Origin of the sequence: Streptomyces albicerus, assembly GCF_008905045.1 — a bacterium.
Classification (GTDB): Bacteria; Actinomycetota; Actinomycetes; order Streptomycetales; family Streptomycetaceae; genus Streptomyces; species Streptomyces albicerus.
This window is the reverse complement of record NZ_VWMY01000056.1, coordinates 1-55344: the sequence shown is the minus strand read 5'-3', so window position 1 is coordinate 55344 and position 55344 is coordinate 1. Positions and strand designations below refer to the sequence as shown.

General features: G+C 69.6%; 55 protein-coding genes and 5 tRNA genes (1 of these 60 only partly in view). 12 read left to right on the top strand and 48 right to left on the bottom strand.

From position 1 onward, the window contains the following. Nucleotides 1-570, top strand: partial view of a DUF349 domain-containing protein gene (locus GAS53_RS39530; protein WP_151482596.1) — the 3' end only. The gene continues 660 nt to the left of window position 1, outside the view; the window shows 570 of its 1230 coding nt (coding positions 661-1230); its start codon lies off the left edge, out of view; its stop codon occupies nucleotides 568-570. Nucleotides 571-694: 124 nt separating this feature from the next. Here the strand turns inward: GAS53_RS39530 and GAS53_RS39525 are convergent, their stop codons facing one another. From GAS53_RS39525 to pgsA, 16 genes are all read right to left on the bottom strand, one after another. Beyond that, nucleotides 695-3208 (bottom strand): RelA/SpoT family protein, encoded by a 2514-nt coding sequence (locus GAS53_RS39525; protein ID WP_151482595.1) that lies wholly within the window; start codon nucleotides 3206-3208, stop codon nucleotides 695-697. Nucleotides 3209-3412: 204 nt separating this feature from the next. Next, on the bottom strand, nucleotides 3413-3961 hold the full coding sequence (locus tag GAS53_RS39520) for an adenine phosphoribosyltransferase (RefSeq protein WP_151482594.1): 549 nt from the start codon (nucleotides 3959-3961) through the stop codon (nucleotides 3413-3415). After that, complete coding sequence (secF, locus tag GAS53_RS39515) at nucleotides 3958-5085, bottom strand: protein translocase subunit SecF (RefSeq protein ID WP_151482593.1); 1128 nt, start codon at nucleotides 5083-5085, stop codon at nucleotides 3958-3960. Before secF ends, GAS53_RS39520 begins: the two co-directional genes overlap by 4 nt. A gap of 1 nt (nucleotide 5086) precedes the next feature. Next, entirely contained in the window at nucleotides 5087-6841 is a 1755-nt protein-coding gene (gene secD / locus GAS53_RS39510; RefSeq protein ID WP_151482592.1) for a protein translocase subunit SecD, read from the bottom strand. 141 nt (nucleotides 6842-6982) lie between these two features. Continuing rightward, a complete protein-coding gene (yajC, locus tag GAS53_RS39505) occupies nucleotides 6983-7471 on the bottom strand; it encodes a preprotein translocase subunit YajC (RefSeq protein ID WP_151482591.1) in 489 nt (162 codons plus the stop codon). Between the two features lie 164 nt (nucleotides 7472-7635). After that, nucleotides 7636-8709: a Holliday junction branch migration DNA helicase RuvB gene (ruvB, locus tag GAS53_RS39500; RefSeq protein ID WP_151482590.1), complete on the bottom strand. Its 1074-nt coding sequence runs from the start codon at nucleotides 8707-8709 to the stop codon at nucleotides 7636-7638. A 207-nt stretch (nucleotides 8710-8916) separates the two neighbouring features. Continuing rightward, nucleotides 8917-9528: a Holliday junction branch migration protein RuvA gene (gene ruvA / locus GAS53_RS39490; RefSeq protein WP_151482588.1), complete on the bottom strand. Its 612-nt coding sequence runs from the start codon at nucleotides 9526-9528 to the stop codon at nucleotides 8917-8919. Continuing rightward, the gene (gene ruvC, locus GAS53_RS39485) at nucleotides 9525-10106 is read right to left on the bottom strand and encodes a crossover junction endodeoxyribonuclease RuvC (protein WP_151482587.1); all 582 of its coding nucleotides are present in this window, start codon (nucleotides 10104-10106) and stop codon (nucleotides 9525-9527) included. The genes ruvA and ruvC overlap by 4 nt, the downstream gene beginning before the upstream one ends. A gap of 138 nt (nucleotides 10107-10244) precedes the next feature. Then, nucleotides 10245-10997, bottom strand: a complete 753-nt coding sequence (locus GAS53_RS39480; protein WP_151482586.1) for a YebC/PmpR family DNA-binding transcriptional regulator — start codon at nucleotides 10995-10997, stop codon at nucleotides 10245-10247. A 48-nt stretch (nucleotides 10998-11045) separates the two neighbouring features. Then, the gene (pdxT, locus tag GAS53_RS39475) at nucleotides 11046-11663 is read right to left on the bottom strand and encodes a pyridoxal 5'-phosphate synthase glutaminase subunit PdxT (protein ID WP_151482585.1); all 618 of its coding nucleotides are present in this window, start codon (nucleotides 11661-11663) and stop codon (nucleotides 11046-11048) included. 6 nt (nucleotides 11664-11669) lie between these two features. Beyond that, entirely contained in the window at nucleotides 11670-12518 is an 849-nt protein-coding gene (pdxS, locus tag GAS53_RS39470; RefSeq protein ID WP_329323793.1) for a pyridoxal 5'-phosphate synthase lyase subunit PdxS, read from the bottom strand. 257 nt (nucleotides 12519-12775) lie between these two features. After that, nucleotides 12776-13321 carry a LemA family protein gene (locus GAS53_RS39465; protein WP_151482583.1) on the bottom strand — a complete coding sequence of 182 codons (546 nt, stop codon included), beginning with the start codon at nucleotides 13319-13321 and terminating at the stop codon, nucleotides 12776-12778. Between the two features lie 309 nt (nucleotides 13322-13630). Then, on the bottom strand, nucleotides 13631-13969 hold the full coding sequence (locus GAS53_RS39460) for a hypothetical protein (protein ID WP_151482582.1): 339 nt from the start codon (nucleotides 13967-13969) through the stop codon (nucleotides 13631-13633). A gap of 31 nt (nucleotides 13970-14000) precedes the next feature. Further along, complete coding sequence (locus tag GAS53_RS39455) at nucleotides 14001-15170, bottom strand: glycosyltransferase family 4 protein (RefSeq protein ID WP_151482581.1); 1170 nt, start codon at nucleotides 15168-15170, stop codon at nucleotides 14001-14003. Next, entirely contained in the window at nucleotides 15167-16111 is a 945-nt protein-coding gene (locus GAS53_RS39450) for a phosphatidylinositol mannoside acyltransferase (protein ID WP_151482617.1), read from the bottom strand. Before GAS53_RS39450 ends, GAS53_RS39455 begins: the two co-directional genes overlap by 4 nt. 8 nt (nucleotides 16112-16119) lie before the next feature. Next, the gene (gene pgsA / locus GAS53_RS39445) at nucleotides 16120-16866 is read right to left on the bottom strand and encodes a phosphatidylinositol phosphate synthase (protein WP_151482616.1); all 747 of its coding nucleotides are present in this window, start codon (nucleotides 16864-16866) and stop codon (nucleotides 16120-16122) included. A 217-nt stretch (nucleotides 16867-17083) separates the two neighbouring features. Between pgsA and GAS53_RS39440 the strand changes: the two genes are divergently transcribed. Continuing rightward, the gene (locus tag GAS53_RS39440) at nucleotides 17084-19282 is read left to right on the top strand and encodes an elongation factor G-like protein EF-G2 (RefSeq protein WP_151482580.1); all 2199 of its coding nucleotides are present in this window, start codon (nucleotides 17084-17086) and stop codon (nucleotides 19280-19282) included. A gap of 170 nt (nucleotides 19283-19452) precedes the next feature. Next, nucleotides 19453-21114, top strand: a complete 1662-nt coding sequence (locus GAS53_RS39435) for a cytochrome d ubiquinol oxidase subunit II (protein WP_151482579.1) — start codon at nucleotides 19453-19455, stop codon at nucleotides 21112-21114. 90 nt (nucleotides 21115-21204) lie between these two features. Here the strand turns inward: GAS53_RS39435 and GAS53_RS39430 are convergent, their stop codons facing one another. The 4 genes from GAS53_RS39430 to GAS53_RS39415 all read right to left on the bottom strand — a co-directional run bounded on the left by GAS53_RS39430 (nucleotide 21205) and on the right by GAS53_RS39415 (nucleotide 25811). After that, nucleotides 21205-21765: an HIT family protein gene (locus GAS53_RS39430; RefSeq protein WP_151482578.1), complete on the bottom strand. Its 561-nt coding sequence runs from the start codon at nucleotides 21763-21765 to the stop codon at nucleotides 21205-21207. 97 nt (nucleotides 21766-21862) lie between these two features. Then, nucleotides 21863-23839, bottom strand: coding sequence for a threonine--tRNA ligase (gene thrS / locus GAS53_RS39425; RefSeq protein WP_151482577.1), 1977 nt, complete (start codon nucleotides 23837-23839; stop codon nucleotides 21863-21865). 185 nt (nucleotides 23840-24024) lie between these two features. Beyond that, nucleotides 24025-25248: a hypothetical protein gene (locus GAS53_RS39420; protein WP_151482576.1), complete on the bottom strand. Its 1224-nt coding sequence runs from the start codon at nucleotides 25246-25248 to the stop codon at nucleotides 24025-24027. Beyond that, nucleotides 25245-25811 (bottom strand): DUF4365 domain-containing protein, encoded by a 567-nt coding sequence (locus GAS53_RS39415; RefSeq protein WP_151482575.1) that lies wholly within the window; start codon nucleotides 25809-25811, stop codon nucleotides 25245-25247. Before GAS53_RS39415 ends, GAS53_RS39420 begins: the two co-directional genes overlap by 4 nt. Before the next feature lie 166 nt (nucleotides 25812-25977). Here GAS53_RS39415 and GAS53_RS39410 point away from each other — a divergent pair, with 166 nt between their 5' ends. After that, the gene (locus GAS53_RS39410) at nucleotides 25978-26703 is read left to right on the top strand and encodes a 3'-5' exonuclease (RefSeq protein ID WP_151482574.1); all 726 of its coding nucleotides are present in this window, start codon (nucleotides 25978-25980) and stop codon (nucleotides 26701-26703) included. A 141-nt stretch (nucleotides 26704-26844) separates the two neighbouring features. Here GAS53_RS39410 and GAS53_RS39405 read toward each other — a convergent pair. Together GAS53_RS39405 and GAS53_RS39400 are read right to left on the bottom strand one after the other, a co-directional pair. Beyond that, nucleotides 26845-26916 (bottom strand) — tRNA-Val (locus tag GAS53_RS39405). A 49-nt stretch (nucleotides 26917-26965) separates the two neighbouring features. After that, on the bottom strand, nucleotides 26966-27427 hold the full coding sequence (locus GAS53_RS39400) for an SRPBCC family protein (protein ID WP_151482573.1): 462 nt from the start codon (nucleotides 27425-27427) through the stop codon (nucleotides 26966-26968). 129 nt (nucleotides 27428-27556) lie between these two features. On the opposite strand from GAS53_RS39400, the gene GAS53_RS39395 reads away from it, so the two are divergent. Further along, on the top strand, nucleotides 27557-30022 hold the full coding sequence (locus GAS53_RS39395; protein ID WP_151482572.1) for an SCO7613 C-terminal domain-containing membrane protein: 2466 nt from the start codon (nucleotides 27557-27559) through the stop codon (nucleotides 30020-30022). 105 nt (nucleotides 30023-30127) lie between these two features. Here the strand turns inward: GAS53_RS39395 and GAS53_RS39390 are convergent, their stop codons facing one another. The 7 genes from GAS53_RS39390 to GAS53_RS39360 all read right to left on the bottom strand — a co-directional run bounded on the left by GAS53_RS39390 (nucleotide 30128) and on the right by GAS53_RS39360 (nucleotide 38239). Continuing rightward, on the bottom strand, nucleotides 30128-32872 hold the full coding sequence (locus GAS53_RS39390) for an exo-rhamnogalacturonan lyase family protein (RefSeq protein ID WP_151482571.1): 2745 nt from the start codon (nucleotides 32870-32872) through the stop codon (nucleotides 30128-30130). A 103-nt stretch (nucleotides 32873-32975) separates the two neighbouring features. After that, complete coding sequence (locus tag GAS53_RS39385) at nucleotides 32976-33596, bottom strand: hypothetical protein (protein WP_151482570.1); 621 nt, start codon at nucleotides 33594-33596, stop codon at nucleotides 32976-32978. Between the two features lie 7 nt (nucleotides 33597-33603). Further along, a complete protein-coding gene (locus GAS53_RS39380; protein WP_151482569.1) occupies nucleotides 33604-34482 on the bottom strand; it encodes a carbohydrate ABC transporter permease in 879 nt (292 codons plus the stop codon). Continuing rightward, complete coding sequence (locus tag GAS53_RS39375) at nucleotides 34479-35450, bottom strand: carbohydrate ABC transporter permease (RefSeq protein WP_151482568.1); 972 nt, start codon at nucleotides 35448-35450, stop codon at nucleotides 34479-34481. Before GAS53_RS39375 ends, GAS53_RS39380 begins: the two co-directional genes overlap by 4 nt. Further along, nucleotides 35450-36739, bottom strand: coding sequence for an ABC transporter substrate-binding protein (locus GAS53_RS39370; protein WP_151482567.1), 1290 nt, complete (start codon nucleotides 36737-36739; stop codon nucleotides 35450-35452). Before GAS53_RS39370 ends, GAS53_RS39375 begins: the two co-directional genes overlap by 1 nt. 911 nt (nucleotides 36740-37650) lie before the next feature. Next, nucleotides 37651-37725: transfer RNA gene (locus GAS53_RS39365), tRNA-Val, on the bottom strand. 79 nt (nucleotides 37726-37804) lie between these two features. Then, a complete protein-coding gene (locus GAS53_RS39360) occupies nucleotides 37805-38239 on the bottom strand; it encodes a TIGR02611 family protein (protein WP_151482615.1) in 435 nt (144 codons plus the stop codon). Nucleotides 38240-38430: 191 nt separating this feature from the next. Here GAS53_RS39360 and GAS53_RS39355 point away from each other — a divergent pair, with 191 nt between their 5' ends. Both GAS53_RS39355 and GAS53_RS39350 read left to right on the top strand, forming a co-directional pair. Beyond that, nucleotides 38431-38844: an SsgA family sporulation/cell division regulator gene (locus GAS53_RS39355; RefSeq protein WP_003959770.1), complete on the top strand. Its 414-nt coding sequence runs from the start codon at nucleotides 38431-38433 to the stop codon at nucleotides 38842-38844. 652 nt (nucleotides 38845-39496) lie between these two features. Further along, complete coding sequence (locus tag GAS53_RS39350; protein WP_151482566.1) at nucleotides 39497-40054, top strand: CGNR zinc finger domain-containing protein; 558 nt, start codon at nucleotides 39497-39499, stop codon at nucleotides 40052-40054. Between the two features lie 41 nt (nucleotides 40055-40095). On the opposite strand, the gene GAS53_RS55540 is transcribed toward GAS53_RS39350, so the two are convergent. After that, nucleotides 40096-40248, bottom strand: coding sequence for a hypothetical protein (locus GAS53_RS55540; RefSeq protein ID WP_010988207.1), 153 nt, complete (start codon nucleotides 40246-40248; stop codon nucleotides 40096-40098). A 223-nt stretch (nucleotides 40249-40471) separates the two neighbouring features. After that, nucleotides 40472-40924, bottom strand: a complete 453-nt coding sequence (locus tag GAS53_RS39345; protein WP_151482565.1) for a hypothetical protein — start codon at nucleotides 40922-40924, stop codon at nucleotides 40472-40474. Nucleotides 40925-41147: 223 nt separating this feature from the next. Between GAS53_RS39345 and GAS53_RS39340 the strand changes: the two genes are divergently transcribed. After that, nucleotides 41148-41672, top strand: coding sequence for a DsbA family protein (locus GAS53_RS39340; RefSeq protein ID WP_151482564.1), 525 nt, complete (start codon nucleotides 41148-41150; stop codon nucleotides 41670-41672). A 94-nt stretch (nucleotides 41673-41766) separates the two neighbouring features. On the opposite strand, the gene GAS53_RS39335 is transcribed toward GAS53_RS39340, so the two are convergent. Genes GAS53_RS39335 through GAS53_RS39325 form a run of 3 tightly spaced genes read right to left on the bottom strand, consistent with a single transcriptional unit; the run spans nucleotide 41767 to nucleotide 44533 of the window. Next, nucleotides 41767-42591: a GNAT family N-acetyltransferase gene (locus GAS53_RS39335; RefSeq protein ID WP_192583477.1), complete on the bottom strand. Its 825-nt coding sequence runs from the start codon at nucleotides 42589-42591 to the stop codon at nucleotides 41767-41769. 59 nt (nucleotides 42592-42650) lie between these two features. Then, nucleotides 42651-43472, bottom strand: coding sequence for an aminotransferase class IV (locus tag GAS53_RS39330; RefSeq protein WP_151482562.1), 822 nt, complete (start codon nucleotides 43470-43472; stop codon nucleotides 42651-42653). Then, on the bottom strand, nucleotides 43469-44533 hold the full coding sequence (locus tag GAS53_RS39325) for a chorismate-binding protein (protein WP_151482561.1): 1065 nt from the start codon (nucleotides 44531-44533) through the stop codon (nucleotides 43469-43471). The genes GAS53_RS39330 and GAS53_RS39325 overlap by 4 nt, the downstream gene beginning before the upstream one ends. A gap of 156 nt (nucleotides 44534-44689) precedes the next feature. On the opposite strand from GAS53_RS39325, the gene GAS53_RS39320 reads away from it, so the two are divergent. The 3 genes from GAS53_RS39320 (at nucleotide 44690) to GAS53_RS39310 (ending at nucleotide 44948) form a co-directional block, all read left to right on the top strand. Next, nucleotides 44690-44762, top strand: a tRNA-Gly gene (locus tag GAS53_RS39320). Nucleotides 44763-44801: 39 nt separating this feature from the next. Then, nucleotides 44802-44875 (top strand) — tRNA-Cys (locus tag GAS53_RS39315). Between the two features lies 1 nt (nucleotide 44876). Next, nucleotides 44877-44948 (top strand) — tRNA-Val (locus tag GAS53_RS39310). Nucleotides 44949-45017: 69 nt separating this feature from the next. Here the strand turns inward: GAS53_RS39310 and GAS53_RS39305 are convergent. The 12 genes from GAS53_RS39305 to GAS53_RS39255 form a co-directional block, all read right to left on the bottom strand. Beyond that, entirely contained in the window at nucleotides 45018-46184 is a 1167-nt protein-coding gene (locus GAS53_RS39305; RefSeq protein ID WP_151482560.1) for a site-specific integrase, read from the bottom strand. Further along, nucleotides 46181-46399, bottom strand: a complete 219-nt coding sequence (locus GAS53_RS39300; RefSeq protein ID WP_151482559.1) for a helix-turn-helix domain-containing protein — start codon at nucleotides 46397-46399, stop codon at nucleotides 46181-46183. The genes GAS53_RS39305 and GAS53_RS39300 overlap by 4 nt, the downstream gene beginning before the upstream one ends. Nucleotides 46400-46401: 2 nt before the next feature. Next, nucleotides 46402-47796, bottom strand: a complete 1395-nt coding sequence (repSA, locus tag GAS53_RS39295) for a replication initiator protein RepSA (RefSeq protein ID WP_151482558.1) — start codon at nucleotides 47794-47796, stop codon at nucleotides 46402-46404. Beyond that, nucleotides 47778-47975 (bottom strand): hypothetical protein, encoded by a 198-nt coding sequence (locus GAS53_RS39290; RefSeq protein WP_151482557.1) that lies wholly within the window; start codon nucleotides 47973-47975, stop codon nucleotides 47778-47780. The genes repSA and GAS53_RS39290 overlap by 19 nt, the downstream gene beginning before the upstream one ends. Before the next feature lie 87 nt (nucleotides 47976-48062). Continuing rightward, nucleotides 48063-48383 (bottom strand): SpdD-like protein, encoded by a 321-nt coding sequence (locus GAS53_RS39285; RefSeq protein WP_151482556.1) that lies wholly within the window; start codon nucleotides 48381-48383, stop codon nucleotides 48063-48065. A gap of 25 nt (nucleotides 48384-48408) precedes the next feature. Next, nucleotides 48409-48564: a hypothetical protein gene (locus GAS53_RS55535; protein WP_192583476.1), complete on the bottom strand. Its 156-nt coding sequence runs from the start codon at nucleotides 48562-48564 to the stop codon at nucleotides 48409-48411. A 14-nt stretch (nucleotides 48565-48578) separates the two neighbouring features. After that, nucleotides 48579-48770 (bottom strand): mobile element transfer protein, encoded by a 192-nt coding sequence (locus tag GAS53_RS39280; RefSeq protein ID WP_151482555.1) that lies wholly within the window; start codon nucleotides 48768-48770, stop codon nucleotides 48579-48581. A 19-nt stretch (nucleotides 48771-48789) separates the two neighbouring features. Further along, nucleotides 48790-49449: a DUF2637 domain-containing protein gene (locus GAS53_RS39275; protein ID WP_151482554.1), complete on the bottom strand. Its 660-nt coding sequence runs from the start codon at nucleotides 49447-49449 to the stop codon at nucleotides 48790-48792. Nucleotides 49450-49524: 75 nt separating this feature from the next. Next, a complete protein-coding gene (locus GAS53_RS39270; protein WP_151482553.1) occupies nucleotides 49525-49707 on the bottom strand; it encodes a hypothetical protein in 183 nt (60 codons plus the stop codon). An 8-nt stretch (nucleotides 49708-49715) separates the two neighbouring features. Beyond that, on the bottom strand, nucleotides 49716-49916 hold the full coding sequence (locus GAS53_RS39265; protein ID WP_151482552.1) for a hypothetical protein: 201 nt from the start codon (nucleotides 49914-49916) through the stop codon (nucleotides 49716-49718). Nucleotides 49917-49998: 82 nt separating this feature from the next. After that, the gene (locus tag GAS53_RS39260) at nucleotides 49999-51348 is read right to left on the bottom strand and encodes an FtsK/SpoIIIE domain-containing protein (protein ID WP_151482551.1); all 1350 of its coding nucleotides are present in this window, start codon (nucleotides 51346-51348) and stop codon (nucleotides 49999-50001) included. Nucleotides 51349-51350: 2 nt separating this feature from the next. Beyond that, on the bottom strand, nucleotides 51351-51707 hold the full coding sequence (locus GAS53_RS39255) for an SCO3933 family regulatory protein (protein WP_151482550.1): 357 nt from the start codon (nucleotides 51705-51707) through the stop codon (nucleotides 51351-51353). 430 nt (nucleotides 51708-52137) lie between these two features. Between GAS53_RS39255 and GAS53_RS39250 the strand changes: the two genes are divergently transcribed. Next, nucleotides 52138-53178: a tetratricopeptide repeat protein gene (locus tag GAS53_RS39250; RefSeq protein WP_192583480.1), complete on the top strand. Its 1041-nt coding sequence runs from the start codon at nucleotides 52138-52140 to the stop codon at nucleotides 53176-53178. Here GAS53_RS39250 and GAS53_RS39245 read toward each other — a convergent pair. Beyond that, nucleotides 53162-53956, bottom strand: a complete 795-nt coding sequence (locus tag GAS53_RS39245) for an NUDIX domain-containing protein (protein WP_151482549.1) — start codon at nucleotides 53954-53956, stop codon at nucleotides 53162-53164. The genes GAS53_RS39250 and GAS53_RS39245 overlap by 17 nt on opposite strands. A gap of 99 nt (nucleotides 53957-54055) precedes the next feature. After that, nucleotides 54056-54676 carry a nuclease-related domain-containing protein gene (locus GAS53_RS39240; RefSeq protein ID WP_225859383.1) on the bottom strand — a complete coding sequence of 207 codons (621 nt, stop codon included), beginning with the start codon at nucleotides 54674-54676 and terminating at the stop codon, nucleotides 54056-54058. Between the last annotated feature and the right edge of the window lie 668 nt (nucleotides 54677-55344).

Here is a 55344-nt window from a genome sequence, read left to right as displayed (position 1 = left end):
ACGGCGGCGCGCTACCGCGAGCTGATGGCGGACTGGAAGGCCGCGGGCCGCGCCCAGCGCGAGCACGAGGACGACCTGTGGAACCGCTTCCGCGGCGCCCAGGACGTGTTCTTCGCGGCGCGCAGCTCGGTCTTCGCCGAGCGGGACGCGGAGCAGTCGGAGAACCTGAAGCTCAAGGAGGAGCTGGCCGAGGAGGCCGAAAAGCTCGTCCCGGTGCATGACCTGAAGGCGGCCCGGGCCGCCTTCCGCTCGATCAACGAGCGCTGGGAGGCCATCGGCCACGTACCCCGTGACGCCCGCCCGAAGGTCGAGGGCCGGATGCACGCGGTGGAGCGGGCCCTGCAGGAGCAGGAGGAGGCCGAGTGGCGCCGGACGAACCCGGAGGCACGCGCGCGTGCCGAGGGTCTGACCGGTCAGCTCCAGGCCGCCGTGGACAAGCTCCAGGGCCAGATCGAGCAGGCGCGCGCCCAGGGCAACACCGCCAAGGCCGACAAGCTCCAGAAGGAGCTCGATGGCCGTCAGGCGCTGCTGGACCAGGCGCTGAAGGGTCTGCAGGAGTTCGGCGGCTGATCGGCTGAGTTTTCCCGCCACTACGTAGAGGGGCTCCCGTACGGTCCGTACGGGAGCCCCTCTACGTAGTGGTCGATGTAGTGGTCGATCGTCCGCGGCGCGCCGCGGACGGGCAGCCGCGGCCTCAGGCCTCGGAAGGCCTGCGCGCCGACGTCACCCGGTACACGTCGTACACGCCCTCCACTCCCCTGACCGCCTTCAGGACGTGGCCCAGGTGTTTCGGGTCGCCCATCTCGAAGGTGAAGCGGGAGGTGGCCACCCGGTCGCGGGACGTCTGGACGGCCGCCGACAGGATGTTGACGTGCTGGTCCGAGAGGACCCTCGTGACGTCCGACAGGAGCCGCGAGCGGTCCAGGGCCTCCACCTGGATGGCTACCAGGAAGACCGAGGACTGGGTGGGCGCCCACTCGACCTCGAGGATGCGCTCGGGCTCGCGGGACAGGGAGTCGACGTTGACGCAGTCAGTGCGGTGAACCGATACGCCACTGCCGCGCGTGACGAAGCCCATGATGGGGTCGCCGGGGACGGGCGTACAACAGCGGGCCAGCTTGACCCACACGTCGTCGACGCCCTTGACGACGACGCCCGGGTCCGCGTTCGACCGGCGTTTGCGACCGCGGCCGCGCGCGGGCGGGACGCTCTCGTCGATCTCCTCGGTGGCGGCTTCCTCGCCGCCGAGCGCCTGGACGAGCTTCTGCACGACGTTCTGCGCGGAGACGTGGCCCTCGCCGATCGCCGCGTACAGGGCGGAGATGTCCGGGTAGCGCATCTCGTGCGCGAGCGTCACGAGCGAGTCGCCGGTCAGGATGCGCTGGATCGGCAGGTTCTGCTTGCGCATCGCGCGGACGATCGCGTCCTTGCCCTGCTCGATCGCCTCGTCGCGGCGCTCTTTGGAGAACCAGGCGCGGATCTTGTTGCGGGCGCGCGGCGACTTGACGAAGCCCAGCCAGTCGCGGGACGGGCCCGCGCCGGCCGCCTTCGAGGTGAAGACCTCCACCAGGTCGCCGTTGTCCAGCGTGGATTCGAGCGGTACGAGTCGCCCGTTGACCCGTGCTCCTATGGTCCGGTGGCCGACCTCCGTGTGGACCGCGTACGCGAAGTCCACCGGCGTCGCCCCGGCCGGGAGGGCTATGACGTCGCCCTTCGGCGTGAAGACGAAGACCTCGTTGCGGGACAGGTCGAAGCGCAGGGACTCCAGGAACTCCGAGGGATCCTCGGTCTCCTTCTGCCAGTCGAGCAGCTGGCGCAGCCACGCCATGTCGTTGACGGCGTCCTTGTCCTTGCCCAGACCCTTCGGCACGTCCGTGCGCACCTTGGAGGCGCCGGCGGAGGGATCCTGCTTGTACTTCCAGTGCGCGGCGATGCCGTACTCGGCGCGGCGGTGCATGTCGAACGTGCGGATCTGGAGTTCGACGGGCTTGCCGTTGGGGCCGATGACCGTCGTGTGCAGCGACTGGTACATGTTGAACTTGGGCATCGCGATGTAGTCCTTGAACCGGCCGGGGACCGGGTTCCATCGCGCGTGCACGGTGCCGAGGGCCGCGTAGCAGTCGCGGACCGTGTCGACAAGGACGCGAATACCCACCAGGTCGTAGATCTCCGCGAAGTCACGGCCGCGGACGATCATCTTCTGGTAGACGCTGTAGTAGTGCTTCGGGCGGCCGGTGACGGTCGCCTTGATGCGGGCGGCGCGCAGGTCGGACTGGACCTCGTCGGTCACTATGGCGAGGTACTCGTCGCGCTTGGGGGCGCGCTCGGCGACGAGGCGGACGATCTCGTCGTACATCTTGGGGTAGAGGATCGCGAAGGCGAGGTCCTCCAGCTCCCACTTGATGGTGTTCATGCCCAGGCGGTGGGCGAGCGGCGCGTAGATCTCGAGGGTCTCGCGCGCCTTCTTCTCCTGCTTCTCGCGCTTGAGGTAGCGCATGGTGCGCATGTTGTGCAGGCGGTCGGCGAGCTTGATGACCAGGACACGCGGGTCCTTGGCCATGGCGACGACCATCTTGCGGACGGTCTCGGCCTGGGCCGCCTCGCCGAACTTGACCTTGTCCAGCTTGGTGACGCCGTCGACAAGAAGGGCGACCTGGTCGCCGAAGTCGCGGCGGAGGGTGTCGAGGCCGTACTCGGTGTCCTCGACGGTGTCGTGCAGCAGTCCCGCCATCAGCGTGGCCGGGTCCATGCCCAGCTCGGCGAGGATCGTCGTCACGGCGAGCGGGTGCGTGATGTACGGGTCGCCGCTCTTGCGCTTCTGGCCGCGGTGCCAGCGCTCGGCGACCTGGTAGGCGCGCTCGACCTGGCGCAGCGTGGACGTCTCGATCTTCGGGTCGTTGCTGCGCACTATCCGCAGCAGGGGCTCCAGGACCGGGTTGTACGGGTTGGAGCGCTGGACGCCGAGACGGGCGAGCCGGGCGCGTACGCGGTTGGAGGAGCCGCCTGAGCGCGCGGGCTGGCCGGCCGTGGGGCGGGGCGCGGGCGTCGGGCGCTCGGGGACGGTCGGCTCGGGGCGTGGCTGCTCAGCCGCCTTGGCGCCGGCCGCGGCCTCGGCCGACCCGTTCTTCGCGGGCGAAGCGGGCGTGCCTGCGGGCGCCGCGGACTGCTCGGGCTTGGCGGCGGTGAGTGGCTGGGCCTCGTCTGGCAAGAGGGCTCCTCGTGCGCGATCCGGGTCCCCGGTCAGGCTCCGGAGACCCCATGGTAGCGATCCTGGGCTCCGAACTCGCCTTCGGCCGGTGAGACGACCTTCTACCCGAGAAACGCGAGAGGCGGGCGCCGGATTCCTCCGGGCCCGCCTTCGCGGTGTCGTACGGGTACCTCAGGGGTGTCGTACGGGTGCCTCCAGGGTTGCTCAGACCTTGAGCAGCGCCTCCAGCGGGGCGCCGTCCAGGGCGGGCTCCAGGCGGCCGCGGCCGCCCAGGAAGCCGAGCTCCATGAGGACGGCGACACCAGCCACCTCGGCGCCCGCCCGGCGGATCAGCTGGAGCGAGGCCTCGGCGGTGCCGCCGGTGGCGAGGACGTCGTCGACGACCATGACGCGGTCGTCCGCGCTCAGGTCCTCGGCGTGCACCTCGATCTCGGCGGAGCCGTACTCCAGGTCGTACGCCTGGCTGAGCGTCGCTCCGGGGAGCTTGCCCGCCTTGCGTACGGGCACGAAGCCGAGCCCGGCGCGGACCGCGACGGGGGCGCCCAGGATGAAGCCGCGGGCCTCCAGGCCGACGATCTTCGTGGCGCCGTTGCGGACGCTTATGTCGGCCAGCGCGTCGGTGAGCGCACTGAACGCGGCCGGGTCGGCCAGGAGCGGGGTGATGTCCTTGAACATCACGCCCGGCTCCGGGTAGTCCGGCACGTCACGGATGCGGCTGAGCAGCAGCGCCGAGACGTCTGCGAGTCCGGTCATCGACGCTTCCCCGAGGGTCGGCCGCGGCCCCGGCCGCGGGACGACGGCTGGGTACGCGTTCCGCGCGGTCCGACGACGGCGGGCGTCGCGTCCTGCGGCTCATCGTCGTCGTACGGCTCGTCGACGGCCGGGCCCTCCAGGGAGTCGCCCTTGGCGGCGGCCGCGGCCCGCTTGGCGAGTACGCGCTTCTTGAGGGCCTTCATCTGCGGCTCGCGCTCCTTGAGGTCGGCGACGAGCGGCGTGGCGATGAAGATCGAGGAGTACGCACCGGCCGCGAGGCCGACGAACAGCGACAGCGAGATGTCGTTGAGCATGCCCGCGCCGAGCACACCGCCACCGATGAACAGCAGGCCGGCGACCGGGAGCAGCGCGACCACCGTGGTGTTGATGGACCGCACCAGCGTGCCGTTGATCGAACGGTCCGCGACTTCGCTGTAGGTCCAGCGGGTCTGTTTGGTGAGGTCCTTCGCCTGTTCCTTGAGGCTGTCGAAGACGACGACCGTGTCGTAGAGCGAATAACCGAGGATCGTGAGCAGACCGATCACGGTGCCCGGTGTCACTTCGAAGCCCACCAGGGCGTAGATGCCGACCGTGATGGTGATGTCGTGGATGAGGGCCACCAGCGCGGCCAGGGCCATGCGCCACTCGAAGGCGATCGCCAGATAGATCACGACCAGAACCATGAAGATCGCCAGGCCCTGCCAGGCCTTGTTGGCGATCTGGTCACCCCAACTGGGCCCGACCAGCTCGGCGTTGATCTTCTCTGCGTCGACCTTCAGGTCCCCGGCGAGTTCTTCCTTGATCTGGTCGGACCTGCCGGTGTCGGTGCCGGCGATCTGGATGCGCAGGCCACCGTTGCCGAGCTTCTGGACGATCGCGTCGTGGCCGGAGGCCTCTTCCGCGTACTCCTCGGCCTGGCTCACGGAGACGCTGGTCTTCTCGGTGGTGAAGACGGCGCCGCCCTGGAACTCGATGCCCATGTTCAGGCCGCGCACCGTCAGGCCGAGGATGGCCGTGATGGTGATCAGGATCGAGACGCCGTACCAGATCTTGCGCTTGCCGACGAAGTCGTAGCCGATCTCACCGCGGTGGAGCCGGGCGCCGAGGGTGCCGAGTTTCGACATCTCACGCCTCCTTCGTGTCGACGGGGGCGGACACGCGACGGGTGCGGCGCAGCGGCGGCTTGGCGCCCAGTCGCTTCGGGTCGAGGCCGGACCAGCGGTGGCCCTCGGTGAAGAACCTCTTGCGGGCGAGGATCGTCATCAGCGGCTTGGTGAAGAGGAAGACGACGACCACGTCGAGCAGGGTGGTCAGACCCAGCGTGAACGCGAAGCCCTGGACCTTGCCCACGGTGACGATGAACAGCACCGCGGCGGCGAGGAACGACACGAAGTCGGAGACCAGGATGGTGCGCCGGGCGCGCGGCCAGCCTCGCTGGACGGCGGGCCCCAGCGTGCGGCCCTCGCGGATCTCGTCTCGGATGCGTTCGAAGAACACGATGAACGAGTCCGCCGTGATGCCGATGGCGACGATGGCACCGCAGACCGCCGGCAGGTTCAGTGCGAAGCCGATGGTCGGGCCGAGGAGCGACATGATGGAGTAGGTCATGATCGCGGAGGCCAGCAGCGAGACGATGGCGACGAACGACAGGCCCCGGTAGTAGACCACCAGGTAGATGATGACCAGGGCCAGGCCGATGGCGCCGGCGATCAGACCGGCCTCCAGCTGCTCGCCGCCGAGCGCGGCGGTGACGGTGGTGACGCTCGCCTCCTCGAAGGAGAGCGGCAGCGCTCCGTACTTCAGCATGTTGGCCAGGTCCTGGGCCTCCTGCTGGTCGAAGCTGCCGGAGATCTCGGCGTTGCCGCCGGTCAGTGCCTGGTTCACGAACGGGTCGGAGACGACCTCGTTGTCGAGGACGATGGCGAACTGGTTCTGCGGGGACTGGTTCTTCGCGAGCTTGCCCGTGATGTCCGCGAACTTCTTGGCACCCGCGTCGGTGAACTTCATCGTGACTTTCCAGCCCGCGGCACCCTGGGTGTCGAAGACGGCCTGGGCCTCGTCGATGTCCGTGCCCGCGACCTCGGCCGGGCCGAGGATGTACTTCTGCCACTGGCCCTGGGAGTTCTGACCGCACGCCACGGTCGTGTCACCGGGCTGGGCACCTTCGCCGGCCCTCGCGCGGTCCGCCTCCTTGGTGCAGTCCAGAGCGGCGTACTCCGCCTGAAGCTTGCCGGCCGCTTCGTCAGCGCTGCCGCTCGGGGACGGCGAGGAGGACGCCGAGGCCGAGTCGGTCGGCGACGGAGTGGGGTCGGCCTTCAGCGCGTCGGTGACCGCGCGGCCCTGCGAGGTGGCAGTGGCCGAGGGTGTCGTGGAGCCCGAGGGGGTCGAGGTGGCCTTGTCGCCGTCCTTGTCGGTGCCCGGGGAGGCGCTGCTGGAGGCGCTCGGGGAGGGACTGGCCGACGGCGCGGGGCCGGAGACCTCGGTGGTCAGAACCGGACGGAAGAAGAGCTTGGCGGTGGTACCGACCTGCTCCCGGGCCTGCTTGGAGTTCGTGCCCTTGGGGATGTTGACGATGATGTTGCGATCGCCCTGGGTCTGGACCTCCGCCTCGGAGACACCCAGACCGTTGACACGGCGCTCCATGATGCCGACCGCGGTCTTCATGTTGGTCGGGTTGATCGCGTTCTTCTGGCCGGGCTCCTCCTTCGCCGCGAGCGTGATGCTCGTACCGCCGGCGAGGTCGATGCCGAGGCGGGGCGTCGTGTGCCCGGAGGCGAACATGCCACCGGCGAGCGCCACGATGGCGATCAGGAACAGGGCCAGAGTGCGCCCCGGCCTCCCCTGGGCGCCCTGATTTCGGCCCTTCTTAGGTGCTGCCACCTTCTCGTTCTCCCTCTTCGTCCGCCCGGTGTCTCAAGTACCGGCGCGGACGGGCATGAATTGGTGTCGAGATCCGTGCGAAGCCATACGTCCGGGGGACCGCGGTGCGCGAGCGGCGCACTCCGCGGTCCCCGGTCATGACTACTTCGCGTCGGTCTCGCCGTCGGACTTCTTCAGCTCTGCGTCATCGGCCTGCTTCGGCTCCTCGTCGGCGGACTCGTCGTCCGCGTCCTTCTTGCCGAGGTCGATGGGCTTGTCGTCGGAAGCGTCGGCGGCGGGCTCGTCGGTCTCGGTGAGGGAGGAGGCGTCGTCCGGGACGACCGATTCGTCGTCCTTCAGGTCGTGCTCGATGCCGTGGACAAGGCGGTTGTACTCGTCGTCGCTGAGGACCGCGCCGATGGCGTTCTTGGCGAAGAGCAGGTCGACGCCCGGGCCTGCGTCAAGGAGGACCGTGTCCTCGTTGACCTCCTTCACCGTCGCGTACATGCCACCGATCGTGCGGACGCCGGAGCCGGGCTGCATGTCGTTGCGCATCTGCGCAGCCGCTTGCTGCTTCTTCTTGGCCGACCGGGTCATCAGGAACATGGCCCCGATGAGCACGATGAACGGGAGGAGGGTCACGAGACTCACGGGTCGGAACTTCCTTCATTCGACCGCGATGGTGAGCGGCCTGATGGATGGGGGTATGTGCGCCGCCGACAAGGGCGGCATCGGCGGAGTCTAAGCGAGTCCGCACCTATGGAACAACGCTCAGCATGGCACCGGGGTTCCTGACCTCGCGAGCTTCCTCGCCGTCACGCCCCGAACAGGTCCTGTTGTCCGTTTCCACCGGTTGACGGGCGAGGCGGTGTGAGGCCGAAATGGGCCCATGCGGCCGGTGTGGCGACGCGGCCGCGGGGCGTACGGGCCAGCAGCCCCTCGCGGACGAGGAAGGGCTCGGCGACCTCCTCGACCGTCTCGCGCTCCTCCCCCACCGCGACGGCGAGCGTGGAGAGACCGACCGGGCCGCCGCCGAAGAGCTTGAGCAGGGCTTCGAGGACACCGCGGTCGAGCCGGTCGAGGCCGCGGCTGTCCACCTCGTACACCGCGAGGGCGGCCGAGGCGATGTCGCGGGTGATGATGCCGTCGGCCTTGACCTGGGCGTAGTCGCGGACGCGGCGCAGCAGGCGGTTGGCGATACGGGGCGTGCCCCGGGAGCGGCCGGCGATCTCGGCGGCTCCCGCGGCGCCGATCTCCACGTCGAGCAGGTGCGCGGAGCGGTGGATGACGCGCTCCAGCTCGGCGGGCTCGTAGAACTCCATGTGGGCGGTGAAGCCGAAGCGGTCGCGCAGCGGGGGCGGCAGCAGGCCCGCGCGCGTGGTGGCGCCGACCAGCGTGAAGGGCGGCAGTTCGAGCGGGATGGCGGTGGCGCCGGGCCCCTTGCCGACGATGACGTCGACGCGGTAGTCCTCCATCGCCATGTAGAGCATCTCCTCGGCGGGCCGCGACATGCGGTGGATCTCGTCGAGGAAGAGGACCTCGCCCTCCTGGAGGGAGGAGAGGATCGCGGCGAGGTCGCCGGCGTGCTGGATGGCGGGTCCGCTGGTGATGCGGATCGGGGCCTCCATCTCGGCGGCGATGATCATCGAGAGGGTGGTCTTGCCGAGGCCGGGGGCTCCGGAGAGCAGTACGTGGTCGGCGGTGGCGCCACGCGCGCGTGCGGCGCGCAGGACCAGGTCGAGCTGCTCGCGGACCTTCTCCTGGCCGATGAACTCGTCGAGGTCCTTGGGGCGCAGGGCGGCCTCGACGGCCTGCTCCTCGCGATCGGCGGACGCACCGACGAGCCGCTCGGCGGCGGTGGCGTCGTCGGTCGTGTCGTCCCAGTTCATTCGGTGTGCCTCGCGGTGTAGTGGATCCGGGTCGTACGGGCGTGGGGCGGGCGGTGCCCTGACGGAGGCCGCTTCCCATAGGGGCGCGGGGCTCTATCGATTGCGGCTCTGCCGCGACGGGGGTCCCCCCGCTCGAGCGAAGCCGAGAGTGGGGGAGCGACCAGCCAACGGATCCGCGGGTTCATGACCGCACCTCCGGCGGAGCGCTCAGCGCGCTCTGTTGAGGGTCTGCAGGGCGGCCTTCAGCAACTGCCCGACCTGGGGCGCCCCTTGGGCGGCCTCGGCCTGCGGGGCGACGGCGGAGACCGCCTCCTCGGCCTCGCGGGTCGCGTACCCGAGCCCGACGAGCGCGGCGTGCAGCTGCTCGCGCCAGCCTGCCGCGACGGGTGTGCCGATGGCCCGGCCGCCGGTGCCGAGGGGTTCGCCGAGGCGGTCCTTGAGCTCCAGGAGGAGCTTCTGGGCGCCCTTCTTGCCGATGCCGGGTACGGCGGTGAGGGCCTTCTCGTCGCCCGTGGACACCGCGCGGCGCAGGGCGTCGGGGCTGTGCACGGCAAGCATGGCCTGGGCCAGCCGCGGACCGACACCGCTCGCGGTCTGCAGCAGCTCGAAGGTCTGCCGCTCGTCGTCGTCCGCGAAGCCGTAGAGGGTCAGCGAGTCCTCCCGTACGACGAGGGAGGTGGCGAGCTTGGTCTGCTGTCCCATCCGCAGCCCGGACAGCGTGTTGGGGGCGCACTGGACGGTGATGCCGATGCCGCCCACCTCGACCACCGCGGAGTCGGGGGCGAGGGCGGCTACGGGGCCGCTCACGAAGGCGATCATGCGGTACGGCCTTTCGGTGCGTGTTTCGATGCCTGTTTCGACGCGTGCAGGGCGGCGGCCTGCTGGAGCCGGTTCTGCGCGACGGCCTGCTGCAGTCGATTCTGCGCGGGCGCGCGCCAGATGTGGCAGATGGCGAGGGCGAGGGCGTCGGCGGCGTCGGCGGGCTTCGGGGGCGCGTCGAGCCGGAGCAGCCGGGTGACCATGGCGCCGACCTGGGCCTTGTCGGCCCGTCCGCTGCCGGTCACGGCGGCCTTGACCTCGCTGGGGGTGTGCAGGGCGACGGGGATGCCACGGCGGGCGGCGCACAGCATGGCGATCGCGCTGGCCTGGGCGGTGCCCATCACCGTACGGACGTTGTGCTGGCTGAACACCCGCTCCACGGCGACGAATTCGGGCTCGTGCTCGTCCAGCCACTGCTCGATGCCCTGCTCGATGGCGACGAGGCGGTGACCCAAGTCGGCGTCCACGGGCGTGCGTACGACACCGACGCCGCGCATGGTCAGGGTCCGGCCGGCGACGCCTTCGACCACACCGACACCGCACCGGGTCAGTCCCGGGTCAACGCCCAGTACCCGCACCGCGCCCCCTTCCTTCGATCACCTGTTTGTGCAGGCTATCGGGTGCCGCCGACAACGACCGCCAGCGACGCCCGACAAAGCGACGGGCCGACGGGGGTGTCCCGTCGGCCCGTTGAGCCGGTGCAGCTCGCGGCAGCGTTACGCGTCGACCTTCTCCATGACCTCGTCGCTCACGTCGAAGTTGGCGAAGACGTTCTGCACGTCGTCGCTGTCCTCGAGGGCGTCGATGAGCTTGAAGATCTTCTTGGCGCCCTCCTCGTCCAGCTCGACCTGCATGGTCGGGACGAAGTTGGCGTCGGCCGAGTCGTAGTCGATGCCGGCCTCCTGGAGCGCGGTGCGCACCGCGACCAGGTCGGTGGCCTCGGAGATGACCTCGAAGGACTCACCCAGGTCGTTGACCTCCTCGGCACCCGCGTCGAGCACGGCACCCAGCACGTCGTCCTCGGACAGCTCGCCCTTGGAGACGATGACAACGCCCTTGCGGTTGAACAGGTACGAGACGGAGCCGGGGTCGGCCATCGAGCCGCCGTTGCGGGTCATGGCGACGCGGACGTCGGAGGCGGCGCGGTTGCGGTTGTCGGTGAGGCACTCGATGAGCACCGCGACACCGTTCGGACCGTAACCCTCGTACATGATCGTCTCGTAGTCGGCGCCACCGGCCTCGAGACCACCGCCGCGCTTGATGGCGGAGTCGATGTTCTTGTTCGGAACCGACGACTTCTTCGCCTTCTGCACGGCGTCGTACAGCGTCGGATTGCCGTCCAGGTCCACGCCGCCCATGCGCGCCGCGACCTCGATGTTCTTGATCAGCTTCGCGAAGAGCTTGCCGCGCTTGGCGTCGATCACGGCCTTCTTGTGCTTCGTCGTGGCCCATTTAGAGTGGCCGGACATCTGCCTGTCTCCTTCGCGTAACCCATCTCTGAACGAACGCCAGAGATCCTACAAGGACTCCGCTGTCCGGTTGCCGCGCACCATGTCGACAAACAGACCGTGCACGCGGTGGTCGCCGGTCAGTTCCGGGTGGAACGACGTGGCCAGCGCGTTGCCCTGGCGTACGGCGACGATGTGGCCGTCGTGCTCGGCAAGCACCTCGGTCTCGGCGCCCACGGACTCGACCCAGGGGGCGCGGATGAAGACGCCCTCTACAGCATCGCCCTCGACGCCCTTCACGTCGACTGCCGCCTCGAAGGATTCGTTCTGCCGTCCGAAGGCGTTGCGGCGCACGATCATGTCGATGCCGCCGAGGGTCTCCTGGCCCGAGCGCGGGTCGAGGATCTTGTCGGCGAGCATGATCATGCCCGCGCAGGTGCCGTAGACGGGCATGCCGGCCCGCACGCGCGCGCGGAGGGGTTCCATCAGGCCGAACAGGACGGCCAGTTTGGAGATGGTGGTGGACTCACCGCCGGGGATGACGAGGCCGTCGACCTCGGCGAGTTCCTCGGGCCGCCGCACCGGCCTGGCCACGGCGTCGGCCGCGGCCAGGGCGATGAGGTGCTCCCGTACGTCGCCCTGGAGGGCCAGGACGCCTATGACAGGGGCTGAAGACAGTTCCGCCATGGGTGATTACCAGCCACGGTTCGCGTAGCGCTCGGCCTCGGGGAGGGTGTCGCAGTTGATGCCGACCATGGCCTCGCCGAGGTTCCGGGACGCGTCCGCGATGATCTTGGGGTCGTCGTAGAAGGTGGTGGCCTTCACGATGGCGGCGGCGCGCTTGGCCGGGTCGCCGGACTTGAAGATGCCGGAGCCGACGAAGACGCCCTCGGCGCCGAGCTGGCGCATCAGCGCGGCGTCGGCGGGGGTGGCGACGCCACCGGCCGAGAACAGGACGACCGGGAGCTTGCCGAGCTCGGCGACCTCCTTGACGATCTCGTACGGGGCGCGCAGCTCCTTGGCGGCGGCGTACAGCTCGTTGTTGTCGTAGCCGCGCAGCCTGGCGATCTCGTTCTTGATCTGGCGCAGGTGGCGGACGGCCTCGACGACGTTGCCGGTGCCGGCCTCGCCCTTGGAGCGGATCATGGCCGCGCCCTCGGCTATGCGGCGCAGGGCCTCGCCCAGGTTGGTGGCGCCACAGACGAAGGGGGTCGTGAAGGCCCACTTGTCGGAGTGGTTGACCTCGTCGGCGGGGGTGAGGACCTCGGACTCGTCGATGTAGTCGACGCCGAGGGACTGCAGGACCTGGGCCTCGACGAAGTGGCCGATGCGCGACTTCGCCATCACCGGGATGGAAACGGCGTCGATGATGCCCTCGATCATGTCCGGGTCGGACATGCGGGCCACGCCGCCGTCCTTGCGGATGTCGGCGGGGACCCGCTCCAGGGCCATGACGGCTACGGCGCCCGCATCCTCGGCGATCTTCGCCTGCTCCGGCGTGACGACGTCCATGATCACACCGCCCTTGAGCTGCTCGGCCATGCCGCGCTTCACGCGCGCGGTGCCGGTGGCAGGGGTGTCGGTGGACTGGGCGGGGTTGGAGAACGTGCTGGACACGGGTACCTCACTCGGTGAAAGAGGGTCTCTGCAAACACCGAGGAAACGCCCGGGAACCAGGCCACAGCAAGAGCCAATGGGGAGGCGGTGGCTCATTTTCGGGGCCTACATGCGCGTTTTCTGTGGTCAGGGCCCTCCTTGGAGGACCGTTCTTGTCCCTTCCTGGGGTCCACGCGCGCGGGTTACGTCCCGGGACGGTCCGCCAGCGCCACCGGCGCCTCGTCGTCCATCTCGAAGGCCAGCGGGAACGGCGCGTGTCCGGCCAGCCGGAACCAGCGCACCTTGCGGTGCCGGCGCAGGGCGCGGGCCGCTCGTACGGCGTCGTTGTGGAAGCGCCGTGCCATCGGGACCCGGCGGACGGCCTGGGCGAGTTCGCGCGCGGCGGCCTCGCCGCCGGGGACCGCCTGGACGGCCTCGACCTGTTGCGCCTCTCCGAAGACGGCCCGCAGCGCCTGGCTGAGGTCGCTCTCGGCGACCTCCCTGTTGTCCTCCTCGGCTTGCCGCGCCGCGTGCGCCGCCTCGTAGAGCACGATCGAGGCGGCCGGATCGAGCACTCCGGAGGTGGCCAGTTCCTGTGCCACCGAGGCACGCCGGAGCAGTTGCGCGTCGAGTGCCGCACGCGCCGCGTCGATCCGCGAGTGCAGCCGGTCGAGACGGCCCGCCGTCCAGCTCAGGTAGAGGCCGATCGCCACGAGGGCGACCACGATCCAGATCAGTGTGGAGGTCACGGGCGCACAGGCTACCGGTGCGGTCCCTGACGCCTGACGCGGCGTCGGCCCCCTGGGATCAGCCCCCGAGCTGCCCGGACGCGTCGACCGCGGGCCTGCCGCCGCGGGCGCAAGCCGACGCAGCGATCTCGCCGCCACGCGTCAACACCGCCGCCGGGGCCCCCCTTCGCGCTCGGCCGCCGTTGGAACCCCGCCTTCAGGCTCGGGCACCACCGCGGTCCCGCCGCTTCGCGGACACCCCGGCGCGGGAATCAGGTGCCGCTCTGCCCAGATGCCCAGACCAGGACCACCGTCGCGTCAGAACACCGGTTACCGCGTGCCCGTCTCAGTGGCCGGCCCGGCCACTCCGTCGCCCCCGGCCCCGGCCCCGGCCCCGGCCCCGACGAGCGTGAACCGCATGGAACAGATGTCCTCCGGCACGGCCTCGACCCGGTATCCCGACCGCTCCTCGATCATCCGCGCCACCGCGAACAGCCGGATGCGCTCCTCCGGCGTGTGCGCGGGGAAGGTGGTCGACCCCTGGTGGGCCAGCCGCGCCCCGATCTCGGCGGCGAAGACCGCCCGGCAGCGCAGCTCCTCCTCGGCCGTCAGAGGGGTCGTGGTGGCCTCCTGAGGCACTTCCCCGACGTTGCGCAGCTCTCGCACCACGTGTCTTTCCTCGCTCTCGGTCCCGTGGCTCTCAGTCGCGCGCCAGGCCGAACCTGGCCAGCAGTCCGCCGGGCTCGTCGGATTCGTCGGCGGCGACGGCCGCGGCGCCGTCGGTGACCGTCTCGTAGACGGACAGGATGTCCGCCCCGACCGTCGACCAGTCGAAGCGCCGCACATGGGCGCTCCCCCGCACGCGCAGCTCCGCGCGGCGCTCGGCGTCACCGAGCAGCCGTACCGCCGAGGCGGCCAGCGCGTCCGCGTCCTCGTTGGCGAACAGCTCCCCCGCCGCGCCCTGGTCGAGGACCTGCGCGAACGCGTCCAGGTCGGCGGCGAGGACGGGCGCGCCCGCCGACATGGCCTCGACCAGAATGATCCCGAAGCTCTCACCGCCGGTGTTGGGCGCGACATACAGGTCGACGCTGCGCAGCAACCGCGCCTTGTCCTCGTCGCTCACCATGCCGAGGAACTCGACGCGCGACCGCAGCTCCTCGGGAAGCGTCTCGACGGCCTCCTCCTCGTCGCCCCGCCCGGCGACCAGCAGCCGCGTCCCCGGCCGTTCGGCGAGGATCTGCGGCAGCGCCTTCATGAGCACGGGCAGGCCCTTGCGCGGCTCGTCGATACGCCCGATGAAGCCCACGGTCCCGCCCTGCCACTCGACCCGGGGCTCGGCCTTCGCGAAGAAGTCGACATCGACGCCGTTCGGGATGACGACGGCGTCACCGCCCAGGTGCTCCACGAGCGTGCGCCGCGCGTACTCGCTCACCGCGATCCGCGCGCTGATCTTCTCCAGGGCGGGCTGCAGGATCGGGTACGCGGCGATCATCGCCCGGGACCGCGGGTTCGACGTGTGGAAGGTGGCGACGATCGGCCCCTGCGCGGCCCAGCAGGCCAGCAGCCCGAGGGACGGCGAGGCGGGCTCATGGATGTGGATCACGTCGAACGTGCCGTCGTGCAGCCAGCGCCGCACCCGCGCGGCCGACAGGAACCCGAAGTTGAGACGCGCGACCGATCCGTTGTACGGCACCGGAACCGCGCGGCCGGCCGAGACGACGTACGGCGGCAACGGTGTGTCATCGTCGGCGGGCGCGAGGACGGACACGTCGTGTCCGAGGCCGATGAGGTGGTCCGCCAGATCGCGGATGTGGAACTGGACGCCCCCGGGTACGTCCCACGAGTACGGGCAGACGATGCCGATCTTCACGGCCGCTCCCCGTCGCCCGGCCCGGAGCGGGACTCCCCCTCGCCCGCCCCGGAGCGGGGCTCCAGGTCGGCGAGCCACAAGCGCTGCAGCATGTGCCAGTCCTCCGGATGGTCGGCGATCCCCGTGGCGAAGGCATCGGCCAGCGCCTGCGTCATGACAGACGTCTTCTCGGCCCGGGTACCTGACTCGGGGACATCGACGGGTGGATGGACACGGCCCCGCATCACGGGCGAGTCGTCGTACCAGAGCGTCACCGGCATCAGCAGCGCGCCGGTCTGCTGGGCGAGCAGCGCCGGGCCCGCGGGCATCCGGGTCGCGTCTCCGAAGAAGGTGACCTCGACTCCGGAGGCGGACAGGTCGCGCTCGGCGACCAGGCAGACCAGGCCGCCCTCGCGCAGCCGCCGGGCCAGCGTGCCGAAGGCGGAGCCGCCGCTGTGCGGCAGGACCTCCATGCCGAGGCTCTCGCGATAGGCGACGAACCGGTCGTACAGCTTCGCCGGCTCGAGCCGCTCGGCGACCGTCGTGAACCGTGTCTCCAGCTTGGTGGTGACCCAGACGCCGGCAAGGTCCCAGTTGCCCAGGTGCGGCAGCGCGATGATGACGCCCTTGCCGGAGGCGAGCCCTTCGGTCAGGTAGTGGATGTCCTTCGGATCGAAGCCGCCCTTGATGCGCTCCTTGCTCCAGGCCGGCAGTCGAAAGGACTCCATCCAGTAGCGCAGATACGACCGCATGCCCGCCCTGGAGAGCTCGGCGAGCCGCTCCGGGGTCGCGTCGGGCACCACGCGCGCGTAGTTCGATTCGAGGCGTCGTACGCCCTTGCCGCGCCGCTTCCAGGCGATGTCGGCGATGGTCCGGCCCAGGCGGACGGCAACGGGCTCGGGGAGCTTCTTGACGGCTCCCCAGCCCGCGGCGTACGCCGCGTACGTCAGCTGAGCCTTCAGACCACCGCTCACGACGTGGCCTCGCTGCTCTGCGAGCTGCTCGGCGCGGCGCTTTCCTCCGCGGCGGCGGCATCGGCCTCGGCGGACTCCCGGCGCACCGTGACGACGCGCTGGATCAGCGTGACGACACTGCCGGCGGCGACGATCCACAGCGCGATGGGCAGCAGGATGTCGATACCGGGCACGCCGAACTTGTGCATACCGGCGAGACCGGCCGCGACCAGCGAGATCACCAGGCGCTCGGCGCGCTCGACGAGTCCGTTGACGGCGACGGGCAGGCCGATCGACTCGCCGCGGGCCTTGGTGTACGACACCACCTGTCCGCTGGCCAGGCAGAAGATCGAGACGGCGCACAGGACGTTGTCGTCACCGCCGCCCGCGTACCAGAGCGCGAAGCCACCGAAGATCGCGCTGTCGGCGACCCGGTCGAGCGTCGAGTCGAGGAAGGCGCCCCAGCGGCTGGAGCGGCCCAGCTGGCGCGCCATGTTGCCGTCGACGAGGTCCGAGAACACGAACAGCGTGATGACGATCGTGCCCCAGAAGAGCTCCCCCCGGGGGAAGAAGACCAGTGCGCCCGCCATCACTCCGGCCGTGCCCAGGAGGGTGACCGTGTCGGGGCTTACCCCCCGGCGGATGAGAAACGCGGCGAACGGTGTGAGGACACGCGTGAAGAATGCACGCGCGTACTTGTTCAGCATGGCCTTCCCGATGCTCGGTGTGGCCGCGCGGCCCCTACTGGCCACCGGCTGGCCCATCGTAGCCACGCGTGCGGGTGTGCGACGGTCGGGCACCCGCGCCCCGGGTCACGTCCTGATGACATCCGGGAGGCGGCACGATCGCGTCCGCCGTATGGACGCACCGTGACACGAGTGCAAAGCTCGAAGACACCGCGGGCGTCATCGGAGCCGCCACCGCACGCGGCGCCGCGTGTCCGCGCCCACAGAGACCTCACCGTGCACGGGAGGCAAGGCCATGGGCGACAAGGCGAATGCACACCCCGGAGCCGCCGGCAGGGCTACGGCGGCCGACCACCCCGCGTCCGTACGGAATGTGGTGCTGGTCGGCCACTCCGGATCGGGCAAGACGACTCTGGTGGAAGCTCTCGCGCTGACGGCGGGAGCAGTGAACAGGGCGGGCCGTGTGGAGGACGGCGGCACCGTCTCCGACTACGACGAGATCGAGCACCGGCAGCAACGCTCGGTACAGCTCTCCCTGGTACCCGTCGACTGGGACGGATACAAGATCAACATCCTGGACACTCCCGGATACGCCGACTTCGTCGGTGAACTCAGGGCCGGTCTGCGAGCGGCGGACGCGGCCCTTTTCGTCGTCTCGGCCTCGGACGGGGTGGACGGCTCGACCCGCATGGTGTGGGAGGAGTGCGCGGCGGTCGGCATGCCGCGGGCCATCGTGATCACGCACCTGGAGGCGGCCAGAGCCGACTTCGACGAGATGACAAGGACCTGCGCGGAGGCCTTCGGCGCCGACGACCCCGACGCCGTACTGCCGCTGTACCTGCCGCTGCACGGCCCGCAGGGACCCGACGGGCACGCACCCGTGACCGGGCTGATCGGACTGCTGTCGCAGAAGCTGTTCGACTACTCCTCCGGGGAGCGCAAGGAGTCCGAACCGGGCCCCGACCAGCTGCCGCTCATCGAGGAGGCCCGCAACCGGCTGATCGAGGGAATCATCGCCGAGAGCGAGGACGAGACCCTCATGGACCGCTACCTCGGCGGCGAGGCGATCGATTTCAAGACACTCGTGCAGGACCTGGAGCGGGCCGTCGCGCGCGGGATCTTCTTCCCGGTGCTGGCCGCCGCGCCCGCCGCCGACGGCGCCCGCCAGGGCCTCGGCACGGTGGAGCTCCTCGAACTGGTCACCGGCGGCTTCCCGACCCCGCTGGAGCGCGAGGCTCCGGCGGTCACCACGCCGGACGGCAAGGCCCGCCAGGTCAAGGCCTGCGACCCGAACGGGCCGCTGGTCGCCGAGGTCGTGAAGACCGCGTCCGACCCGTACGTCGGCCGGGTGTCGATGGTCCGGGTGTTCTCCGGAACGCTGCGCCCGGACGAGACGGTGCACGTCTCCGGGCACGGGCTCGCCGACCGCGGCCACGAGGACCATGACGTCGACGAACGCATCGGCGCCCTGTCCGCGCCGTTCGGCAAGCAGCAGCGCGTCCTCACGCACGCCATCGCGGGCGACCTGGCCTGCGTGGCGAAGCTCAACCGCGCCGAGACCGGCGACACCCTCTCCGCCAAGGACGACCCGCTGCTCATGGCGCCGTGGGAGATGCCCGATCCCCTCCTGCCACTCGCCATCCAGGCGCACAGCAAGGCGGACGAGGACAAGCTCTCGCAGGGTCTGAGCCGACTGGTCGCCGAGGACCCGACGATGCGGCTCGAACAGAACCAGGACACCCACCAGGTCGTCCTGTGGTGCCTGGGCGAGGCCCACGCGGACGTCGCCCTGGAACGGCTGCGCAGCCGCTACGGCGTCCAGGTCGACGTCGTACCGCACAAGGTCTCCCTACGGGAGACGTTCGCCGCCAAGTCGGCCGGACGCGGCCGCCATGTGAAGCAGTCCGGCGGGCACGGGCAGTACGCGATCTGCGAGATCGAGGTCGAGCCGCTGCCCGGCGGCTCCGGCATCGAGTTCGTCGACAAGGTCGTCGGCGGGGCCGTGCCCCGGCAGTTCATCCCGTCCGTCGAGAAGGGCGTACGCGCCCAGTCCGCGAAGGGTGTGGCCGCGGGATACCCGCTGATCGACGTGCGGGTCACGTTGCTCGACGGCAAGGCGCACTCGGTGGACTCGTCGGACGCCGCGTTCCAGACGGCCGGCGCGCTCGCCCTGCGGGAGGCGGCGGCCGACGCCCGGATCCATCTCCTGGAGCCGGTCGCCGAGGTGACCGTCCTGGTCGGCGACGAGTACGTGGGCGCCGTGATGAGCGACATGTCGGGACGGCGCGGCCGCGTCGTCGGCACCGAGCAGGCGGGCGGCGGCCGGACCCTCGTACGGGCCGAGGTCCCCGAGATCGAGATCGGGCGGTACGCGGTCGATCTGCGCTCCCTCTCGCACGGCACCGCGCGCTTCAACCGGACCTACGCGCGACACGAGCCGATGCCGGCGCAGTTGGCCGAGAAGATCCGCGAACAAGCCCAGGGCAACCCCTAGTTGATCTCCCCTCCGGGTCGGCGGACAGCTTCGGCTGTCCGCCGACGAATGTCGGTCCCGGCGGATACCCTGAGAACCTGATCAAGACGATGACCTGATCAACAGGTGTGCGGAGCACGGAAGTCGGGAAAAGCCGCAGCAGCGGAGCACGGCGGCGATGGGGGCGGGCAGTGGCGGACGAGGGATTCGATTTCAGGCCCGGGGCACAGGTCCCGCTCTCGGGTTCCGCAGGCCAGACGGCGGCGACGTTCGCCCTGGCCTCGGCGGCATACCGGGACAGCCCCGTGGACAAGATCCTCGACGCCAACAGCGAATGGCACGAGTCGACCGTCAAGCCGGGCCGCAAGTGGGCGACGATCTTCAAGCCGAACCTGGGCGAGGCCTTCGCCCGCGCCGTGCAACTGCGGATGCTGGGCGGCGGCCGCAAGCCGCTCATCCAGTCGTTCGGCACGGAGCCGCAGGTCGTCGTTGAGCACTGCCTGGCGGCGAACCGCATCCGCAAGGAGCGCGACAGCTGGCTCACGGCCGTGATGGTGCTGACCGGCCTGATCTTCCTGCCCGGCCTGCTCATCTGGCTGCTGGTCTTCCAGATCCGCCGGACGATCGCCAAGGCCGAGGACAAGCGGGCCGGCGCCCTCGCCACCACCCTCCTGATCGGTGTGGCCGCCCTGGCCGTGGTCTTCCTCATCCGGATGCCGTTCACCGGCTTCTGGGCCTGGTACGCGCGCGCGGCGATCGTCGTGCCCGTCGTCGGCTGGCTCTGGGCGAAGCAGATCTGCGAGCGCACAGCCAGGGATCTGCGGGAGCGCTGGAGCAGCCTGCTGGCCGGCGGCGGCATCGGCGCCAAGATCCCCGAGGCGGTGCCGGGCAGCCCCGGCGAGACGGCGGCCGAGCGGCTGCGCCAGGGCCTGGCCCGGCTCAGCGCCGAGCAGCAGTCCAACTCGGTCTTCTACGCGGGCCCCAAGGGAATACTTGGCATGGGCACGCGCTGGGGCAGCTGGCAGCTCGCCGAGGATCTGGTGCAGGCCGACGCCACGAAGGAGATCCATCCGTTCCGTAGCTGGGACGTCATCCGGTCGATCCACGACCAATTGCGCATGCTGGAGCGCGGTCCGCTCAACACCGGTGGTTTCCCGAAGCCTTCGATAAGGCACTGGGTGGTCACACCGATCGGTGAGAACGCCAAGGCGGTGTCCCGGCCAGGCGGCACGGACGTGGACGCCTACCAGGTCAAGACGCACGCCATCCAGGACATCTGCAACAAGCAGCAGTTCGGCAGCGGTGACCGCCACTACCTAGGGGTCCAGTGGACGCTCTGGGACGGCCAGTTGATCATCACCATGCTGATCACCGTGACCGTGCTGCACGAGACGCTGCGCATCGAGGTCACCGGCCATGCCCTGGGGCCCGTGCACTCCCTCTTCACCAGCCCGCCGGAGGCCAAGGTGAAGGAGGTCGCCAAGACCGTCAGGTTCTGGGAGACCCGCCAGCAGAAGCTGCCACTGGTCGACGCCGACGAGGTCGTACGGCTCGCGGTGCGGGCCCCCTTCACCTGGTATCCGCCGATCCTCGACTGGCTCGGCGGCAAGCTGGTCCTCCCCGAGCCGTTCGGCCTGCGGCACGCCTGGGCGGCCAAGCCGTGGCGCCACCGCTTCATGGCCGACGACGCCCTGCGCGCCGCGACCCCCGTCCTGCGCGTGGTGCACGCGGCCGCGATCCGCGTCCTCGACGAGAACGGCGTGAACACCGAGAAGTTCGGCAACCGCTCGTCGTTCCTGAGCACAGCGGTCCAGGACGCTTCGCCAAGGAAAGCGGACGTGTACGACGCATAGGTTCCCGCTGGGGCGCCCCGTAAGGGGCGCGGGGAACTGCGCGATCAGCCCCCACTCACCCGCAGAAGACGAACAAGCCAATGCGGAGGTTCAAGCCGCCGGCCAGGCCTCCGCAAGCATCTTCCGCGTGTCCGCAAGCAGTTGAGGCAACACCCGCGTATGCCCGACAACGGGCATGAAGTTCGTGTCACCACCCCACCGAGGCACGAGGTGCTGGTGAAGGTGGGCGGCGATACCGGCCCCCGCAACCGTCCCCTGATTCATCCCGATATTGAAGCCGTGCGCGCCGGACGCGGCGCGCAGGGCGACCATCGCCTGCTTCGTCAGCTCGGCGAGTTCCGCGGTCTCCGGGACGGTCAGATCGGTGTAGTCCGCGACGTGACGGTAGGGCACGACCATCAGGTGCCCGCCGTTGTACGGGTACAGGTTGAGCACCGCGTAGACCTGCTCACCGCGCCTGATGACGAGCCCGTCCTCGTCGGACTTCGCCGGAATCGAGCAGAAGGGGCAGCCGTCGTCGGCCCCCGGACCGGTGGGCTTGTTCTCCCCCTGGATGTACGCCATCCGGTGGGGCGTCCACAGGCGCTGGAACGCGTCCTGCGTCCCCACTCCGATCTGCTGCTCGGGCTCACTCGTCATGTGGTGCAGCATATGACTTCGCCCGTTCGCGGCGCGTCGCCGGGGCTGCGAGGACAGCGCGAGGCCCCCGGTGAGCCGAGCTCTCCGGGGGCCTCCTGGCGCGTACGGATCAGACCTGCACCCGCTCCTCGACGACCTTCGCGATCTTCTCGATGGCCTCGTCGAGCGGGATGCCGTTCTCCTGGGAGCCGTCGCGGTAGCGGAAGGAGACGGCGCCGTTGGCCATGTCCTCGTCGCCCGCGATGACCATGAAGGGGACCTTCTGCTTCTGGGCGTTGCGGATCTTCTTCTGCATGCGGTCGGAGGACGAGTCGACCTCGACCCGCAGCCCCTGCTTCTTCGCCTCGGCGGCGAACTTCTGCAGGTAGTCCACGTGCGCGTCGCCGATCGGGATGCCGACCGCCTGCACGGGCGCCAGCCACGCCGGGAACGCACCCGCGTAGTGCTCGAGGAGCACCGCGAAGAACCGCTCGATGGAGCCGAAGAGAGCCCGGTGGATCATGACCGGCCGCTGCTTGGCGCCGTCGGGCCCCGTGTACTCGAGGTCGAACCGCTCTGGCAGGTTGAAGTCGAGCTGCACGGTCGACATCTGCCAGGTGCGGCCGATCGCGTCCTTGGCCTGGACGGAGATCTTCGGCCCGTAGAAGGCGGCGCCGCCCGGGTCCGGGACGAGCGGGAGGCCCTGCTTCTCGGCCACCTGCCGCAGCGTCTCGGTGGCCTCCTCCCAGGCCTCCTCCGAGCCGACGAACTTCTCCGGGTCCTTGGTCGACAGCTCGAGGTAGAAGTCGGTCAGACCGTAGTCGCGCAGCAGACCGAGGACGAAGGTCAGCGTCCGGTCGAGCTCCTCGGCCATCTGCTCGCGCGTGCAGTAGATGTGCGCGTCGTCCTGCGTGAAGCCCCGGGCACGGGTCAGACCGTGCACGACGCCCGACTTCTCGTACCGGTACACGGTCCCGAACTCGAAGAGCCGCAGCGGCAGTTCACGGTACGAGCGGCCGCGCGCGTCGAAGATCAGGTTGTGCATCGGGCAGTTCATGGGCTTGAGGTAGTAGTCCACGCCCTCGTCGAGCTGCATGGGCGGGTACATGCCGTCGGCGTACCAGTCCAGGTGGCCCGAGGTCTCGAAGAGCTTCCCCTTCGTCGCGTGCGGGGTGTAGACGAACTCGTAGCCCTCTTCCTCGTGGCGGCGCCGCGAGTAGTCCTCCATCACGCGGCGGATGATGCCGCCCTTGGGGTGGAAGACGGCCAGGCCGGAGCCGATCTGGTCCGGGATGGAGAACAGGTCCAGCTCGTTGCCCAGCTTGCGGTGGTCGCGCTTCTCGGCCTCGGCGAGGAATTCGAGGTGCGCCTTGAGCTCGTCCTTCGACGGCCAGGCGGTGCCGTAGATGCGCTGGAGCATCGGGTTCTTCTCGCTGCCGCGCCAGTACGCGGCGGCGTTGCGCATCAGCTTGAACGCCGGGATGTTCCGGGTGGTCGGCAGGTGGGGACCGCGGCAGAGGTCCTTCCAGCACAGGTCACCGGTCTTGGCGTCGATGTTGTCGTAGATGGTCAGCTCGCCGGCGCCGACCTCGACGTCCGCGCCGTCGTCGCTCGACGCGGAGCCCTTGAGGCCGATGAGCTCCAGCTTGTACGGCTCGTCGGCGAGCTCCTCACGGGCGGCCTCGTCGGTGACCACACGACGGGAGAAGCGCTGGCCCCGCTTCTGGATCTCCTGCATCTTCTTCTCGATGGCCTTGAGATCCTCGGGCGTGAACGGCTTCTCCACGTCGAAGTCGTAGTAGAAACCGTCCTTGACCGGCGGGCCGATGCCCAGCTTGGCCTCGGGGAACAGCTCCTGCACGGCCTGCGCCATGACGTGCGCGGTGGAGTGGCGCAGGATGTTGAGGCCGTCCTCGGAGGAGATCTCCACGGCCTCGACGGTCTCGCCGTCCTTCACCTCGTACGCGAGGTCCTTGAGCTCGCCTGCCACCTTGGCCGCGACGATGGTGCGCTCACCGGCGAAGAGCTCGGCCGCCGTAGTGCCCGTCGTCACCACGCGCTCTTCCCGCTCGGAATCGCGTTGGATGATCACACGGACGTCTGACACCGGACTCTCCTGCCTGAAGGTGGGCGCGCCGCCACTCGCGGACGCAGACAGGAATCGTACCGAGCCGGGGCCTCCGACCGCGAAACGGTTGACCCCCACCCCGTCCCAGACCTCGCCGCACCCCTCCCCGAGGAACCTTCAGCCCTTTGCGTACGCCTCCGCGGACGCAACCTCCGCAAAGAACCTCAATCCCCGCTGCACGCCTCTTCGAAGAAGTCGAGGTTCTCCTGCAGCGACTTCATGAGCCGGTCCCGCTCCGCCTCGTCCACCTGCACGGGCGCCACCCCGGACGCCCCGGTCAGCCGCCGGAATCCGCCACGGCTCTCCAACCGCCCGTGCACCCGCACCGGCAGCCCGACGAGATGGGCATGGCCCGCTATCCGGTACGCCTCCTCGTCGAGCGTCATCCGTACGTGTGGGACCTCGGCTCCCGCGATGACCCGCAGCCGTACGGTCCCGTCACCGCGCGGCCCCGACCTGCGCATCCGCACCACGGCTCCGGTGATGCGCACCGGCACGGACGGTTCCTCGCGCAGATAACGGGCCCCGGCCTCGCGGAGTACGGGCAGGTCGCCGGGCGAGAACTCGACGGGTTCGGCGGGCGTCGCGCATCCTTCGGGCACCCCGGCTGCGGGCGCCCACTCGACGGCGATCCGGGCCCCTTCGGTACCCCGCACGAGGGCCGCGAGTGCCTCCGTCAGCTCATGACTGACACCCGCCTCCACGGCGCCGTCGAACGCGTCCATGCCACCGGTGGCGCGCTTGTAGTCGATGGCCTCGCGGGCCGCGTACAACGCCTGGTGGAGTCGGACGGCGAGCGGCCGGCCGGTGGCGACCGGCACGAACGCGGTGAGCTGCCGGCCGCCGGGCGCGGCTCCGACCAGCACGTTCTCCAGGGACGCGGCGGCCGGCCTGCGGTGGCGGGCGCCGTAATAACCGGCACGCGCGCGTGAAGCCAGGGCGCCCGCGAGCAGCATCTGGCGGGCGGCCGTGCGCAACTGCTCCTCGACGGTCCACGGCGAGACGCCGACCGGGCCGGTCGGCACATCGCGCCACCAGCGGATCTCGTCGCTGGGCACGGCGAGGCCGACCAGCACGTCACGGGCGGAGGGAGAGCCGCTGCGGGACAGCGCGACGAGGGCCTCGCCGAGGAGGTCCTCGCTGTCGGGGAAGGCCCGGCTCTCCGGCACGAGCAGGCTGGTGCCGGAGCCGCCGGGCCCGGGTGGGGTCCAGCGGCCGTACCGTCCGGGGGCTCCGCCGCGGCGCTGCCAGCCGTGCCGGTGCAGGAGCGCGCCGAGGACGGCGGGGTCGACCTGGTCGGGCCGGGGCGGCTGGTCCCACAGGCCCGGTGTCTCGACGGGGTGGGGCCTGACGGGGCGTACGGGCTCGTCGATGGGGCGGTGCGTCACGGTCTGCCTCCCGTACCGACCCGCGTCATGATCTCGCAGAGCGCCCGGTCGTCGAAGACGCGCGAGGTCGGTATCCGCACGGTGGTCCTGCGCCGGCCGGTGATCCGGTGTCCGGCGAGGTTGATCCAGTAGCAGCAGTGCCGCAGGTCGAGGCGGTCGTGGCTGGCACGCAGCCAGTCGTCCTGCGATCTGGGCACGAGCATCACGACCAGGATTTTGTGCACCGAGACCGGGGTGCGGGCCAGCTTCTCCAGGTGGGCGTTGTCGAGCGTGAAGGAGAAGGCGGGACCCGGCGGGTTCGGCGGGATCTGGTACGTGCACTTGAGCTGCACCTTGATGGTGACTTCGTCGTCGACCGTGTGCCCGGGGGCGCTGTGGCTGACGTGCCAGTCGATGCCGTTGTCCGGAAAGGGCTGGGACAGGGAGCAGCCCGCGGCCGCCGCGACCGCGTGCAGATAGCCGACCTGCAAGGTCTCCATGCAGGCCGTCGTGGCCAGCGAGCCGCGATGCGGTGCCGTCCGCTGGGGCAGCAGCCCGCCCTGCTCGGGCTGCGCGAGCGCCATGTCCAACAGCCTTCCGAATCAGGTGAATCCCCGTGACGGGCCGCTGAACTGCAAAGACCCGTACCTCTGTTGTCTCCTTCCGGCGTACGGCGCAAACAGCCCGGGTATCACAAACAGGGCAGTGACGGCGCGTCAACTGCCGAAGTGAACGAGGAGTTGTGTGCGTATGACGTGCTGGTACGAGGGCCCCTTGGCCGCGTTCGACACGGAGACAACAGGCGTGGACGTCGAGACCGACCGGATCGTGTCGGCGGCCGTCGTCGTCCAGGACGCTCCCGGCAGCCGCCCGCGTGTGCGCGCCTGGCTGGTGAATCCGGGAGTGCCGGTGCCCGAAGGAGCCACGGCGGTACACGGGTTGACCGATGAGTATCTGCAGCTCAACGGCCGCTGGCCATCGCCGGTGATGGACGAGATAGTCAGGGAGCTGGCAGAGCAGAGCGCGGCGGGACGCCCGCTGGTGGTAATGAACGCACCTTTTGATCTGACGCTTCTGGACCGGGAGTTGCGCCGGCACCGAGCGTCTTCCCTGGACCACTGGTTCGAGACCGTGCCGCTGCGCGTCCTCGATCCGCGGGTCCTCGACAAACACCTGGACCGCTACCGAAAGGGCCGTCGCACGCTCACCGATCTCTGCGCGCACTACGGCGTGGAGCTGAACGGTGCGCATGACGCGGCGGCCGACGCACGGGCCTCACTGGATGTCGTACGGGCGGTCGGGCGCCATTTCGCCGCCCGCCTGGAGCGGCTCTCGGCGGCCGAACTGCACACGCTGCAGGCCGTCTGGCACGCGGCCCAGGCGCGCGGCCTGCAGGCGTGGTTCGCACGCAGTGGCACGGAGGAAGCGGTCGATCCGGCATGGCCGTTGCGCCCCGAACTCCCGGCGGCAGCGTAGGTCCTGGCGGCCCGGCCCACGGCAACTCCGGCCTGGGGATGTGCGTGGCGAAGCCCCCGCTCCGCGAGGCGGAGCCGAGCAGAACACGAAGAGAGCGATATGGTCCGCGCTTTCTGCGGACACATATCGCTCTCGCGATCGTGGGCGATACTGGGTTCGAACCAGTGACCTCTTCGGTGTGAACGAAGCGCTCTCCCACTGAGCTAATCGCCCGGGAACGCACTGAACAATACAGGTCCCCGTACGTTTCCTTCAAACCGCTTCACGATTGCCCCGAAGGGTTCCCGCGAAGGTACGCGACCAGCCCCCGCCGCCCCGCCCGCATCATCAGCGCGTGGTTGGCGCGGAAGGCGGGCCGCCCCGGCACGGCGAACCGCCGCAGCAGCGGCTTGGTCACATGGACCTCCTGGTCGTAGCGGGCCCGCGTGCCCGGTCCGTCGGCGGCGAGGGTCCATCTCGCCCAGCCGTCCACATCGCCGGTCATCGCGATCTCCAGGATCCCGGCCGCCTCGTCGCGCCGCACTTCCCGCCCGGTGAACACCAGGTCGTACGGGAGCACGGAGCGGATGCGGACGATCCCTCTGCGCTCGTCGAGGGGCGTCACCTCGCGCACCTGCGGCCACCAGCGCGGATAGCGTTCGGCGTCGGCCAGCGCGTCGTAGACGTCGCCGAGCGGGGCGGCCAGGCTCCACAGGCTGCGGAAGCGGTAATGCGTCCAGTCCATGTACCGAGTCTGCCGCTCCGAGGCCCGCCGGTGGAGGAACCGGGCATCCTCAGGGCCGAGACGTCCGGATCCGAGTACGTCCGGATCCGAGTACGTCCGGATCTGAGTACGCCCTGAGTATGTGCACTCATGCCGTACGGAGTGACCCGGGCCACACTCCGGAGCATGACGAACATTCCGCCACCGGCCGAGGAATTGCGGATCCTCGACCACGAGCTGCGGCAACTGGAAGCGCGCAGGACCCAGTTGCTGGCCCGCCGGGCCTGGCTGCTCGGCGTGCTCCACTCGACGCAGGGCCCGGTCCAGGTCCCGGCAGCGTGGCCGGCGCCCGCGCCGCGCCCTCGGCAGCCGGAGGCCACGGCTCCCGGTGTACAGAACGTGCTGCTCGTGCTCGGCGGTGTCCTGCTGACCGTCGCGGCGATCGCGTTCACGCTGGTCAGCTGGGGGCAGCTGGGCATCGCGGGGCGGGCGGCGGTCCTCGGCGCGGTCACCCTGGCCGCGCTCGCCGCGCCGGTGCCGCTCCTGAAGCGCGGGCTCCGCTCGACGGCGGAGTCGGTGGCGGGCCTCGGCCTCGCACTGACGGTGCTCGACGCCTACGCCCTGCACGCGGTCGCCTTCCCGGACGTGGACGGCACGGGGTACGCGGCCACCGCGTCCGCGCTCCTGGCCGTGCTGTGGACGGCGTACGGGCTCTGCCTCGGCGCGCTGCGTCTGCCGCTTCCGACGGCCATGGCGACGGCCCAACTCCCGCTGCTGCTCTGGGTGGTGGCGGCCGACGCGGGCGATCACACGATCACGGCGGCGCTGCTGGTGACGGCCGCGTTCGACACGGTCGTGGCGCTCCTGGTGCCCCTGCGGTCCGTACGCGTCGTCGCCTCCGTCGGCGCGTACGGGACCGGCGCCTGGGGCCTTCTGGCGGCCGGCTGGCTTTCCTGGGAGGCCACCGGCCCGAGCGCCGCCGCCCGTGCGGCGGCGCTCCTCGCCCTCGCGGCGGCGATCGCGCTGGGCGCTGCGTGGCGGGCTCCCGAAGCGAAGTCGGCCCCGGGCCTCGCCCTTACCGGCGGCCTGATCGCCGTCGCCGCGGTGGGCGGCGTACTGCGCTCGGTGCTGCCCGACGCGTGGACGGTTCCGGGCTATCTGGCCTGCGGCATCGCGCTGTTGGCCGTGCGCGGCACCTGGCTGCCGGAGGCCCTGCGCCGGGGCCTCGGCTGGTCCTCCGCCGGTGTGCAGGCCCTCTCGGTGGCCTGGACCCTGCCCCTCGTCACCGTGGTACTCGTGGGCCCCGTCGGCTGGGCGGCGCGCGCCTGGTCCGGTGCGCCCGCGGACGCCCGGGACGCGGTCACCATCGCCTCGCCCTGGCCCCCGGACACGGAGACGGCTCCGCTGGTGCTGTCCGCGGTCGCGGTGGTCCTGGCCCTGGTGTCCCGAGGCGGGCCGCAGCGCCCCATGCTGCTGAGCGGCGCGCTGACCCTGACCTGGGCCACAGCCGTCATACTGCCCGCCACGCTCGAACTCCCCTACCCAGCAGCCTTGTTGGCACACGGCGCCACCACGGCGGCAGCGCTGACGGCGGCGACGTACGGACGCCCGGCCGACGACCGGCCCGCGCCCCTCCCCCGGATCGGCAACCGCCTCTCGCCTCTCGCCCTGACCGCCCTCTGCCTGGCGTTCCTCACCTCTCTCCATCTCGTCGTCCTCTCCCTGGCCGCCGAAGCCGCGACGCTGGCCGTCCTCGCGGGCGTCACCGCCCTGTTCGCGGCGGCGGCCACCCGGCAGAGGCAGGAGCTCCGTGCCGTCTCGGCCGCCGTCTCCCTCGCGTACGCCACCGCGCTCGCCTGTGCCACGGGCGCGTCCTTGGAGTGGCAGCCGCACCACATCGCGCTGCTCGTCCTGGTGGTGCCGGCCGCGGCCGCGCTGCTGGCGGCCCGGCTCAAGGACGCCACGCTGACGCTGTCCGTGGAGATCACGGGAGCCGTCGCCGGGCTGGCGGCGATCACCCTGGCGGTCGCGGAACCGCCCAAGCTCGCCCTCGTCCTGGCCCTGTGCGGCGTGATCGCGGCGGGCACGGCTGTCCGTCCGGACCGCCGACAGGTCGGCTACGCGGCCGCCGCCTTGTTCGTGCTGGCCACCTGGGTCCGGCTGGCGTCCTGGGAGGTCGGTTCCCCGGAGGCGTACACGCTCCCGGTGACCGTACCGGCGCTGGTCGTCGGGTTCCTGCGCCGGACGCGTGACCCGCAGGCCTCGTCCTGGACCGCGTACGGGCCCGGCCTTTCGGTGACGCTGGTGCCGAGCCTCCTGGCGGTGTGGGGCGACCCGGGCTGGCTGCGCCCCCTGCTGCTGGGCGCGGCGGCGCTAGCCGTCACCCTCGTGGGGGTCCGGCACCGAGTGCAGGCACCGCTCGTCCTCGGCGGCGGCGTGCTCGTCCTGGTCGCACTCCACGAGCTCGCCCCGTACATCGCCCAGGTCGTCGGCGCCCTTCCCCGCTGGGTGCCTCCCGCACTCGCCGGCCTCCTGCTGCTGGCCCTGGGTGCGACCTACGAGCACCGGATCCGAGACGCCCGCCGAGTACGGGAGGTACTGGGCAAGATGAGTTAACGCCGGCGCCCCGTAGGGGCGCGGGGCTGTGACATATGCGGCTCCGCCGCGTGGGCGCGACCAGCCACAACGAACCCGCAGAATCCCCGCGCCCCCAGCGGAGCGTCACGGCATCTTGTCTCCTACCAGGGCGAGGTTCTGGATCGCCGCCAGCCCATACAGCGCCGTCGTGTTCGTGGACACCCACGACGCCTCGCTGCCGGAGACCAGGCCGGTCGGACCCTCGACCTTCTTCGTGGACCAGTCCGTCGACTCCTTGTAGTCCCAGGTGTCCCGGCTGTTGTAGAACTGCTGCCACGCGCGCGCGGCCAGCTTGTCGTCGCCCAACTCGACGGCGGCGTACGCGTCTTGGCGTGAGTGACCCTGGAAGAGCAGCAGGGAGCCGAAGTCGGAACCGTACCGGGCCTTCTGCTCGGCCTTGGTGGCGTTGAAGTAGCGGCAGTAGTCGAGCCACGCCTCCTTGAACTTCGGCATGTCGATCTGGTCGAGCAGTTCGGCGTTCAGTTCGACCAGGCCGAACATCGCCGACAGATGCGAGACGCCGACCTTGGGCTCCGCGGCGATGGCGAACTTGCCGGTGTCCAGGTCGTACAGCGCGTTGCCCTGGACGAACCCGTTGGGCTGGGCGGCGATGGTCTCCATTGTGGACAGGACCCTCGCCTTGGCCTTCTCCCACTTGGGGCCGCGCCGCTCCCACTCGGTGAGCCAGGCGGAGACCAGGCCGCTCCAGTCGGTGCCGAAGCCGATCGAGAGGGCGTTCCTGTCCGGCTCGTACGGCTCGGTGCGGATCTTGCGGATCGGGTCGAGGACCAGGAACGTCTCGTCGGAGTCGACGTTGGCGTGCATGAGGTCGCCGACACGCTCGTCCGCGGTGAGGAAGTAGTAGTAGCGGCGGTACGTGGTGTTGGCGATGCGCTGCTGCTTGGCGCTGTCCGCGTAGTGCTGGACGCCGTGGCGGGTGCCGAGGCCGGCCCACTTGCCGAGGTGGTAGACGTCGACCTCGCCGGTGTGCCGGGTCATGGCCTCGGCGAAGCGGAAGATGTCGGCACGGCCGGAGCGCATGTACGCGAACCAGAGCCACAGGTCGGGCGAGAGTTCGGAGTTGTCCCAGGCGTAGCCGCCGACGTCGTAGCACCACTGGTGCCGGCTCGGGTCGTACGAGTGCATGATGTCGCCGTAGTCCCAGAAGCCGTACCAACGACGCATCTCCACCTGATCCTTGTAATAGGTGAAGAGGAAGTCGAGGTGGTCCTCGATCTTCGCCTTGGCGGCGGTGGAACGGTCGGGCTCGGAGAACAGCTTGCCGAAGACGCCGGCCTTGATGAGGTGCCCCGGCGGGGCGACGAGCTGCGGCGGGGTGCGTACGGCCTCGACCTGCTGGGCCATCGCCTCGGCGCTCGGCGTCGACTCGTGGGCCCAGAAGAGGAGTTCGCTGGTGCGGGCGATGCCGTACGGCGTGCCGAAGCCGGGCTCGTAGTCCTCGTACGTGATGTTGAGGCCTTCGAGCTGCTCGGGGTACGTGTCCTGGCCCATGCCGTCGTGGTAGAAGCGCAGGTCCATGGGCTGCGCCTCGGGCGACCAGAGCCACATGGTGACCTCGGCCTCGTCGGTCTGCGCGTCGCGGATGTCGAGCTGGGCGGGGAACTTCTCCCAGAAGTCCCGCAGCCCGAAGCCGAATCCACCGCTCGCGCCACCGACGTACCCGAAGCCGCTCGCCCGCCGGCCACCGCCCGCGCCGATCCAGCCGTGCCCCTTCTTGGTGCGCTTGCGGACCGTGAAGCCGTCCGCGGAGAGCTGCGAGAGGGTGTAGTCGCCCCACTCGGGGATGTACTGAAGGCGGGTGGTCACCCGCTGGTCCCACGTCGAGGGATCGGGCAGCTTCTTGCCCTCGAACTGGGCCGTCCGCACGGCCGCCCCCGGGTCGCGGCGCAGACCGGTGATGCCCTTCACCGCCTCACGCAGCAGACCGGTGCCCTCGCCGCCGATGCGGATGTGCCGGTCGTACGCGGCGTCGCGCATCGGCACCTTGAACCGGATGCCGATACCGCGGATGAAGTCGCCGCTGGCCTTCCCGGGCTCCTGGGTGCCGTCGAAGGTGATGGTGTGCACCATGCGGAACGACTCGGCGCCCGCGTAGAAGTAGAGCCGGACCGAGAAGGGCAGCCAACTCCGGCTGCCCTTGCGGTGCTTGCCGTCGATGCGGACGACGGCACGGACCGGGCCGTCCTGCTCGACCTCGACCTTGGAGATGGCGCTCTCGAAACGCTCGTATTTCTCCGCGCCCTGGTCGCCGTCCTCGATCTCCGGCTGGCGCAGCAGCACGAGACGGCCGTTCTTGGCGATCTCGGTCGAGCCGCGCAGCACCGACTTCACGAGGGTCGAACCGCTCTTGCCGATCTTCGCGGTGATGACACCGGTCGACACATCGATGGAACCGCCGCTCTTGTCGACGGTCACCTTCTTCGCGGGCGCGGCCGGCGAACCCGCGGCGAGCGTGAGCTTTCCGCTTCCCGCACCCGGGCCGACCGCGTGCGCGGTCCACTTCAGCGAGCCGTCCGGCCAGTAGCCGATCGGCCACGACTGGACCGGCACCTCCTTGCCGTCGGCGTCCGCCAGCGCGAACGTCTGGTCCTTCTCGTACGCGCCCTTCGGCCAGGGCACGCCCACGGTCGAGCCGGGGGCGGCGCCGAGGCCGCCGTCCTCCAGCCAGTCCAGGGTCACCGGATCCGCGTCGGCGGCCTCGGCTCTCGGCGCGGCCTGCGCGTTCGAGCCGAGTGCCCAGCTGAACTGGGCGGCGGCTCCGGCGACGGCGGCCGCCTTGAGGAGGGACCTGCGGGGGATGGGAGACATGGCCTTTCCTTTCCGTGCGGGGAAGTCAGGGGCATGACAGAGAGAGGTACGACGCCGGGGCGCCGACCTTGTTCGTTCGGGGTTCGTTCGGGTGGGTGCTTTGTCAGCGGTGCCGGCCGCGCTCCTCCACGGCGAGGGCCGCCGCCGCGACGGCCCCCAGGACGGGCACCGCCATCGGCGGGATGAACCAGGCGGAGCAGGCCACCATGACCAGTCCGCCGACGAGCAGGAACGACCCGGCGGGGTCGAGGACCGTACGGCGCCCGGCGGCCGCGAGCAGCGCCCGCCAGGACGAGCCGGGCTCCCAGACCGCCGCCGCACGCAGCCCGGCGACGGCCAGCCCGATCAGTGCGAACAGACCGACGGCCCCGACGAGCGGACCGCCGGGAATGCCGGCGCGCACGGCCTGGACGTCCACCCACACCGCGAGGGCCGCGGCCCACCCGGCGAGCCCCGCGATCCACCCGCCGCGCACCGCCGCGCGGAAGTCGGCGACGAACTCCCGCCATCCGCCTCCCATATGGGCCGTACGCCGCCGGAGGTGCCGCGACCCGGCGGCGAACGCGGCGGGATAGGTGACAAGGGGAAGGGAGGCCACCGCGATCCACACGCCGGTGAGCAGACATTCGGCGAAGAGTCCGAACCGCTCGGCGAAGACGGACTCGCGCCTCGGAGGCTTCCGAGCGGACGTGTGCCCGGAAGCGGCTGCCGTACGAGCCTTCATGTGTGCCTCAGCCCTTCAGCCCGGAGGTCGCCATACCGTCGATCAGGTACCGCTGGAAGGCGAGGAAGAAGGCCAGCACGGGCAGCAGCGCCACCAGCGACATGGCGATCATGCCGCCGTAGTTGGCGACGCCCTCCTGGTCGCGGAACATCATCATGCCGAGCGAGACGGTGTACTTGCCGGGCTCGTTGAGGTAGATCAGCGGGCCCATGAAGTCGTTCCAGGCGTTGATGAAGGTGAAGATCGCGCTGGTGATGAGCGCCGGTCGGCACAGCGGCAGCACGATGGACCAGTAGATCCGCAGATGCCCGCAGCCGTCGAGCCGCGCCGCCTCGTCCAGTTCCTTGGGCAGGTTCCGCATGAACTGCACCATGAGGAAGACGAAGAACGCCTCGGTCGCCAGATACTTGCCGATCAGCAGCGGTACATAGGTGTTGATCAGCTCCATCTTCTGGAACATCACGTACTGCGGGATGAGCAGCACGTGATACGGCAGCAGCAGCGTGCCGATCATCAGCGAGAACATCAGGTTGCGCCCCGCGAACCGGATGCGGGCGAAGGCGTACGCCGTCAGCGAGCAGGAGATCAGGATGCCGACGACGGAGCCGAGCGCGTAGAAGAGCGAGTTCTGGAAGAACGTGGCGATCGAGATGTCCGCGATGCCGTCGGCGAGCCCCTTGAAGTTCTGGAGAATCGGGCTGGTCGGGAACAGCTCCAGACTGCCGATGATCTCCCGGCTGGGCTTGAACGAGGCTCCGATGACCCAGATGACGGGATAGAGGACGACCGCGAGGACCAGCAGGGCGCCGAGGTGCCAGGCGAGCGATCCGCTGCGCTTCCCCGCGAGTTCCAGGGACTTGCCGGGGGTGGTCGTGGTGGTGGTCATCGGGCGGCCTCCTCGTAGTGCACCCACCGCTTCTGGGACCAGAAGAGGACCGCCGTCACCAGTGCCACGGCGAGCAGCAGCATCCAGGCCATCGCGGAGGCGAAGCCCATCTGGGCCTCCTTGAAGCCCTTCTGGTACAGGTAGCAGGTGTAGACGAGCGTGGAGTCGGCCGGTCCGCAGGTGGCGTTGGAGACGACGTACGCCGAGCCGAAGATCTGGAAGGAGTGGATGGTCTCCAGCAGCACGTTGAAGAACAGCACCGGCGAGATCATCGGCAGGGTGATGCTCCAGAACCGCTTGAACGGTCCGGCACCGTCCACCTCGGCCGCCTCGTACAGCTCCTTCGGCACCTGCTTGAGCCCGGCGAGGAAGATCACCATGGGCGCGCCGAACTGCCAGACGGTGAGCGCCACCAGGCTGTAGAGCACCCAGTCCGGGTTACCGACCCAGCCGCCGACGTCCCAGCCGAAGAACGACTGCGTACGGTCCACCACGGCGTCGTCGGAGAACAGCGCACGCCACACGAAGCCGACGGACACACTCGCGCCGATGAGCGACGGGGCGTAGAACGCGGCCCGGTAGAAGGCCTGTCCGCGCCGGCTCTGCGCGAGCAGCAGGGCGACCCCGAGCGCGAGCAGCAGCTTCAGCGGCGTACCGATGACGACGTACTTCGCCGTCACCTCCACCGACTTCTGCCATCGGGGATCGTCGAGCATCTTGGTGAAGTTGTCGAAGCCGATCCACTTCGGTGAGTCGAAGAGGTTGTAGTCCGTGAACGCGAAATAGAGCGAGGCGGCCATGGGCCCCGCGGTCAACAGCAGAAAGCCCGCGATCCACGGGGACATGAACAGATAGCCGGCCAGATTCTCCCGGCGGCCCCGCCGCTTGACAGCGGCGGGGGGTCCGGGACGCTTCTCCGGGGCATCCGGCGGAGAGTCCTTGATGAGCGTCGTCACTGCTGTTCCCATCAGGCGGCGAGCGCGGTCTCGGCCTCGGAGAAGAACTGCTTCACCGCGTCGGAGACCTTGGTCTTGCCCTGGGACATGTCACCGGCGATACGCAGGAAGGCGGCTTCCACGGTGTCGGTGCCCGCCGGATGCGGGGTGATCGTCCCGAGCACCCCGGCCGCGGCGACGTCCTCCTCGTACTTCGCGATCGCCTGGTTGGGGGCGTCGGCCGGCTTGTACGCGTCGAACTGCTCGGTGGTGGCGAGGATGCCGCGGTCGTAGCCCATGATCTTGCCGACCTCGGGGTCGTGCACCATGAAGTCGATGAACTGGGCGACTTCCTTGGGGTGCTTGGTCCGCGCTGAGCCGCTCAGCATGAGCGAGGAGAGGTACTGGCCGGTCTCCTTGCCGTCGGTCGTGGGGATCGGCGCGAGCCCGTAGGTGCTGTCGCCCTCCGTGGCGTAGCGCACCGTGAAGTTGTCCCAGGTGAACTCGGACCCCGCGTCACCGGCGGCCAGGGACGACTTGGGCTTGTTCTGCTCGACCTTCTTCGGGTCGGTGATGATGCCGGCCTTGACGCGGTTGTACCCGTCCTGCCACCACTCCGTCAGATCTGCCTCGTCGAAGCCGAGACCGTCCTCCGTGAAGAACGCCTTGCCGTTCTGCCGCAGGTAGAGGTCGTAGAGGTACATGATCCCGAAGTAGCCGGTGTCGCCCGCCACCTTCTGGGTGTTGCGGATCTTTTCGAGAGCGTCGAAGTACTCGTCCCAGGTCCAGCCCGCCTTGGGCTTGATTCCCGCCTTTTCGAAGACCTTCTCGTCAATGACCAGCGACATGGTGTTGGAGCCGACGGGTATGCCGAGCAGTTTTCCGTCCACCTCGCCGACCTTCTCGACCCCGGCACGGAAGTTCTCGAGGCTCAGATTGCCCGCGTCCACCTGAGACTTGAGGTCGAGAAGAACGCTTCTCTTGTCGTACTTCCGCAGAAAGGCGACCGCGTTCTGGAATACGTCCGGCGGATTTCCACCGGCGGCCTGGGTCTGGAACTTCTCCCAAAAGGCCACGTAATCCTGGAAGTCCGTCTTCACCTTGATCTTCGGGTACTTCTTCTCGAAGAGCGCGATGCTCTGGTTGATGCGCTTCGCGCGCTCCTCCGCGCCCCACCAGGCAAAGCGGATCTCGACGGTCCCGCCCCCAGACCCACCGCTGTCTCCCCCGCAGGCCGTCGTCGTGGCCAGCCCCAGCGTGGCCAGCGACGCTCCCGCCGCCTTGAGGACCGTCCGCCTCTCAACACTCCCGTTGTCTCCCACAGTCGGGCCTCCCCGCGACGTCACTGTCCGCTGCCATGAATCGTTTCAAGTAAGCGCTTGCTGCCACAAGGTACGGAGGCGGTTCGCGGGCGTCAATGATTCGGACAGGAATTGCTTCGAAACGGGGTCGCTGGCGCGACGGCCTGAACAGGGGTGGGGTGGTGGGGTGTTGGGGGACTTTGCAGGTGGGGTGGGGTGAGTCGGGTGATCGAACGGGGTTTGGGGTGCGGGAGTTGGGAGCGAGGTGTGGTGAACATTGGGGGCGGGGCGGGGAGTTGACGGAGCGACAGGGAGTGTCTAGTGGGGTGGGGCAGGTTGAGGGCGGACGACTGGCGGGGGGTCTTGTTTGTCGGGTGCCGGTGCGGTGTGGCTGGGCGCGCAGTTCCCCGCGCCCCTGAAGGGGTGCTGTGGTGCGGGTTGTGGGAACAGCGCAGGTCGGGACGTCTCTGGAGTGCCTGTCGCCGGAGTGAGAGTCGCGCGAACGGAGGGGCGGTCGACGTACGGGCCGGCCGGCGTGCGGGGCGCCGACGTAGCGGGCCAGCCGCCGTGAGGGGGCGGCCGACATGCGGGCCAGCCGGCGTGCCGGTCGGCCAACGTGGCGGGTCGGCCGGTGTGCGGATCGGCCGGTGTGCGGGGCGGCCGGTGTGCCTCCATGACCGGAAGGTCGCCTCGACGAGGGTGGTCAAGGGGCTGGGGTGATTCCGAGTGCACAGGGGGTGTGGGGCTCGACGTCGGGAGGGAGGGCCCGGGGAAAACGACGGCCGACGCCCGCTCCGGTCGGCCTGAACGGGGTGCGGTCGCGAAGCCCTCGCAACGCGCGGCCCAAGCTCTCGCGACACCCGGCCAAGCCCGCGCGGAAACAGCGAAGGCGACCCGGTCCACTGTTCAGTGGACTTGGTCGCCTATTCGCATGGTGGGCGATACTGGGATCGAACCAGTGACCTCTTCGGTGTGAACGAAGCGCTCTCCCGCTGAGCTAATCGCCCGGGCGCAGGAAGAAGATTACCCCATGTCAGGGGGTGCCTCCGACCGCCCTACGAGCGTGCGAGCGCTGCCGTTCGTCGATCATTCCTTGATCTTCCACGGCATCTCGAAGCCGAACTTCCAGACGTAGATCCCGACCAGTACGGCGATGATCACCAGACCGATGGTCGTCAGGATGATGTTGCGCCGCCGCACCTTGGGATCGAGCGCCTTCTGTGTCGCCTCGGTGACCTTGCGTTTCGTCCAGCGGAGCACCAGCTGGGCCCAGACGAACTCGGTCGCCCAGATCGCCATGCCGCCGAAGATCACCAGCCATCCCGGCCCGGGCAACGGCAGCATGATCACGCCGGCCACGACGACCGCGAGGCCCACGATGAACACGCCCACCTGCCAGCTCAGGTGCAGCATGCGGCGCGCTTTGATGAATTCCGGCGCACGGGATCCGAGTGCCGGCTCGCTCTTCGTTCCATCGGCCGCCACGACGGCCTCCCCCGTTTCGTCACTCCCCGTATTCATACGGCCAAACCCTACCGGACGGAAACCGGTCACCGGAATGGCCGTACTCCGCGAACGGGGACTCGGCCGGATGAGCTACCTAAAGACACGCAAAACACTCAGAGGGGTTTACAACGGCACCGTAGGTGGCATGTCGATTTCGCCGACGTGCGAATCCCCGAGCGCACACTGAGCGAAAGGCCCTGGCGCTTATGAACACCACGGTCAGCTGCGAGCTGCACCTGCGCCTCGTTGTGTCGAGCGAGTCCTCACTGCCTGTTCCCGCAGGACTGCGGTATGACACGGCCGATCCCTACGCCGTGCACGCCACCTTCCACACCGGAGCCGAAGAGACCGTCGAGTGGGTGTTCGCCCGCGACCTTCTGGCCGAGGGCCTGCACCGGCCCACCGGTACCGGCGACGTCCGCGTCTGGCCGTCCCGCAGCCATGGCCAGGGCGTCGTGTGCATCGCCCTGAGCTCCCCGGAGGGAGAGGCTCTGCTCGAGGCCCCGGCGCGGGCCCTGGAGTCGTTCCTGAAGCGAACCGACGCCGCCGTGCCCCCGGGCACGGAGCACCGCCACTTCGATCTCGACACGGAGCTCTCGCACATCCTGGCCGAAAGCTAGGCCGAGACTCCGCACCAAGCCGCCCGGCGCCGTCCACTCGGGGAGACGGCTCGGGCTCAGACAACCGCATATGGCAGACGCACAGGCGCCGTCACCGCGGACACCCGCGGAGGCGGCGCCCACGTGTGCGCCTCCGGCGGTTCAGCGGGATGGGTGCCTGTGCGGGATGGGTGCCTGTTACGCAGGCGTCCCTTGATGACTGAGCGTAGGCGTGTGTCACGTACGGGCACCTCCGAGGGGCTGGGCCTACAGCCACAACGGGGACAGCGAGGCGTACGGACCCGTGCGGAGCCCTTCCGGCGGCTCGGCGTACGGACAGATCGGCGGGCATACCGATCCCCGATGCCACGACCCGATGGCACAGCCCGATGGCACAGCGCATGGATCTGACAGCGCATGGATCTGTCGGTGCGGGGTTCGCCGATACTTGACTCATGGGTGTCCAACCCACGCCGTACGCCCCCGGGGCTCGGCGCGTGCAGGCTCGGTCGGTGTGCGCTCCGCCGAAGCGGCCCGGGGCGGCCTGCGGGCCGCCGCAAGCCCGCGTTCAGGCCCGTCCGCGCGGACGGCGCCGGTCCCCCGTGTCAGGAAGCCGCTAAAGTCGGCCAGCATCGGCGGGCGGCAGCCCGACCCCCAGGCCAGGGAGCGAAATGTGCTGATCACCCACGACACCCGGTGCGCCCTCGACGCCGTGGTCGATCTGGTGAACACCGCACCGGAGGACGACACGCCGGACGGGCTCGCGAACGTCGCGGCCCTGCACGATTTCGTAGGAAAGCACGAGATCAGCGATGTCGGAACCCTGTCCGAGCTCGATCTCTCGGCGGTGCGCAAGATCCGCGGGCGGTTCGCCGGGATCTTCGCGGCCCCCGACGCCCACTCCGCCGCCGTGCTCATCAACGAGCTGGTCGCCGCCGCGGGCACGACACCGCGCCTCACCGATCACGACGGCTACGACTGGCACGTGCACTACTTCGCGCCCGGCGCGTCCGTCGCCGACCATCTCGCCGCCGACTGCGGCATGGCCCTGGCGTTCTTCGTGGTGGCCGGAGAACAGGAGCGGCTGCGCCGCTGCGAGGCACCGGACTGCCGGCGCGCCTTCGTCGACCTCTCCCGCAACCGCTCCCGCCGCTACTGCGACAGCCGCACCTGCGGAAACCGTCTGCATGTGGCCGCCTACCGGGCGCGCCGCAAGGAGGCGGCGGGCTGACGGAGCCCTCGGCGGGTGGCGCCAGGGACTCCGCATACGGCTCAGAGCAGCAGCAGATCGTGCAGCGAAGCCATGAGCAGCAGACAGCCGATCACCGCAAGGAAGATCATCAGCGGTGGCTGGGAAAGCGCGAAGAGACAACCCCGCCGCTCCTCGGGAGGAGCCGCGGTGTCGCTCTGTGTTGTGTCCAGCATCTCGCGGCGATGATGGCGCAGCCGACACTCCCGACGCGATCAACACGCCCGGAATATGCGGGAGTTCGCCGAAATCCGTGACACGGCCGTCCACGATCTGGGATAGGCGGTCTGGGATAGACGATCTGGAACAGGCTGTCTGGGACAGGCCCGCCCGGCACAGGCCCGTCACGGCACCGACCCGCTCACTGTGTCGTTTCAGAGCGTCATATGCCGCGCTGTTTCATATGCCGTGCTTCTTGAGGATGGCCTCGATGTCACTGAAGTCGTCCGCCGACTCGGCCTTGCGGGGCTTGGCCGCGGGGCGGGCGGCCGCCTGGCCTGCCGTCGCCGCCGGACCGAGCGAGGGCGCCGAGGCCGCAGGGGCCACCGCCTCGCGCTGCGCGGACCTGGCTGCCTTGCGCTCCTTGCGGGTCCCGCCGGTGCGCCGCTCCACGGCGCGCGTGGTCATGAACAGCATCCAGGCCGCGCCGAGCACGCCGAAGCCCGCCCAGGCCACCGGGCTGAAGGCGGTCTCGGCCACCCATTCGACAGCACCGGTCATCACCAGGCCGAGGGGGACCAGCGAGTACGCCGCGAGGCGGGCGGCCCTGAGGAAACGCTTGCGGTACGCGGTGACCGCGGCGATGCCCAGGCCGGCCGCGGCGACGGCGGAACAGACGGTCTCGGCAATCATCCGGTCCTCCAGGCAGGGTCGGTCGCGCAGGGCACTTCGTCCCTTCCATCCTGCACCGCCCGGTGCCCGGTATGCCATGGTCCGGGCAGACCTCAGGGACATCTCCGGGTCGGGTCCTCCTCAGGGCCCGTTCCCGGTACCCGATCAGAGGTAGCTCAGGGCTCGTCCGGAGGCGGAAGGTCCCGGTTGGGCCGCGAGCACCACGGCTGGGAGACTGGGCATCATGAGCGACTCCCCCTCCGCACGCCCCGCCGTCCCCGTCCTGGACGTCTGGTGCGAACTGCAGTGCCCGGACTGCCGTAGCGCCCTCGCCGACCTGCACGCGCTGGGCGCCCGCTACGGCGACCGACTGGAGCTGCGGCTGCGGCACTTCCCGCTGGAGAAGCACAAGCACGCGTTCGCGGCCGCGCAGGCCGCCGAAGAGGCCGCGGAACAGGGGCAGGCCTGGCCGTACGTCGAGGCGGTACTGGGTCGCGTGCAGGAGCTGGACCGTGAGGGAGAACCCTTCCTGGTCGAGGTGGCCCGCGAACTCGGCCTGGATGCCGAGGAGTTCGACACGGCGCTCATCGACGGCCGGCACATCCTGATCGTCGACGCCGACCAGGCCGAGGGCAAGGCGATCGGCGTGACCGGCACTCCGACGTACGTCATCGACGGCGAGCGCCTCGACGGCGGCAAGAGCCAGGAGGGGCTGCGCGAGCGCATCGAGGAGATCGCGGACCGCCTGCTGGCCGAACAGAAGGCCTGAGCTCCGAAGGCACCGGCACCTGCCCCCATCGGCGTCTTCGAGGCCCGCCCTCCACAAGAACATGCAGTCCCCGCAGCAGGGTCTCGACCGTCCCCTACAGCAGGTTCTTGTAGAGGTGATAGGTGATCGTCTCGTAGCCGAGTGACTCGTAGAGCCGCTCGGCCGGGGTGTTCCCGGCGAAGACGTTCAGGCGGATGCCGGTGCGTCCGGCGGCGATCGCCTGCGCCTCCGCCAGGAGCATCAGCGAACGGCCGTGTCCTCGGCCCCGGTACCGCTCGTCGGCCTCGACGTCGTAGACGAAGCCCCAGCCGTCGCGCGCCCCCAGCCACAGCATGCCGACCGGGGTCCCCTCGTGTTCCAGGACGCTGAACTGCATGCCCTCGCTGTCGAGCCCGTCCGGCAGTGAAGTGGCGTGGTCCCGCTCGGACTTGGCGCGGGCCTCGGCCTCGGGCACGCCCCGGGTGATCCAGTCCTGGACGTAGTCCTCCTTGGCCCGCTCCATCCAGGACTCGAACTCGGCCTCCGTCATGGGGCGCCCCCGACTGCCGACGGGCAGTTCGGGCGCGGTGCCGTCGAACCGCTTCTCCATGTTGCGGTTGCGCAGCACGTAACCGAGGGCCGTGGCCAGCCGCAGGGCGGCCTCCGCCTCGGCGGGCACCGACGCCTCGATCCGCGTACAGCCCCAGCCGCGCGCCACCTCCTCCGCGGCGAGCGCGGCCACGGTGGCCCGTCCGCGTCCCCGGTCCGGCTCGTCGATCCCCAGATCACGGATCTGGGCGACGGACGGCCCGAAGATGTGGTGGGTCGCAAGGTGTATCGCACCCACGGGACGGCTGTTCACGCACACTCTGTAGTGGCGCGACAGCGCCCCGTCGGCGTCGCGCTGCAGCGGCTCGGTCGGCCGCAGGGTGGTGGTCATCAGGGGTGTTGTACCCGTCCTACGGGCTCACGTCATCCGGTTAACGGGCGCAGGCCCCGTCACGGATCGAGGTCGTCGCCCGCCCGTTCGTCGAAGATCCGCATGGCCTTGGCGGTCACCGGGCCCGGTGCGCCCGGCAGTTCACGGGAGTCGACCCGGTGTACGGCCTGCACATCGCGCAGCGTCGAGGTCAGGAAGACCTCCTCGGCCCGCTCCAGGACGTCCAGCGGGAGGTCGGTCTCCTTGGCGCCCGTCCACTCGACGGTGAGGGCGCGCGTGATGCCCGCGAGGCAGCCGGACGCGACCGGCGGGGTGTGGATCTCGCCGTCGAGAACGACGAAGACGTTGGAGCCCGTGCCCTCACAGAGCTGCCCGACCGTGTTCGCGAACAGCGCCTCGGACGCGCCCTGTTCGCGCGCGCGGGCGAGGGCGACGACGTTCTCGGCGTACGAGGTCGTCTTGAGGCCGGTGAGCGCGCCCCGCTCGTTGCGGGTCCACGGCACGGTGATCACGGCGGTGGAGTCGGGGCGGCGGGCGGTCTCGCCAAGGGCGACGAAAAGGGTCGGCCCGTGCTCACCACGATCGGAGCCGAGCGGACCGTGGCCGCCGGTGTACGTGATCCGCAGGCGGCCGAGCGGCATCGGGTTGGCGTCCAGGACGGCGGCGCAGGCCCGGCGCACCTCGTCGAGGTCGGGCTCGGGCAGCCCCAGACCGCGTGCCGAGCGCGCCAGCCGGTCGAGGTGGCGGGTGAGCGCGAACGTACGGCCGTCGAGCACCTTCACGGTCTCGAAGATGCCGTCGCCCACGGTCAGCCCGTGGTCGAAGACGGAGACACGGGCCGACTCGATGTCCTGCAGCCCGCCGTCGAGCCAGATCTTCACGTGGGGGTCCCTCCACTTGCGTCGTACGCCCCTGGATACACCCCCGACGCTACAGCGAGCAGTCGCGCGGCTTTCAGTTCGGTCTCCTCCCACTCGCGCTCGGGGTCCGAACCCCAGGTGATGCCCGCGCCGGATCCGAAGCGCAGCATGGCCGCGTCCTTGGCCGACCGGTCGATCCAGAAGGTGCGGATGCCGACGGCCAGCTCTCCGGTGCCACGGTCGGCGTCGACCCAGCCGATGCCGCCGCAGTACGGGCCCCGGGGCGCCGTCTCCAGTGCCTCGATGATCCGTAGGGCGCTGGACTTGGGGGCGCCGGTGACGGAGCCGGGCGGGAAGGTCGCGGCGAGCAGCTCCGGCCAGCCCGCGTCCTCCCGCAGCTCGCCGCTGACGGTGGAGACGAGGTGGACGAGGCCCGGGTGCTTCTCGACGACACACAGGTCGGGCACGGCCACACTGCCGGTGACGCACACCCTGCCCAGGTCATTGCGCACCAGGTCCACGATCATCACGTTCTCGGCGCGGTCCTTCTCCAGAAGGTCCGCCTCGGTACGCCCGGTGCCCTTGATCGGACCCGACTCGACCACCGCGCCGCTGACCCGGAGGAAGAGTTCGGGCGACGCCGTGGCTATCTCGACGCCGTGTCCGGGGAGGCGAATCGTTCCGGCATAGGGCGCCGGATTGGCGCGCGCCAGCAGGGCCGTCAGCGCGTCCACGTCGGCGTCCGGTGCGACGGGCGCCGACAGGATCCGGCAGAGGTTCGCCTGATACACCTCGCCGGCCGCGATGTGCTCACGGATGCGGCGTACCCCCGCCGTGTACGCGGCGCGGTCGAGCGACGACGTCCAGTCACCGCGTCCGGGCCCCCGCCACTCCCCCGGCACCGGCGCGGGAACGGATTCCCGTCGTACGTCCGCGAAGCGGGCGCAGACGAGACGCCCCTCGAAGTCGGCGCTGACGGCCCAGAAGCCGCTGGAGTCCAGGGCCGCCGGGTCGTCGGTGACGTCGAGGAGGCCGGTCGCGACGAGGTTGCCGAAACGGGCGAGAGCTGGGAGGTCGTGCACGGCTGTGAGTCTATGGTGGGTGGCCCGCGGGTGCCCCGGCCGTGTCCTGGAGCGGGCGTAGCGCAGCACGCTGCACAAACGCGTTTTTGTACTGGCCCCGGAATCCGCTAGAGTTCAACACGTCGCCGGGACGCGTGAGCGGTCCGGAAACGACAAGCGGACGTAGCTCAGTTGGTAGAGCGCAACCTTGCCAAGGTTGAGGTCGCCAGTTCGAACCTGGTCGTCCGCTCGCAGGCAGTGGGGGGATCGTCCCGAACCCCGCACTCCTGGTGGAGTGGCCGAGAGGCGAGGCAACGGCCTGCAAAGCCGTCTACACGGGTTCAAATCCCGTCTCCACCTCCAAGGACGATTAGCTCAGCGGGAGAGCGCTTCCCTGACACGGAAGAGGTCACTGGTTCAATCCCAGTATCGTCCACACAGGCCAGAGGCCGTTTCCCGATACGGGAGACGGCCTCTGGCGCGTAGCGAGTGACAATCTGCGTGACTACCGATCCTCGCCACCCTCAAAGATGCGGTCCATGGTCACCGCTCCTGTCTGGATCACCGGGCGGATCTGCTTCCGGTAGACCTTCTCCGTGACCGCCGTACTGGAGTGCCCCACGAGCCGAGAGATCTCCTCCAGCGGTACGCCGTTGTCGGAGAGCAGGGACACGAAACTGTGCCGGAGCTCCCGAGGCGTCCAGTGCGCCGGGTCGAGACCGTCCACCGCAGCAAGGACACGTCGATAGGTCCGCCGGACGTTGGCCGCATCGAGCTCTGTGCCCACTGCGGAAGTGAAGACGAGACCCTTCTCCTTCCACTCCTCCCCCGCCTTCTCACGCTGCCGATCCTGCGCTTTGCGCTGCTCGGTCAACGCCTCCACACAGCGAGCAGGCAACGCGAGCGTGCGCCTCGACTTCCGGGTCTTGGTGTCCCCACTGGCACGGACCGAACGCCAGACGGCGATGTGCGGCGGGATCGGCGGATCCGTGTCCGGCGCCCCTTCGAGGTCCACGTGATCCCACGTGAGCGGGCGCAGCTCCTCCGTCCGACCTCCGGTGAGGAGAGACAGCACGATGTAGGCGTGCAGCGGCGTGTCAGCGGCAGCGTCCAGCACCGCCTCAGCCTGTGCGAGGGTGAGCGCTTTGGACGGACGCCCCTCCTGGCCGGTCGGGACGGAGCACAGCTCAACGACATTGCGCTTCACCTTGTCCCTCACCATGGCCCGTTTGACCGCTCGGTTCAGGCACGAGCGGATCACTTGCAACGTGCTCGTACTGAGCGTCTTGGCCTTGTCAGCCAGCCACTTGTCCACCTCGTCGGCGGACAAGGCGCGGAGCTTCCGCGCTCCGAGCGCCGGAATGATGTGCCGCTGACAGAGGGTCGTGTACTTGGCCACCGTCGTCCCGTCCAGTCCCGCCAAACCGTAGGCCAGCCAGTCATCAACAGCGTGCTTGACCGTGTAGCCCGAGGGCGCGATGGCGAGGCCGTCTTCATAGTCTCGGATGACCTCCTTCAGCTTGGCTTTGGCCTCAGTCTTGGTCCGGCCACTGCCACGCTTGACGATCCGCTTTCCTCGCCCGTCATAGCCCAGGCTGACCGTCGCAATCCAGCGTTGGCGCTTGTCGTCCCAGTGAAGCCCGCCGTCTCCCCTGCTACGCCGTTTCGTCACCAGTCGCCTCCCGCCTCGCGTTCGAGGAGCGCGACGTACTCATGGATCGCCGAGACAGGGATACGGCGCGCACGCCCTTGCCTCACGGCACGAAGGCGCCCAGCGCGGATCTGCTCATAGATCACGGTTCGACTGAGGTTGAGCACCTTCATGGCGTCTTTGATCCGGTAGAGGACAGGTTCGCCAGCGAGATCATGCTCAACGGCGGTCGCCATACTCACCACTCCCCCGTGCCGTCGTGCAGGGCTTCGCGGGCGGTTTCGCGGTTGAGCTGGAGGTCGCGGGCGATGGTGGCGGCGAGGGCGGATTCGCCGGGGGTGTGGCCGTGCCCGGCGTACTGCCAGGAGGCGAGCACGAGCACGGTGTCCGGCTCGGTGTCGTCGAGGCCGCGGGCTTCGCGTTCTTGGCTGGCGCGGTAGTCGGCTCGGGTCTGCCGGAGTGTGCCGAGGGTGGTGGAGTAGCGGCGGGACTTGGAGGAGAAGTGCCCGCGGAAGCCGAGCATGTGAGCCCAAGCGCGTAGCCGCCGGTCGGGGTAGAGGGGTTCGAGGTCAAAACAGGCGTCGATGAGGCGGCGGGCGTGGTCGGGAACGCCGAGCAGGACGGGCGCTTCGCGGTTGCCGATCGGGCGGTCGAGGGTGCCGGTGTTCTCGGCGGCTTTGGTGGCGTACTTGGCGACGTAGGAGGCCACGGCCTGTTCGGTGATGTCGGAGCCGTCGCCGAACGCCTTCACGGTGCGGATGTCGAGTTGGGTGCCCCACTGGAAGGTGCGGGCCGGTTGGTCACCGGCGGCGGGCACGGTGACCGTGGCGTAGGGGTGGACGGCGGCGGCTCGGATGGCTGCGTCGAGGAGGTCGACGGTGGCCCAGGACGGCGGCGGGTCTTCGGGCCCGTCGGGTCCGTCGAGGCGGATCACGGCGTGGAAGTGGACGGCTCCGCGCTTCTGGAACTCGGCGACCTTGCCGTACGACAGGCGTGCGGTGTCGGCGAGTTCGCGCTGCGTCAGCCCGGCCCGGGCGGCGATCTCGCGGCGGAGCCGCTTGATGAAGCGGTGCCACAGCTCCCCGGCATGGTTGTTGAAGAGCACCGCGCCCGCGTAGTCGTAGGTGTCCGGGTCGAGTGCGGTGCCGAGCGCGGGATCATCCTCGGCGTGCCAAAGGCCGCAGCGGCAGCGCCCACGAGTCGGCCGGTTGTGGACCGGTCCGAACGAGGGAGCGGTGAAGGTGGCGAAGACGCGGGGGCTCTCGCGCACGATGGCAGGTATGTCGTAGCGGTCGTCTCCGGCCAGGCCCGCGCGGATGAGGTGGTAGGTGTCTCCGGCGTAGGTCCAGGCGCAGGCCGGACAGCGGGAGGCGCGGCGGTTGCCGCAGGCGATCCGCAGCCGTCCGCCCGGCTCGTGCTCGGTGCTGTAGTGGTGCAGCGTCTCACCGGTCGTCTTGTCCTTGGTCAGGGTCCAGCCGGTCAGGTGGATCGGGTTGGCGCAGCCGCCGGTGCGGCGGATCTGGTCTTGCCAGCGGTCGAAGCCCGGGGACCCGGCCACCCGCAGCGCGTCGGCGAGGGTGGCCGGGTCCAGGCCCGCGAGGGGCGTGGTGTCGGTCACGCGGCCACCTCCCATCCCGCCTCGTTGGGGCGCGGGGGCAGGGGCAGGGTGCCGAGGCCCTGGCACCTCGGGCAGTGGACGGTGATGGTGCGTAGGTGCCCGTTCCGGTCCCGGCCGCCGAGTGTGACGGCGGCGGAGGCGAAGCCGCTGCAGCCCGGGCAGACACGGGCCGGGGCGGGGGCGCGGTCGGTCATGATGGAGGTTCCTTCCGGTTGAGAGATCGGGTAGGGGCACGGCGCCTGGGCGGCGGAAACCTGGCAGTGGAGGCCGCCCGGGGCCGGTCAGCGTCGTGTGGCGTCGGTGGTCACCAGGGAGCGGATGACCAGGGCGCAGATGGCGACCGAGACGCCGGTGATGGCCACGGCCAGCAGCAGCGAAACGAGGACGGCGCCGACGACCAGGACGACGCCTCCGCCAACCACCGCCAGGCCCATCAGCGAGCCGGGGGTGAGCTGGACGCTCGTGCGGGCCGGGGCGGGGTTCTGGCAGTAGCAGTGACTCGGAGCGTGGTTGTGGTGCGGCTGCTCGATGGCGGTCGGCGTGACCACCGGCACGATCTCCCTCGTCGGGGTGGGGTTGACCGGAACACGGGGCTGGAACATGGGATGAACTCCCTTCTGAACGTGGCTACTTGGTGGCGGTGTCGATGGCGGGGCCAAGGAAGCTGTCGGCCAGCAGGTAGCCGCCGATCAGCAGGACGATCACGAGCCAGAGCGGCGGGCGAACGAGCTTGATGCCGACCAGGCCGACGCAGGCGATGAAGAACCACAGCGGCACAGACATCGGGCGGGCTCCCTTCAGCGGACGGGGCAGCGGTGGCCCTGGGCGGCGATCATGGCGGGGCTGACGTCGTCGTACTCGACGGACCAGCCGCAGTCCTCAGCGGCGCAGGCGGCGACGTACTTGATCTCGCCGCGGCGTCCGTGTGCGGTGCCGACGGTGACCTTTCCAACGCGGTGCAGCTCGCGCCAGATCTGGTAGAGGCCCATGGGTGGTGCTCCTTTCGGGTCAGGTGAGTTGGGCGGCGATGGCGTCCGCCATCGGGGCGGGCACGCCGAGGCGGGCGCGCAGGGTGTCGGTGTCGATCCGGGATCCGGTGCGGGCGTGGTGGTCGTCGGCGACCTTGCGGGCGTGAGCGACCAGCGCGGCCGGAACTTGCGGAACCGGATCGGCGGCGGGCAGGGCCGGGGGTTCTTCGGCCGGACCGACCGGGTCAGGCTGTGGCTGGGAGGTGGGGGTTGGTTCGATGCGGTCGACTTCGGGGGCCGGGGCTGCGGGCGCCGGCGGAACCGGCACCCGGTCCCCGGCCGCGTTCGAGTGGGCCAGGAGCGTGCCGCCGAGGAAGGCCAGCGCGGGCCATCCGGCGACGCCGAACCGCAGCCAGGCCGGAGGGTGGTCGAGGTCGAGGAATCCGGCAGTGGCGACGTTCGCGCCGAGCGAGGCGATAAGGGCGATCAGGAACCAGCACCAGGCCAGCCGGGACGGGCCGTCCGAGCGGAGCCGTCGCCACGCGGCCACGAGCAGCAGGTCAACGGAGATGGGGTAGGCCCATGCCTTCCAGCCGTCTTGTCCGGCGGCTGCGGCCAGGTCGTGCAGGTGGGCGAAGGACAGGGCCCCGGCAATCACAGCCTGTACGAGCACGGCGTCCGGGCGGAGCGTACGGGTCATGTCTTCACCTCCTTCGGAGAGTTGGGCCCGGGGCGGGGCGGGGATCAGGTCCGGCCGCCCGGCCCCGGGCGGGGTTCAGTCGGCGGCTTCGCCGGTACCGAAGCAGGCAAGGCAGATGCCGCTCTGCTGGCCGACCACGCGCTGCTTGCGGCCCACGCGGACGGTGCGGGCGACCTCTCCGGTGCCGTTGCACGGCTCGCACTTCACCGGCTCCGGCACGGTGGCCTTGCGACGGGCCGTCGTCTTCCTCGCGGCCATGGCGGCGTTCAGTCGCTGTCGCAGTGAGCGGCATTCGGAATGGGTACGCCGTCGCACGGCTTGGCAGCCCACTCGTAGTTCGTGGACGGGCCAACCACGACCTTGTAGCCGTCACCGGCACAGCCGCCGCAGGATTGACGGTGGTTGGGCACCTCGGCCGGGTCGGACGGCACGGGGATACCGGTGTCCTTGTCGGTGTGGAACTTCATGGTCAACTCCTTCTGTTTTCGGCATGGATCGGGTAGAGACCTGGCGCGAAGGGGTCACGCCGACCCGTCAAGCGAGTGAGAATCAGGCGGCTTCTGTGACGGCTTCGGCCGCCGCGGGCGCCTGGACGGGCGCGAGATCCAGCGCGGGCCGGAAGCGGGCCAGCTCCGGCAGATCCGGGGTCAGGTGGGCGTGCCGGTTGCACGCGGACACGGCCTGCCGCATCGAGGTGTGCGGGGTGCGAATGCGGGTCCACTCACCTGTGGAGTAGCCCACCACCGCCATCCCCCGGCGCGTGTTGGGGATCTGCGTAGCGGCGAACACCGCGTGCGGGGAAATGTCGCCGAAGGCCATCTTGGCGGTGGATTCGTCGTTGACGCGGTGAACAGTCCGGCCGGTGAGCTGGGCGCGCAGCATGGTGATGCCGTCGCCGAGTTCGGAGCCGAAACGCTGCCCGTAGATGTCCAGGAAGATCCCGGCCGCGCGGCCAAGCTGGGCGAGGCGGACCAGGGCGGTGATGATCCGGTCCCGGCGAGGATCGTTCCTCTTGGTGCTCAGGGCGAGTTCGGCGATCTCGTCGATAGTGACCACGATCGGCACCGGGCGCAGCGCCTCAGGCAGGTCCCAGATGTTCGCGGCAATCTCCCCATCCGACGTGTCGGCGCTGATCCGCTGCTCACGGCGGATCACGTCGTAGATGCCCTCCATCCGCGCCACCAGCGCTTCCAGCAGAGCAGCTGCGTCATCGGGGTTGTCGGCCAGCGCGGACAAGCGGCGGGCGAACGGACCGAGTTCGATCTTCTTGCAGTCGATGCCGACCAGCGCGACCGGCTGCGCGGCAAGTTCCTTGATCACGGTGCGCTGGAAGACGGACTTGCCGGACTGCGTGGCGCCGACCGTCACCGAGTGCGGCACCTCCCGGTAGTCCCGGTAGTGGACCGATCCGTCCTCCACCAGCGCGACCGGGATCTTCAACAGGTCACGGTCGGTCTTGGCGGGCATCTGCACGTGCTTGAGCACGTCGTAGCCGGTCAGGGTGATCTCGACGACGCCCGGTTTGATCTCGCGGGAGGTGACCTGGTGGACGCCGAAGGAGTGGCGCAGCCGGTCGGCGGCGGCGGAGAACTCGAACGCATCCTGACCGGACCGCATCTTGATCCGCAGCCGGACCCCGGTCCGCGTCGGCTTCAGCCACAGCAGGTGCGGCACGCGCTGCTGCGGACTGGGCTTGTTGAACCAGCGGGCCAGCGCCAGCCGCAGCCGGGAGGCCGGGACGGTGAGGTGGCAGGCGTCCATCACGGCCGCGTAGCGGAAGCGGATCCGCAGCGCGGCGAAGGCGACACCGAAGGTCAGCCAGTGCCAGGCGGGGCGGCGCCACTTCAGCAGCAGCGCCAGTCCGGCCACGACCGCCAGCGCGATCAGTATCCAGTCCATGATCAGGCTGCCCTGGACTTCGATGCGGTCTCCACCAGCGAGGTGACGGCGACCGCGCGGAAGCTGATGCCGTGCCGCTTCTGGCCGTTGAACTCGTTCTCCCACGGCCGGGCGATCAGACCGGTCAGCGCGACCGGGGTGCCCATGACCAGCTCGCCGGAGATACCGGACTCGGGGACCGCCACGCTCATAATCTCGGCGTTGCCGTCCATGACGAACATGACATCGACCGTCCACAGGGTCGCGCCGGTCTCGCGGTCCGTGGCGACCTCACCGGTCTGCCGGTTCGCAATCTTCTTCTGCGGAGGCTGCGCCACCATCACGGCAGCGGAAGTGGTGTCGACGGGAATCTGACGCATTATGGAACTCCCTTTTCCGAGGGGCGGGAGCGGCGGACTACTTGGCGGTGGGTCGCCGCTCCTGTGTGTTGTTGGTCTTGGTCCGCAGGCAGACGGCCACGGACGCTCGCGTTCCCAACTGGTGCGCACCAATAGATTCCATCTGGTGCGCACCAGATGTCAAGCCCTGTCGCGATCCGGCTTCTTAACTCGCCTTCCTGCGACGCTTCTAGGCAACCGCGTGCGCCAACTCCCCGGTAGCCAACAGGGGTTAACACGGATTGAGTTAACCCCTGACGACCTGCACCGATGTGAGGCATGCTGCTGTTACGGCTCAGGACTCACATGCAGGGCGGTGCACGTGACGAACGGACTCCGGGCAGCGAGGAACGCGCACGAGTGGTCACAAGAGCGGCTGATCCGAGAGATCGAGCGGTACGCGCGGCAACACCTGCTCACGATCGCGTCCACGGCCAGCCTGCGCGTCTACGTCTCGGAGTGGGAGAACGACAGACGCCCGATCACAGAGCGGTACGCAAAGATCCTCCGGGCATTGCTCGGCATCACCGACGACGAGCTGTACGGCAGGCACACCGCGCCAGCACTCCCAGAAGCTGACGGGTACGACGAGTTGGTGAACCGGATCGACGCAGCCCGAAGCGTCAGTCTCACCATGGTGAACACGTTCATGGACCAGACCGAGCTACTGCGAACCGTCGACCGTCAGATGGGAGCAGCCAGTCTCATCGACCAGATGACCGGGCATCTGTCGACGCTCGAAGATGCGTTGACCTTTGCGGTGCTTCCCGACACGCGGCGACCCGTAGCTCAGGCACTCGCCGGAGCAGCGACGCTCGCCGCATGGCAGGCCCTCGATGTCGGAGCCGTCGAACGAGCGTGGCGGCATTACGAGTTGGGCAAGCACGCGGCCAAGGAAGCCGAGGCTCCCATGTACCTCGCGCACGCCACGGCTGAGCAGGCATACGTACTCTGCGACGCGGGCCGACCGGCGGTAGCGGTCGAGCTGATCAGGGATGCCCAACGCGCCGGCGGGCAGGCGATGTCTCCCCGGCTCCGGGCGTGGCTGTACGCGGCCGAAGCCGAGATCTGCGCCAAGGCTGGCCTGCCCGACGACTGCCGCCGAGCACTGGATAGCGCCATGCAATGCCTGCCGTCCGGTGCAGAGGCTCGCGACCCGGACATGTTGAGCATCTTCCTGAACGACGGGCACCTGAGCCGGTGGCGGGGCAATGCCCTTGCGCTGCTCGGCGATGAGGCCGCGGTAGACAGCCTGTACGACGCCCTTGATGCCGTGGACCCGACGTTCATCCGAGCAACGGCCGGACTTCGGTGCGATCTTGCACAAGCTCATCTGGCCCGTGGTGAGTACGACCAGGCGACCGAGCATCTGAGGCAGGCGCGTCTTCTCGCGAACCGCACTGGATCAGTTCGCCATCGGCGCCGGATCGAGCAGCTCACACAGCGGTTGTAGGGGACTTGCCACTAGCTCGGGAAGCGAGCACGTGCAGGAGCGCAACGAGAGTCCCAGAGCCCATCAGGTCCCCGCGGGCCATGAGCCCAGGGATATCGGCGAGCGGCACCCACGCGACCTGTCCGGCCTCTTCGAGGTCCGTTGGGTCCCCGACGTGCTTGGCACCACGGCCCACGTAGATCTCATGCGGCGAGTCGACCATGCCGACCATGGGCTGATAGGTGACCACGTGCTTCAGATCATCGGGACGCCAACCAGTCTCTTCCTCGACCTCACGGGCAGCAGCCGCGGCGGGATCTTCATCCTCGTCGACGATGCCACCAGGCAGCTCCCAACCGAAGGAGTCGGGCACGAAGCGGTAGCGCCAAAGCATCAAGACTCGGTCCTGATCATCGAGGACCGCAGCGATCGCGACATGGTGCAGCCGTACTACGTGATGCTCGAACCGCTCCACACCGGGTGGCTCAACATCGACAAGTCCGAGCTTCACCCACCGGTTGTCATAGAGGATCCGTTCGCCATGAATCTGCCACGGCTCCAAGCCCGTCGGTGTCTCCACTGAGACAGCATGTCCAGGGACGCGGTAGGAGCTTCGCCCGTGTACTTCCACGACACCTTCGAGCGCGAGCCGCCCCAGGACGACCCGCAGTTGAGTGCGCCCGATTTCGAGGTCTTCAATCAGCTTGCGCTCGGAAGGGAGCTTGGACCCCGGCGGGTACTTCCCCGTTGAGATCCATTCGCGAATCGTGCGGTCAACCCGCGCCGACTTCGTTTCCATCCGTTGAGCACACTCCCCGATGTCATCACCTGGCCCGCACCAGCGTAGCCGCCGGACCTGTCAGACGGCAGGGATGATCAGTCAACCACCGCTGATCACTCAAGCTCGCAGCCAGGCGCGCCGGTGCCGTGCGACGACGTAGACCTGCTCGACCTGGTCCAGGGTGAGCTTGCCCGAGAGGGGGCCAAGGGCCGACACCTCACGCTCCTGGTAGATCCGCACGGTGTACTGCGTGGCAGCGCGGTGCAGAGAGGCGATGCCGACGAAGACTAGGACCGGTTCCACAGGGACGGTGAACCCACAGTGCCGCTCCAGTACTCCCTGAGCGTAGGCGGCTTCTGCCTTACTGGCCGTCGCGTACGGAACAGGTCGGCCACCGTTGACCTTGGCCATGTCGTCGCCGACCCAGACTGAAGCGCCCTGGTGATGCTTGGTGTTGATGCTGAACACGCCACCCGGCCCGATCAGCAAGTGATCGATATCCCCTCCGTTGCCCTTGGGTACGCCGTGCAGAACCCGCCAGCCCTGGGCGGAGAGGCGGTGCAGCTCTCGGCCCACGCGCTGCTCACCTTCAAGCCCGGCGTACCAGCTGTCCCACTCCGAAGGACGCCGCAGCATCTTCGTCCAAAGCCGCTGCACGGACGACGGGCCCCGGGCGGCAATCGCCTCAAGCACCGCTGCTCCCGGGCGGTTCTCCGCCAAGTCATCGGCGACGGTCAAGGCCGGTAACTTCACGGGCTGATCACGTCGCAGCGGACCGGGCGGTTCGGTCTGCCGAGGAGGCTGCTTCACGGGCACCGTTTCAGGGGCCGTGGCCGCCTGCGACGGGCCAGGACGGAGGACAGTCGCTGAGTCGCCAAGGTGCTTACGCAAGAGCGTCACGGCCTCACTCTCGTACCGCCGCACCTTGATCGTGATGACCTTTGTGGACCGGTCCGCCCATGCCACGGCGGTTCCGTCCGGGAGGTTCACGTAGAGCCGGTCCCTGCCGTGCCGCTTCCACGGGTTCACCGTGAGATCGCTCATTGGCCCGCCCCCAAATGTGTGCCGTCCCCACACACATGGCAGCAGCCGACCGCAGGCCCAGCAAGAGCGCCTTGCGGTCAAACTTTCCCTACATCATCAAGGCTCGCTGCGCTCGCTCGCCCGGCGGCCTACGGCGCTCGTCGATCATCGCCAACCCGACCGCCGCAGACTCCGCCCAAGCGCATCAACGGCCGCTACCGGCCCGCACGCCACCGCCACCACGATCCGGCCTCGGGAGGGAAAAAGCGCAACAGCAGCTCGACCCCAACGCCCTCGTTCCAAGGGTCACGCCGCACCCCTTTCCACCCAGTTGCCTACATGAGTAGGTCGGATCAACCGAGGGCCGCGCCAAGCGCGGCGGC

Bases quoted from the DNA above. Each gene is read 5' to 3' on its own strand.
- GAS53_RS39520 (WP_151482594.1), bottom strand. From the start codon at position 3,961: ATGACCGGACTCGCAGACGTCTCGGCGCTGCTGCTCAGCCGCATCCGT.
- secF (WP_151482593.1), bottom strand. From the start codon at position 5,085: ATGTCGAAACTCGGCACCCTCGGCGCCCGGCTCCACCGCGGTGAGATC.
- ruvB (WP_151482590.1), bottom strand. From the start codon at position 8,709: ATGAACTGGGACGACACGACCGACGACGCCACCGCCGCCGAGCGGCTC.
- ruvA (WP_151482588.1), bottom strand. From the start codon at position 9,528: ATGATCGCCTTCGTGAGCGGCCCCGTAGCCGCCCTCGCCCCCGACTCC.
- GAS53_RS39480 (WP_151482586.1), bottom strand. From the start codon at position 10,997: ATGTCCGGCCACTCTAAATGGGCCACGACGAAGCACAAGAAGGCCGTG.
- pdxT (WP_151482585.1), bottom strand. From the start codon at position 11,663: ATGGCGGAACTGTCTTCAGCCCCTGTCATAGGCGTCCTGGCCCTCCAG.
- pdxS (WP_329323793.1), bottom strand. From the start codon at position 12,518: ATGGCCGAGCAGCTCAAGGGCGGTGTGATCATGGACGTCGTCACGCCG.
- pgsA (WP_151482616.1), bottom strand. From the start codon at position 16,866: ATGGGCCAGCCGGTGGCCAGTAGGGGCCGCGCGGCCACACCGAGCATC.
- GAS53_RS39440 (WP_151482580.1), top strand. From the start codon at position 17,084: ATGGGCGACAAGGCGAATGCACACCCCGGAGCCGCCGGCAGGGCTACG.
- GAS53_RS39430 (WP_151482578.1), bottom strand. From the start codon at position 21,765: ATGCTGCACCACATGACGAGTGAGCCCGAGCAGCAGATCGGAGTGGGG.
- GAS53_RS39415 (WP_151482575.1), bottom strand. From the start codon at position 25,811: ATGGCGCTCGCGCAGCCCGAGCAGGGCGGGCTGCTGCCCCAGCGGACG.
- GAS53_RS39410 (WP_151482574.1), top strand. From the start codon at position 25,978: ATGACGTGCTGGTACGAGGGCCCCTTGGCCGCGTTCGACACGGAGACA.
- GAS53_RS39400 (WP_151482573.1), bottom strand. From the start codon at position 27,427: ATGGACTGGACGCATTACCGCTTCCGCAGCCTGTGGAGCCTGGCCGCC.
- GAS53_RS39395 (WP_151482572.1), top strand. From the start codon at position 27,557: ATGCCGTACGGAGTGACCCGGGCCACACTCCGGAGCATGACGAACATT.
- GAS53_RS39390 (WP_151482571.1), bottom strand. From the start codon at position 32,872: ATGTCTCCCATCCCCCGCAGGTCCCTCCTCAAGGCGGCCGCCGTCGCC.
- GAS53_RS39385 (WP_151482570.1), bottom strand. From the start codon at position 33,596: ATGAAGGCTCGTACGGCAGCCGCTTCCGGGCACACGTCCGCTCGGAAG.
- GAS53_RS39380 (WP_151482569.1), bottom strand. From the start codon at position 34,482: ATGACCACCACCACGACCACCCCCGGCAAGTCCCTGGAACTCGCGGGG.
- GAS53_RS39375 (WP_151482568.1), bottom strand. From the start codon at position 35,450: ATGGGAACAGCAGTGACGACGCTCATCAAGGACTCTCCGCCGGATGCC.
- GAS53_RS39360 (WP_151482615.1), bottom strand. From the start codon at position 38,239: ATGAATACGGGGAGTGACGAAACGGGGGAGGCCGTCGTGGCGGCCGAT.
- GAS53_RS39355 (WP_003959770.1), top strand. From the start codon at position 38,431: ATGAACACCACGGTCAGCTGCGAGCTGCACCTGCGCCTCGTTGTGTCG.
- GAS53_RS55540 (WP_010988207.1), bottom strand. From the start codon at position 40,248: ATGCTGGACACAACACAGAGCGACACCGCGGCTCCTCCCGAGGAGCGG.
- GAS53_RS39345 (WP_151482565.1), bottom strand. From the start codon at position 40,924: ATGATTGCCGAGACCGTCTGTTCCGCCGTCGCCGCGGCCGGCCTGGGC.
- GAS53_RS39340 (WP_151482564.1), top strand. From the start codon at position 41,148: ATGAGCGACTCCCCCTCCGCACGCCCCGCCGTCCCCGTCCTGGACGTC.
- GAS53_RS39335 (WP_192583477.1), bottom strand. From the start codon at position 42,591: ATGACCACCACCCTGCGGCCGACCGAGCCGCTGCAGCGCGACGCCGAC.
- GAS53_RS39300 (WP_151482559.1), bottom strand. From the start codon at position 46,399: ATGGCGACCGCCGTTGAGCATGATCTCGCTGGCGAACCTGTCCTCTAC.
- repSA (WP_151482558.1), bottom strand. From the start codon at position 47,796: ATGGGAGGTGGCCGCGTGACCGACACCACGCCCCTCGCGGGCCTGGAC.
- GAS53_RS39290 (WP_151482557.1), bottom strand. From the start codon at position 47,975: ATGACCGACCGCGCCCCCGCCCCGGCCCGTGTCTGCCCGGGCTGCAGC.
- GAS53_RS39285 (WP_151482556.1), bottom strand. From the start codon at position 48,383: ATGTTCCAGCCCCGTGTTCCGGTCAACCCCACCCCGACGAGGGAGATC.
- GAS53_RS55535 (WP_192583476.1), bottom strand. From the start codon at position 48,564: ATGTCTGTGCCGCTGTGGTTCTTCATCGCCTGCGTCGGCCTGGTCGGC.
- GAS53_RS39280 (WP_151482555.1), bottom strand. From the start codon at position 48,770: ATGGGCCTCTACCAGATCTGGCGCGAGCTGCACCGCGTTGGAAAGGTC.
- GAS53_RS39275 (WP_151482554.1), bottom strand. From the start codon at position 49,449: ATGACCCGTACGCTCCGCCCGGACGCCGTGCTCGTACAGGCTGTGATT.
- GAS53_RS39270 (WP_151482553.1), bottom strand. From the start codon at position 49,707: ATGGCCGCGAGGAAGACGACGGCCCGTCGCAAGGCCACCGTGCCGGAG.
- GAS53_RS39265 (WP_151482552.1), bottom strand. From the start codon at position 49,916: ATGAAGTTCCACACCGACAAGGACACCGGTATCCCCGTGCCGTCCGAC.
- GAS53_RS39260 (WP_151482551.1), bottom strand. From the start codon at position 51,348: ATGGACTGGATACTGATCGCGCTGGCGGTCGTGGCCGGACTGGCGCTG.
- GAS53_RS39255 (WP_151482550.1), bottom strand. From the start codon at position 51,707: ATGCGTCAGATTCCCGTCGACACCACTTCCGCTGCCGTGATGGTGGCG.
- GAS53_RS39245 (WP_151482549.1), bottom strand. From the start codon at position 53,956: ATGGAAACGAAGTCGGCGCGGGTTGACCGCACGATTCGCGAATGGATC.